This window comes from Methylobacterium sp. Leaf465 (assembly GCF_001424705.1).
Lineage (GTDB): Bacteria > Pseudomonadota > Alphaproteobacteria > Rhizobiales > Beijerinckiaceae > Methylobacterium.
The window spans coordinates 171,267-226,098 of sequence record NZ_LMRA01000045.1; the positions used below are offsets into that span (position 1 = coordinate 171,267).

General features: G+C 70.1%; 56 protein-coding genes, 4 tRNA genes, 1 other RNA gene and 2 pseudogenes (1 of these 63 running past the window's edge). 34 read left to right on the forward strand and 29 right to left on the reverse strand.

What is annotated here, in order from left to right:
* Positions 1-286 precede the first annotated feature (286 nt).
* The 7 genes from ASG51_RS19295 (at position 287) to ASG51_RS19320 (ending at position 4,821) form a co-directional block, all read left to right on the forward strand.
* Positions 287-568 carry a DUF4164 domain-containing protein gene (locus tag ASG51_RS19295; RefSeq protein WP_082501108.1) on the forward strand — a complete coding sequence of 94 codons (282 nt, stop codon included), beginning with the start codon at positions 287-289 and terminating at the stop codon, positions 566-568.
* 36 nt (positions 569-604) lie between these two features.
* Positions 605-964, forward strand: coding sequence for a cell division protein ZapA (gene zapA, locus ASG51_RS19300; protein WP_056382521.1), 360 nt, complete (start codon positions 605-607; stop codon positions 962-964).
* A 122-nt stretch (positions 965-1,086) separates the two neighbouring features.
* Positions 1,087-1,244, forward strand: a non-coding RNA gene (gene ssrS, locus ASG51_RS23665) — 6S RNA.
* Complete coding sequence (locus tag ASG51_RS19305; protein ID WP_056382523.1) at positions 1,234-1,842, forward strand: 5-formyltetrahydrofolate cyclo-ligase; 609 nt, start codon at positions 1,234-1,236, stop codon at positions 1,840-1,842. The genes ssrS and ASG51_RS19305 overlap by 11 nt, the downstream gene beginning before the upstream one ends.
* Before the next feature lie 9 nt (positions 1,843-1,851).
* Positions 1,852-2,673: a TIGR00282 family metallophosphoesterase gene (locus ASG51_RS19310; protein WP_056269881.1), complete on the forward strand. Its 822-nt coding sequence runs from the start codon at positions 1,852-1,854 to the stop codon at positions 2,671-2,673.
* Between the two features lie 137 nt (positions 2,674-2,810).
* Positions 2,811-3,806 (forward strand): MotA/TolQ/ExbB proton channel family protein, encoded by a 996-nt coding sequence (locus ASG51_RS19315; protein ID WP_056350511.1) that lies wholly within the window; start codon positions 2,811-2,813, stop codon positions 3,804-3,806.
* 1 nt (position 3,807) lies between these two features.
* The gene (locus ASG51_RS19320; protein ID WP_056382525.1) at positions 3,808-4,821 is read left to right on the forward strand and encodes a peptidoglycan -binding protein; all 1,014 of its coding nucleotides are present in this window, start codon (positions 3,808-3,810) and stop codon (positions 4,819-4,821) included.
* Positions 4,822-4,830: 9 nt separating this feature from the next.
* Here the strand turns inward: ASG51_RS19320 and ASG51_RS19325 are convergent, their stop codons facing one another.
* From ASG51_RS19325 to ASG51_RS19335, 3 genes are read right to left on the reverse strand one after another with little or no spacing between them, the layout of a single operon-like run.
* Entirely contained in the window at positions 4,831-5,223 is a 393-nt protein-coding gene (locus ASG51_RS19325; RefSeq protein WP_200941363.1) for a hypothetical protein, read from the reverse strand.
* Positions 5,224-5,233: 10 nt separating this feature from the next.
* Positions 5,234-6,787, reverse strand: coding sequence for a peptidase S10 (locus tag ASG51_RS19330; protein WP_056382527.1), 1,554 nt, complete (start codon positions 6,785-6,787; stop codon positions 5,234-5,236).
* Between the two features lie 40 nt (positions 6,788-6,827).
* Positions 6,828-7,280, reverse strand: a complete 453-nt coding sequence (locus tag ASG51_RS19335; protein ID WP_056269888.1) for a DNA polymerase III subunit chi — start codon at positions 7,278-7,280, stop codon at positions 6,828-6,830.
* 366 nt (positions 7,281-7,646) lie between these two features.
* Between ASG51_RS19335 and ASG51_RS19340 the strand changes: the two genes are divergently transcribed.
* A complete protein-coding gene (locus ASG51_RS19340; protein ID WP_244480199.1) occupies positions 7,647-8,495 on the forward strand; it encodes an alpha/beta hydrolase in 849 nt (282 codons plus the stop codon).
* 170 nt (positions 8,496-8,665) lie between these two features.
* Positions 8,666-8,896, forward strand: coding sequence for a hypothetical protein (locus ASG51_RS19345; protein WP_056382532.1), 231 nt, complete (start codon positions 8,666-8,668; stop codon positions 8,894-8,896).
* A gap of 10 nt (positions 8,897-8,906) precedes the next feature.
* On the opposite strand, the gene ASG51_RS19350 is transcribed toward ASG51_RS19345, so the two are convergent.
* The 5 genes from ASG51_RS19350 to tpiA all read right to left on the reverse strand — a co-directional run bounded on the left by ASG51_RS19350 (position 8,907) and on the right by tpiA (position 13,587).
* The gene (locus ASG51_RS19350; protein ID WP_056216841.1) at positions 8,907-9,209 is read right to left on the reverse strand and encodes a hypothetical protein; all 303 of its coding nucleotides are present in this window, start codon (positions 9,207-9,209) and stop codon (positions 8,907-8,909) included.
* 237 nt (positions 9,210-9,446) lie between these two features.
* Positions 9,447-11,075 carry a CTP synthase gene (locus ASG51_RS19355; RefSeq protein WP_056216838.1) on the reverse strand — a complete coding sequence of 543 codons (1,629 nt, stop codon included), beginning with the start codon at positions 11,073-11,075 and terminating at the stop codon, positions 9,447-9,449.
* Between the two features lie 259 nt (positions 11,076-11,334).
* Positions 11,335-11,775: a preprotein translocase subunit SecG gene (gene secG, locus ASG51_RS19360; protein ID WP_056269897.1), complete on the reverse strand. Its 441-nt coding sequence runs from the start codon at positions 11,773-11,775 to the stop codon at positions 11,335-11,337.
* A 208-nt stretch (positions 11,776-11,983) separates the two neighbouring features.
* Positions 11,984-12,742 (reverse strand): GNAT family N-acetyltransferase, encoded by a 759-nt coding sequence (locus ASG51_RS19365; RefSeq protein WP_056382534.1) that lies wholly within the window; start codon positions 12,740-12,742, stop codon positions 11,984-11,986.
* Positions 12,743-12,822: 80 nt separating this feature from the next.
* A complete protein-coding gene (gene tpiA / locus ASG51_RS19370; protein WP_056216829.1) occupies positions 12,823-13,587 on the reverse strand; it encodes a triose-phosphate isomerase in 765 nt (254 codons plus the stop codon).
* A gap of 176 nt (positions 13,588-13,763) precedes the next feature.
* Between tpiA and ASG51_RS19375 the strand changes: the two genes are divergently transcribed.
* The 7 genes from ASG51_RS19375 (at position 13,764) to glp (ending at position 21,577) form a co-directional block, all read left to right on the forward strand.
* Positions 13,764-15,668 (forward strand): peptidylprolyl isomerase, encoded by a 1,905-nt coding sequence (locus ASG51_RS19375; RefSeq protein WP_056382535.1) that lies wholly within the window; start codon positions 13,764-13,766, stop codon positions 15,666-15,668.
* Between the two features lie 7 nt (positions 15,669-15,675).
* On the forward strand, positions 15,676-17,199 hold the full coding sequence (gene trpE / locus ASG51_RS19380; RefSeq protein WP_056382537.1) for an anthranilate synthase component I: 1,524 nt from the start codon (positions 15,676-15,678) through the stop codon (positions 17,197-17,199).
* Between the two features lie 63 nt (positions 17,200-17,262).
* Positions 17,263-17,877, forward strand: coding sequence for an aminodeoxychorismate/anthranilate synthase component II (locus ASG51_RS19385; RefSeq protein WP_056216817.1), 615 nt, complete (start codon positions 17,263-17,265; stop codon positions 17,875-17,877).
* A gap of 64 nt (positions 17,878-17,941) precedes the next feature.
* Positions 17,942-18,967: an anthranilate phosphoribosyltransferase gene (trpD, locus tag ASG51_RS19390; protein ID WP_056350526.1), complete on the forward strand. Its 1,026-nt coding sequence runs from the start codon at positions 17,942-17,944 to the stop codon at positions 18,965-18,967.
* A gap of 9 nt (positions 18,968-18,976) precedes the next feature.
* Entirely contained in the window at positions 18,977-19,828 is an 852-nt protein-coding gene (gene trpC / locus ASG51_RS19395; RefSeq protein ID WP_056382539.1) for an indole-3-glycerol phosphate synthase TrpC, read from the forward strand.
* Positions 19,829-19,838: 10 nt separating this feature from the next.
* Positions 19,839-20,324, forward strand: a complete 486-nt coding sequence (moaC, locus tag ASG51_RS19400) for a cyclic pyranopterin monophosphate synthase MoaC (protein WP_056216808.1) — start codon at positions 19,839-19,841, stop codon at positions 20,322-20,324.
* 35 nt (positions 20,325-20,359) lie between these two features.
* The gene (gene glp, locus ASG51_RS19405; protein WP_056382541.1) at positions 20,360-21,577 is read left to right on the forward strand and encodes a gephyrin-like molybdotransferase Glp; all 1,218 of its coding nucleotides are present in this window, start codon (positions 20,360-20,362) and stop codon (positions 21,575-21,577) included.
* A 14-nt stretch (positions 21,578-21,591) separates the two neighbouring features.
* Here the strand turns inward: glp and ASG51_RS25415 are convergent, their stop codons facing one another.
* The 3 genes from ASG51_RS25415 to ASG51_RS19415 form a co-directional block, all read right to left on the reverse strand.
* Positions 21,592-21,726, reverse strand: a complete 135-nt coding sequence (locus tag ASG51_RS25415) for a hypothetical protein (protein WP_274534736.1) — start codon at positions 21,724-21,726, stop codon at positions 21,592-21,594.
* 80 nt (positions 21,727-21,806) lie between these two features.
* On the reverse strand, positions 21,807-22,967 hold the full coding sequence (locus ASG51_RS19410; protein WP_347379761.1) for a hypothetical protein: 1,161 nt from the start codon (positions 22,965-22,967) through the stop codon (positions 21,807-21,809).
* 3 nt (positions 22,968-22,970) lie between these two features.
* Positions 22,971-24,341: an RsmB/NOP family class I SAM-dependent RNA methyltransferase gene (locus tag ASG51_RS19415; RefSeq protein WP_056269923.1), complete on the reverse strand. Its 1,371-nt coding sequence runs from the start codon at positions 24,339-24,341 to the stop codon at positions 22,971-22,973.
* 83 nt (positions 24,342-24,424) lie between these two features.
* On the opposite strand from ASG51_RS19415, the gene ASG51_RS19420 reads away from it, so the two are divergent.
* Both ASG51_RS19420 and ASG51_RS19425 read left to right on the forward strand, forming a co-directional pair.
* Positions 24,425-24,652 carry a DUF1674 domain-containing protein gene (locus ASG51_RS19420; protein WP_056382543.1) on the forward strand — a complete coding sequence of 76 codons (228 nt, stop codon included), beginning with the start codon at positions 24,425-24,427 and terminating at the stop codon, positions 24,650-24,652.
* Positions 24,653-24,828: 176 nt separating this feature from the next.
* Positions 24,829-25,137, forward strand: a complete 309-nt coding sequence (locus tag ASG51_RS19425; protein ID WP_056382545.1) for a cupin domain-containing protein — start codon at positions 24,829-24,831, stop codon at positions 25,135-25,137.
* Between the two features lie 117 nt (positions 25,138-25,254).
* Here ASG51_RS19425 and ASG51_RS19430 read toward each other — a convergent pair whose 3' ends face one another.
* The 3 genes from ASG51_RS19430 to ASG51_RS19440 all read right to left on the reverse strand — a co-directional run bounded on the left by ASG51_RS19430 (position 25,255) and on the right by ASG51_RS19440 (position 27,081).
* The gene (locus tag ASG51_RS19430; protein WP_056382547.1) at positions 25,255-25,785 is read right to left on the reverse strand and encodes a L,D-transpeptidase; all 531 of its coding nucleotides are present in this window, start codon (positions 25,783-25,785) and stop codon (positions 25,255-25,257) included.
* A 195-nt stretch (positions 25,786-25,980) separates the two neighbouring features.
* Positions 25,981-26,613, reverse strand: coding sequence for a 5,6-dimethylbenzimidazole synthase (gene bluB, locus ASG51_RS19435; protein WP_244472608.1), 633 nt, complete (start codon positions 26,611-26,613; stop codon positions 25,981-25,983).
* 195 nt (positions 26,614-26,808) lie between these two features.
* Complete coding sequence (locus tag ASG51_RS19440; protein ID WP_056269930.1) at positions 26,809-27,081, reverse strand: hypothetical protein; 273 nt, start codon at positions 27,079-27,081, stop codon at positions 26,809-26,811.
* Between the two features lie 424 nt (positions 27,082-27,505).
* Here ASG51_RS19440 and ASG51_RS19445 point away from each other — a divergent pair, with 424 nt between their 5' ends.
* The gene (locus tag ASG51_RS19445) at positions 27,506-27,880 is read left to right on the forward strand and encodes a DUF2794 domain-containing protein (protein ID WP_056216782.1); all 375 of its coding nucleotides are present in this window, start codon (positions 27,506-27,508) and stop codon (positions 27,878-27,880) included.
* Positions 27,881-27,984: 104 nt separating this feature from the next.
* On the opposite strand, the gene ASG51_RS19450 is transcribed toward ASG51_RS19445, so the two are convergent.
* The 6 genes from ASG51_RS19450 to rpmI form a co-directional block, all read right to left on the reverse strand.
* Complete coding sequence (locus ASG51_RS19450; RefSeq protein WP_056216778.1) at positions 27,985-28,752, reverse strand: Bax inhibitor-1/YccA family protein; 768 nt, start codon at positions 28,750-28,752, stop codon at positions 27,985-27,987.
* Positions 28,753-29,098: 346 nt separating this feature from the next.
* Entirely contained in the window at positions 29,099-29,941 is an 843-nt protein-coding gene (locus ASG51_RS19455) for a DUF1186 domain-containing protein (protein ID WP_056269932.1), read from the reverse strand.
* 15 nt (positions 29,942-29,956) lie between these two features.
* Positions 29,957-32,380, reverse strand: a complete 2,424-nt coding sequence (gene pheT, locus ASG51_RS19460; RefSeq protein WP_056382550.1) for a phenylalanine--tRNA ligase subunit beta — start codon at positions 32,378-32,380, stop codon at positions 29,957-29,959.
* A gap of 106 nt (positions 32,381-32,486) precedes the next feature.
* Complete coding sequence (gene pheS / locus ASG51_RS19465) at positions 32,487-33,569, reverse strand: phenylalanine--tRNA ligase subunit alpha (protein ID WP_056216769.1); 1,083 nt, start codon at positions 33,567-33,569, stop codon at positions 32,487-32,489.
* Positions 33,570-33,798: 229 nt separating this feature from the next.
* On the reverse strand, positions 33,799-34,170 hold the full coding sequence (gene rplT, locus ASG51_RS19470) for a 50S ribosomal protein L20 (RefSeq protein ID WP_055955353.1): 372 nt from the start codon (positions 34,168-34,170) through the stop codon (positions 33,799-33,801).
* Positions 34,171-34,218: 48 nt separating this feature from the next.
* Positions 34,219-34,422: a 50S ribosomal protein L35 gene (rpmI, locus tag ASG51_RS19475; RefSeq protein ID WP_018044555.1), complete on the reverse strand. Its 204-nt coding sequence runs from the start codon at positions 34,420-34,422 to the stop codon at positions 34,219-34,221.
* Positions 34,423-34,715: 293 nt separating this feature from the next.
* Here rpmI and ASG51_RS19480 point away from each other — a divergent pair.
* From ASG51_RS19480 to ASG51_RS19495, 4 genes are all read left to right on the forward strand, one after another.
* Positions 34,716-34,792, forward strand: a tRNA-Asp gene (locus ASG51_RS19480).
* Positions 34,793-34,818: 26 nt separating this feature from the next.
* Positions 34,819-34,895, forward strand: a tRNA-Asp gene (locus ASG51_RS19485).
* Positions 34,896-34,971: 76 nt separating this feature from the next.
* Entirely contained in the window at positions 34,972-35,187 is a 216-nt protein-coding gene (locus tag ASG51_RS19490; RefSeq protein ID WP_056216766.1) for a hypothetical protein, read from the forward strand.
* 130 nt (positions 35,188-35,317) lie between these two features.
* A complete protein-coding gene (locus tag ASG51_RS19495) occupies positions 35,318-35,839 on the forward strand; it encodes a CAP domain-containing protein (RefSeq protein ID WP_056382553.1) in 522 nt (173 codons plus the stop codon).
* Positions 35,840-35,883: 44 nt separating this feature from the next.
* Here ASG51_RS19495 and ASG51_RS19500 read toward each other — a convergent pair.
* From ASG51_RS19500 to ASG51_RS19535, 8 genes and pseudogenes are all read right to left on the reverse strand, one after another.
* A pseudogene (locus tag ASG51_RS19500) lies at positions 35,884-36,524 on the reverse strand (cyclic nucleotide-binding domain-containing protein).
* A gap of 42 nt (positions 36,525-36,566) precedes the next feature.
* Entirely contained in the window at positions 36,567-36,854 is a 288-nt protein-coding gene (locus ASG51_RS19505) for a hypothetical protein (protein ID WP_082514128.1), read from the reverse strand.
* Between the two features lie 46 nt (positions 36,855-36,900).
* Positions 36,901-36,976, reverse strand: a tRNA-Val gene (locus ASG51_RS19510).
* 153 nt (positions 36,977-37,129) lie between these two features.
* Positions 37,130-39,556, reverse strand: coding sequence for an endopeptidase La (gene lon, locus ASG51_RS19515; RefSeq protein ID WP_056382556.1), 2,427 nt, complete (start codon positions 39,554-39,556; stop codon positions 37,130-37,132).
* 283 nt (positions 39,557-39,839) lie between these two features.
* Positions 39,840-41,111 carry an ATP-dependent Clp protease ATP-binding subunit ClpX gene (gene clpX / locus ASG51_RS19520; protein ID WP_055955375.1) on the reverse strand — a complete coding sequence of 424 codons (1,272 nt, stop codon included), beginning with the start codon at positions 41,109-41,111 and terminating at the stop codon, positions 39,840-39,842.
* A 222-nt stretch (positions 41,112-41,333) separates the two neighbouring features.
* The gene (locus ASG51_RS19525; RefSeq protein WP_055955505.1) at positions 41,334-41,960 is read right to left on the reverse strand and encodes an ATP-dependent Clp protease proteolytic subunit; all 627 of its coding nucleotides are present in this window, start codon (positions 41,958-41,960) and stop codon (positions 41,334-41,336) included.
* A 132-nt stretch (positions 41,961-42,092) separates the two neighbouring features.
* A complete protein-coding gene (gene tig, locus ASG51_RS19530; RefSeq protein WP_056382589.1) occupies positions 42,093-43,541 on the reverse strand; it encodes a trigger factor in 1,449 nt (482 codons plus the stop codon).
* 174 nt (positions 43,542-43,715) lie between these two features.
* A tRNA-Leu gene (locus ASG51_RS19535) sits at positions 43,716-43,800 on the reverse strand.
* A gap of 230 nt (positions 43,801-44,030) precedes the next feature.
* Between ASG51_RS19535 and ASG51_RS19540 the strand changes: the two genes are divergently transcribed.
* Positions 44,031-45,500, forward strand: coding sequence for a multicopper oxidase family protein (locus tag ASG51_RS19540; RefSeq protein ID WP_056382558.1), 1,470 nt, complete (start codon positions 44,031-44,033; stop codon positions 45,498-45,500).
* Here ASG51_RS19540 and ASG51_RS19545 read toward each other — a convergent pair.
* The gene (locus tag ASG51_RS19545; protein WP_056382560.1) at positions 45,497-47,002 is read right to left on the reverse strand and encodes a bifunctional ADP-dependent NAD(P)H-hydrate dehydratase/NAD(P)H-hydrate epimerase; all 1,506 of its coding nucleotides are present in this window, start codon (positions 47,000-47,002) and stop codon (positions 45,497-45,499) included. The two genes, ASG51_RS19540 and ASG51_RS19545, sit on opposite strands and share 4 nt — an antisense overlap.
* A gap of 217 nt (positions 47,003-47,219) precedes the next feature.
* Between ASG51_RS19545 and ASG51_RS19550 the strand changes: the two genes are divergently transcribed.
* The 10 genes and pseudogenes from ASG51_RS19550 to rnr all read left to right on the forward strand — a co-directional run.
* Positions 47,220-47,558: a P-II family nitrogen regulator gene (locus ASG51_RS19550; RefSeq protein ID WP_003600526.1), complete on the forward strand. Its 339-nt coding sequence runs from the start codon at positions 47,220-47,222 to the stop codon at positions 47,556-47,558.
* Positions 47,559-48,026: 468 nt separating this feature from the next.
* Complete coding sequence (gene glnA / locus ASG51_RS19555; RefSeq protein WP_056216753.1) at positions 48,027-49,439, forward strand: type I glutamate--ammonia ligase; 1,413 nt, start codon at positions 48,027-48,029, stop codon at positions 49,437-49,439.
* A gap of 190 nt (positions 49,440-49,629) precedes the next feature.
* A complete protein-coding gene (locus ASG51_RS19560; RefSeq protein ID WP_056269948.1) occupies positions 49,630-50,337 on the forward strand; it encodes a hypothetical protein in 708 nt (235 codons plus the stop codon).
* A gap of 219 nt (positions 50,338-50,556) precedes the next feature.
* On the forward strand, positions 50,557-51,378 hold the full coding sequence (locus ASG51_RS19565) for a quinoprotein dehydrogenase-associated SoxYZ-like carrier (protein ID WP_244480200.1): 822 nt from the start codon (positions 50,557-50,559) through the stop codon (positions 51,376-51,378).
* Complete coding sequence (locus ASG51_RS19570; protein ID WP_082514129.1) at positions 51,356-51,973, forward strand: rhodanese-like domain-containing protein; 618 nt, start codon at positions 51,356-51,358, stop codon at positions 51,971-51,973. Before ASG51_RS19565 ends, ASG51_RS19570 begins: the two co-directional genes overlap by 23 nt.
* Positions 51,974-52,009: 36 nt before the next feature.
* Positions 52,010-52,399 carry a thioredoxin family protein gene (locus ASG51_RS19575; protein ID WP_056382561.1) on the forward strand — a complete coding sequence of 130 codons (390 nt, stop codon included), beginning with the start codon at positions 52,010-52,012 and terminating at the stop codon, positions 52,397-52,399.
* Positions 52,400-52,408: 9 nt separating this feature from the next.
* Positions 52,409-53,128 (forward strand): cytochrome c biogenesis protein CcdA, encoded by a 720-nt coding sequence (locus ASG51_RS19580; protein ID WP_056382563.1) that lies wholly within the window; start codon positions 52,409-52,411, stop codon positions 53,126-53,128.
* Between the two features lie 81 nt (positions 53,129-53,209).
* Positions 53,210-53,787, forward strand: a pseudogene (locus tag ASG51_RS19585) (NAD(P)H-dependent oxidoreductase).
* Between the two features lie 73 nt (positions 53,788-53,860).
* Positions 53,861-54,199 carry a hypothetical protein gene (locus tag ASG51_RS19590; protein WP_056382565.1) on the forward strand — a complete coding sequence of 113 codons (339 nt, stop codon included), beginning with the start codon at positions 53,861-53,863 and terminating at the stop codon, positions 54,197-54,199.
* 145 nt (positions 54,200-54,344) lie between these two features.
* A protein-coding gene (rnr, locus tag ASG51_RS19595; protein WP_056382594.1) for a ribonuclease R crosses the window boundary here: on the forward strand, positions 54,345-54,832 show its 5' end (the start). Its footprint extends 1,822 nt past the window's final position; only the first 488 of its 2,310 coding nucleotides appear in the window; its start codon is at positions 54,345-54,347; its stop codon lies beyond the right edge, outside the window.

Here is a 54,832-nt window from a genome sequence, read left to right on the forward strand (position 1 = left end):
CGCAGGCTCGGGCGCGCGATCGCAGCCGAAGACCGAGGTAGCGCGCGGCAAGACGAACCCAGGGTGGCTGACAGGTCCCTGCCCTCTCGCCTGAGTGCGTCGCGTGCTGCCGTATAGCCGGTCTGCGAGCGGCCGGTCTCTAACATGGTGACAAATCGAGGCAAAGGTTACATGGCGCGGCGCAGGGGGTGGATAACCGTTTCCCGGTGGATACCGTACAGGTGTCCGGGCATGGCGCGAACGACTTCGTCCGATAGCAGCAGGTAGAAGAGAAGGGCATTCCTCCGTGAGCCAGACCATCGATCTGGCGCTGCAGCGTCTTGAAGCCGTGCTCTCACGGCTGGAGGGCGCGGTCGCGCAACGTTTCGAGGCCGAGCGTGACCCCAGCGACCTGGAAACCGAGCTCGCGATCATGGGCGAGGACCGGGCGAGGCTCGCCGCCGAACTCGATGCGGCCAGCGCGCGCCTCGCGGAGGTCGAGGCGACTTCGGCCGATGTCGACCATCGCCTCGGACGAGCGATCGACGCCGTCGAGGGCATGCTGACACCGGCCCGCGCCCTCCGCTAAGTTTGAAATCGCAACGCTCCAGTGACCCGACGCCCGATGCCCCAGATCAACGTCACCATCGACAGCAAGAATTACCGGATGGCGTGTGCCGACGGCGAGGAGGCGCACCTGACCGCCCTCGCGGAAGGGCTCGATGGACGGATCAGCGAAATGCGCCGGACCTTCGGCGAGATCGGCGACATGCGACTGCACGTGATGGCAGCCTTGATGCAGGCAGATGAATTGCACGAGGTACAGGGACGTCTCGCCGCGCTGGAGCAGGAAGCCGCCGCTCTCAGGGAGACAGTGGAATCGGCCGAAGCGGTCCGGGCGGCCGAGGAAGAGCGGCTTGCCGAGGAGCTCGTCCGCTGTGCCGAGCGGGTCGAGCGCCTAGCGCACGTCATTTCGGCCGGCTAACGATCTCGAGCGCCGGAATGTTGGGCGGCGGCTCGTCTCAGCGCCGATCTCGCCCATGAATTCTGCGAGTCGAACCAGCGCCCCCCCTGGCGCGGGCCGCAGGCCGACGCTACATGGGCAAGGCGGGGCTGCCGGGTCCGTCAGGAGAACTTTTCCCCGGGGCCTTATCGACTCCCCAGGGAGCTGTCCCTGGCCTTGTCCCTGGACTTGGCCAACACGGCGCCCACCTACATTGTAGGTTTCCCGGGATCGACACTCCAACGGCTCACGTGGCTCCGCACTCAGATCTTTCTCCCTCCGAAACATCCGTTCCCGCCCGCAAGGCGGCCCTGCGCAACGAGGCTCTGGCCCGCCGCGACGCTCTCCGAAAGGAGGATCGCCGCACCAGTTCGCTGCGGATTGCCGAGACGGTCATGACCATCGAAGCGCTCGCTGAGGTCGAGATCGTCGGGGCCTTCTGGCCCATCCGCAGTGAGGTCGATCCACGCCCCCTCGCCCGCCTTCTGTTCGCGCGTGGCCAGCGCATCGCCCTGCCGAAGGTCACGCCCAACGGATTGGTGTTCCGGGAATGGCGCGAGGGTGAGGCTCTGGTCGCCGGTCGCTTCGGGCTCAGCGAGCCGCACGACGATCTGCCGCCCCTCGATCCCACCGCGCTCCTCGTGCCGCTGGCGGCCTATGACCGGCATGGTCATCGCATCGGCTATGGACGCGGCTACTACGACCAAGCCATCGAGCGCCTTTCGCGGAACGGTCCCGTGCTCACCATCGGGATCGCCTTCTCGGTTCAGGCCGTGGACACGGTTCCTTCCGAGCCGCACGACCAGCCCCTCGATCATCTCGTCACCGAAGCGGGGCCGGTCCCGCTGATACGGACCTGACGTCCCGCGATGCGCATCCTCTTCCTCGGCGACGTGGTGGGTCGCCCCGGCCGGACCGTCATCTCGGACCGCCTGCCGGCCCTTCGTGAGCGCTGGCGCCTCGACTGCGTGGTCATCAACGGCGAGAACGCCGCCGGCGGATTCGGCCTGACGGAAGCGATCTGCGACGAGCTCCTCCAGGCGGGGGCCGACGCGGTGACGCTCGGCAACCATTCCTTCGACCAGCGCGAGGCCCTCGTCTTCATCCAGCGGCAGACCCGTCTGGTCCGTCCGGCCAACTATCCGCCGGGCACGCCGGGCCGCGGGGCCACCGTGGTCGAAACCCGCAAGGGCGCCCGCGTGCTCATCCTGAACGTCATGGGCCGGCTCTACATGGATGCCTTGGACGATCCCTTCGCCTCGGCCGAGCGGGAGCTCTCCGTCTGTCCCTTGGGCGCCGTGGCGGATGCCGTCATCGTCGACGTGCATGCCGAGGCCACGAGCGAGAAACAGGCCTTCGGTCATTTCCTCGACGGCCGGGCCAGCCTGGTCGTGGGCACCCACACCCACACCCCGACCTCGGATCACAGGATCCTGCCCGGCGGCACCGCCTATCTCTCGGATGCCGGCATGTGCGGCGACTACGATTCGATCCTCGGCATGCAGAAGGACGAGCCTCTGCGCCGGTTCCTGCAGAAGACGCCCGGTACCCGCCTGGAGGCGGCCCAGGGCGAAGGGACGCTTTGCGGCATCGCGGTGGAGACCGACGATGCGACGGGCCTCGCCAAGAGCGTGGCCGCGGTGCGCCTCGGACCCCATCTGGAGGAGACCTGGCCCCGGGCGTGGGATTAGCCGGCGCAACGGAGCGCTCATCCACGGAACCAGACCACGCGCGACTTGATCGGCGCCGAACCACCCTGCAATGTGCCGGCGCGTTCGCCCCGCTCACCGCGGGCCGACAGTTCCGCGTTGAGAGTGTGCCCGAGCCGATGGCGACCCCCCCCGCACCCGCGACGATCGCCAAGCCGGGCATCTACCTCGTCCGGATGCTGGTCTTCCTGATCCTGGTCGGCTTCCTCGCCTTCGTCCTGTTCCGCCAGATCACGCCGGCCTTCCTCGCCAATCCCGGCCTCAACGGGCTCATCCTCGGGGTCCTGCTCATCGCCGTCCTGCTGGCCTTCGGTCAGGTGGTGCGGCTCTATCGGGAGGTGAGCTACGTGAACGCCGTGGCGGCGGGGGAGAGCCCAAGCCGGCCGCCGCCCCTGATGGCGCCCCTGGCCCCCGCCATCGCCGCCCGGCCCGACGGGATCACCCTGTCGACCAGCCGCGCCTTCCTCGACACGGCGGCTGCGCGCCTCGACGAGGGCCGGGAAATCCTGCGCTACGTCTCGGGCCTCCTGATCTTGCTCGGCCTTCTCGGAACGTTCTGGGGCCTGATCGACACGCTGAGCGCGGTCGGGTCGGTGATCAAGACCATGCGGGGCGGCGGCGAGGCCGCGGCGATGTTCGACGAGTTGAAGAACGGCCTCGCGGTTCCGCTCTCCGGCATCGGCCTCGCCTTCTCGGCCTCCCTGTTCGGCCTCGCGAGCTCGCTGATCATCGGCTTCCTCGACCTGCAGGCCGGGCAGGCGCATGCGCGCTTCCACAACGAATTGGAGGACTGGCTCCTCTCCGGCGAAATACCGCAGGGTCGTGTCGAGGTCGCGGCCCCGACGAAGGCGCAACCCGCGCCACTCCCGGTACAGGATCCCGCCAGCGCCCGCGAACTGAAGGAGGCGGTGGACCGCCTGACCGCCGTGGTGGCGGAGGGCGCCAACGGGCGCGTCGCCACCCAGGCCATGACGAATCTCGCGGAAGGCATCCAGGGGCTCGTGCAGCACATGCGGGCCGAGCAGCAGATGATCCGCGACTGGGTCGAGGCCCAGGCGACCCGCGAGCGCGAGCTGAAGCAGGTGCTGGAGCGCCTGGGCCGCGAGCGGAGCTGACATGGCCTCCACGCGCGGTCGCCGCGACCGGAGCCTCAACGTCTGGCCGGGCTACGTCGACGCCCTGGCGACGCTGCTGCTGGCGGTCGTGTTCCTGCTCACGATCTTCGTGGTCGGCCAGTTCTTCCTCTCCCAGGAGATCAGCGGCCGGGACTCGGTGCTGACCCGGCTCAATCGCCAGATCGCCGACCTGACGGACCTGCTGGCCCTGGAGCGCTCGACCCGGAAGACGCAGGAGGAGCAGGCCTCGTCCCTGCGCAACACCCTCCTCGGGGCGCAGGCCGACCGCGATCGCCTCAGGGCGCAGGCCGAAGCGTCGCAGGGCTCGGCCGGGCGGCAGGGCGAGGTCGACAAGCAACTGGCGGCCGAGCGCGCCAACACCGCCCGCGCCGCCGCGCAGATCGACCTCCTGAACGAACAGATCGCGGCGATGCGGCGCCAGCTCGCCGCCCTCGAGGATGCGCTCGCGGCCTCCGAGAACCGCGACCGCGAGAGCCAGGCCCGCATCGCCGACCTCGGCAGCCGCCTCAACGTGGCCCTGGCCCAGAAGGTGCAGGAACTCGCGCGCTATCGCTCGGACTTCTTCGGCCGCCTGCGCCAGATCCTCGGCAACCGCCCGGACATCCGCATCGTCGGCGACCGCTTCGTCCTGCAATCGGAGGTGCTGTTCCCGGCGGGCTCCGCCAGCCTCAAGGCGGAGGCCGGACCCGAACTCGACCGCATCGCCGGCGCGATCCTCGACCTCGCAAAGCAGATCCCGGCCGACATTCCCTGGGTGCTGCGCATCGACGGCCACACCGATGCGCGGCCCATCGCCAACGCCCAGTTTCCCTCGAACTGGGCCCTGTCGGCGGCCCGCGCCATCGCGGTCGTGCAGGCCATGGTCGCAAAGGGCATCCCGCCCCAGCACCTCCTGGCCGCCGCCTTCGGCGAGTTTCAGCCCCTTGAGGCCGGGACCACCGAGGAGGCCTATGCCCGCAACCGGCGCATCGAGATGAAGCTCACGGAGCGCTGAGCCGGTCGCTCACTTGACGATGCGGTCGAGCCGGTTGTTGACGAAGAAGTACAGCTCCTTCGCGCCGGGCTCGTTGTAGAGCACCTGCACCTCGCGGCCGGCGCGCCCCTCCCCCACCAGCACGTCGGTGGGGGGCTTGCCCTTCAGGCGGACGAGGTCGCACTCGCCGATGCCGATCTCGATCGCGGCGGCGCCCGCCGGCGCGGGCGCCGTGCAGGTGCCGTCCCCCGTCAGGACGGGTCCCTGGAAGGTCGGGGCCGGTGCGGGCTTCGGCACGGCGACGGGGAGCGGCTCGGGTGCCGGAGTCTCCGTGCGCCGGGTCTCGGTGCTGGTGCAGGCGGACAGGCCGCAGGCCGCGAGCACGGCCAGGATCAGCAGGCGCGGGTCGGTGGAAGCGGGCACGACGGGGTCCTCAGCGCTGCGCGGGGCCCCGCGCGCTGAGCGCGGCCGCGTAGAGAGCCGCCGCGTCCCGATGGAACGCGGCGCGCGAATCCGGTCGGGAATAGAACATGTGCCCGCCCGGGTACACGGCGAGATCGAGACGCCCGCCGCCATAGGCCGGCATCTGGTCGATCAGGAGCTTCGACGCGAAATACGGCGTGACCAGGTCGGTATACCCGTGGGCGACCAGCACCCGCATGTTGCCGTCGAGGGACAGCACGCCGCGCAGGGCGCCGAGGGATTCGGGCGCCGAGCGACCGCCGCCCCAGGTCCAGCCCCGGTTCACCGCCCCGTTGAGGAGTTCGTAGCGCAGATCCGGCACCCGGTAGTTCAGGGTGTCGGTGTAGAGCGCGATCATCGCGCTGGTCAGCGGCGCCTGGAGCGCGGTGAGCAGGGGGTCCTCGAAGCCCGAATGGGCGGCATTCGGGTCCGGGTCCCATCCGGTCACGCCCGTATCGTAGGCGCTGGCGACCCGGCCGGTGTCGCGGCCGATCTCGCGCTGGACGCTCTGGCCGGAGAGACGCCCGGCCTGGCGCCGCACGAAGCTCGGGTCGAGCCCGGTCAGGGCGCCGACCCGGTCGCCCAGCCGTGCCACGGCGGCGCTGTCGGACGGCCCCTTCAGGAGATCGGCGAGGTAGGGTCCGGTGGCGTAGGCCTCTGCGTCGGCCATGGTCTCGGGCGTCGGGATGCCGCCCGCCCGCTCGATGGCGGCGGCGGCGAAGGACGGCAGCTTGATCACGTGGCCCCAGGGGGTCGTGCGCGGTGCCTGCAGCCAGGCGAAATCGAGCACCGGCGAGAGCAGAACCATGCCCGACAGGCCGATGCCGATCTCCTCCTGGAGCTTCGCGGCGATCAACGGCCCGCGGAAGCCGCCATAGCTCTCGCCGACGTAGAATTTCGGCGCCCCCATGCGGTCGTTGGTGCGGAGCCAGCGGGCGATGGCCGAGGCCAGCACGGACGCATCGGCGTCGATGCTCCAGTAGCGCTTGGCATCTCCGTCGGCCGCGCGGCTGTAGCCGGTGCCGACGGGGTCGAGGAACACGAGGTCGGTGAAGTCGAGCCAGGTTCCGTCGTTCGGCACGAGGCCGATCGGCGCCGACGGGCTGATGCTGGCGCCCTCCACCGGCAGGCGCCAGGGCCCGATCGCACCGATGTTGAGGTAGGCGGAGGCGGCGCCCGGCCCGCCATTCACCGCGAAGGTCACAGGGCGCGCCGGATCGCGCGTTTTCCCAGCGCCCTGGCCGGCCAGCGTGTAGGCGATGAACGCGATCTCCGCCTGGAGCTTGCCGGCCTCGTCCACCAGCGGCAGGCTGCCGGCGCGGGCGGTGAAGGCGAGCGTGCGCCCATCCGGCAGGGTGACGCTGTGCTCGGTGACGGCGTCCGCCGGGAGCTTGCCGCCCTGGGTGGCGCGCGGCTCGGACGCTTTTCGCGCCTCGGCCGGACGCTCCGCCTGCGGGGCGGGCTGCGCCTGCAGCGGCGGGGTCGCGATTAGCAGGGCCGCGAGGCCGAAGGCGAGACGTCTCATGGCGAATCCTCTCGGCGATGGTCGGAATGCGGCAGCGACGTCAGGCCTTCTTCTGCCAACGGCCGTCGTCGTCCTGCTGCCAATAGGCGATCGTGTGTCCGGCGGCCTTCGCCTCCTTCCACTGCGCACGGGCGCGCAGGAGGGACTCCTGGTCGGTACCGTCGAACAGCACGCAGATGCGTGCATAGTCGGCGGCATCGGGCGGCAGGTCGGCGCCCTCCACCAGGAAGCGGATCGACGCGGCGTTCGGGTTCGCATCCTTCAGGGTCAGCACGACGGGCTGGCTGGCCGCGTCGACGTCGCGATCGGTCCCATGCGGCAGGAAGCTGTCGTCGCTGTAGGTCCAGAGCTGGTCGTCCAGGGCCTGGAGCCGCTCCTCGCTGGCCGCCTGGATGGCCGCCCGCCACTGGCGCTCCAGAGAGCGCTCCAGCAGGTTCGGGAGCACCTTTTCGAGGGGCTGGTTCTGGAGGTGATAGAACAGGATCTCGGTCACAGGCTGCAAGGTAGTCCGACGCTGCGCCAAAGCCAGCCGCATGGCCGCGCGCCGCGCCTCTTCCGGCGCGCGAATCCACGCGTGAAAACCGCGCAGGTGCGGTCTCGGAACAGAACCGGCGGCCCCCCCGCGCGTCACCGTTCGAGGACGCGGCGGGCGATCTGCCGGAACCGTCGGGGGAAGGACCACCATGCCACACGGACATGCGCCGAACGATCGGCGCGGGGTGATGACGGGCGCTTCGAGCGGACGGGGGCTCGCTGCGTCCGCATCCCCCGCCGGGCGGAACCGGCGTTCGTCCTGATGGAGATCGCACCCATCGCCGGCCCGGTCGGGAGGATCTCGCCCGCGGTATCCGAGCGCCTCGTGCCACGATCGACCATCGACCTGCACGAGGGGCGTACGCTCGCCTACGCCGAAGCCGGGACCGGATCGCCCGTCGTGCTCATCCACGGGACGCTGATGTCCCTGGAAGACATGTGGCTCGGCCTGGTGCCTCACCTCGCCGAGCGGTTCCGGGTCATCGCCGTCGACCGTCCGGGCCATGGTTTCAGCCGGCGCCGGGGCGCGGCCGACGCCGAATTCTGGCGGCAGGCCGCCCTGATCCGGGAGGGCGTTCGGGCGCTCGGCCTGGAGCGGCCGATCATCGTCGGGCATTCCTTCGGTGGCGCGCTGGCGCTGGCGTACGGCCTTCGGTTTCCCGACGAGATCGCCGGTGTCGTCGCCCTGGCGCCGATCTGCTTTCCCGAGCCGCGCCTGGAACACCTGCTGTTCGGCCCTCGGGCGGTGCCGGGTGGGCGTTTCGCGTCGGACCTCCTCGGGCGCACGATGGACCCTGCGCTGCTGCCGCTCCTGTGGAACGCGATGTTTTTGCCGGCCACGATGCCGCCGGGCTACGCCGCCGCCAATCCGTTCGGGCTGGCCGGCACCGCAGACCAGTTGGTGGCCGAAGGCGAGGACGCGGCCGGCCTGATGGTCGGCTTGATTCGAAACGCGCTGGCGTATCCGGCCTGCCGGGTACCCGTCCGGATTCTCGGCGGCGATTCGGATCTCGTCGTCAGCACGCCGCGACACGGCTCTTGGGCCTCGCGGCTCATCCCGGGGGCCGCGTTCACCCTCCTGGCGGGGACCGGTCACATGCTGCACCACCAGCATCCCGAGGCCGTCCTGAACGCCGTCCGTGCGGTCGCCGGTCACGATCCCGCGCAGGGTTGATCGAATTTGCGCGCCGCACGTTTTCGCTCAGCGTTTGTCAACCGGAAGCCATTATTGCGGTGCACACGCAACCCGTCGGCGCAGCCACAGGCGCCGCACGGCTTCCATCTTCCGATCTCGCCCGGATGCCCGAAGCCGGGTGCCGAGCGACCAGCCAAGGATCTCATCCCGTGAGCTTCACCGTCAGCGCGCGCGTCCTGGAGCGGTGCTTCAGTTTCCGCCACAGCTCCGTCCTGGGCGCCGTGGAGCAGGGCTGGTCGCTGATGATCGCGGGGATGACCGAGGTGCGGATCACCGACGCCTCGGGACGCGTCCACTGCCCGAACGCCCTGCATCAGCACCTGTTCGGACCGCGCGAGACGGCGCGGCCCAACACCGATGTCATCGCGCTGGCGGCGTGAGCCGCGCGCGTCAGCGCTGAACGGTCCGCCCACCGAAGGTCGAGAACGACTCGTCGATGACGCCTTTCTGCGCGGCCTCGGCGTCGACCCGAACCTGGATCGCCCCCGTCAGCGCGGGCTCCCCCTCGGTCTCGCCCTTGCTCCGGCCGTCCTCCAGATCGCCCCCCGCCTGTTCCGTACCGGCGCTGTTGCGATCGCCCGCCGCCACAACCGTGATCGCGTTCCGGTCGATGCCGTGCTCCTGAACGAGGTGTTCCACGCTCATCTCGGCATCGCGGCGGGTTTCGAAATCGGCGGTGAAGATCGGCGGCATTCCATGACTCCCTGTGGGGCAGCGACCCCGTGTGAACAGTCAATGGAGCAACGGGGGCGACGTTCCCCAGGAGCCGGGCGCCGCCGTACCCGCCCGGGCGATGCCCGGGAGGCATGGGTCTGAGCCCGGCCGGAACAGCCGTCCGTCGGCCTGACGAGTCGCTCCCGCAAGCCGGGAACGACGCGTCAGGCCGCAGGCCTCTGAAGACGGTCGGTGCGCGGCCGTTCCGATACCTGGCTAGACCAGACGGCTCTGGACGATGGCAGCGCCGATGAAGCTCTTGAAGAGCGGATGCGGCTCGAACGGGCGGGACTTCAGTTCCGGATGGAACTGCACGCCGATGAACCAGGGATGCCCGACATGCTCGACGGTCTCCGGCAGGAGTCCGTCCGGCGAGAGGCCCGAGAAGCGCAGGCCCTTCGCCTCCAGGCACTCGCGATAGGCCATGTTGACCTCGTAGCGGTGGCGGTGGCGCTCGGAAATGTCGGTGGTGCCGTAGATCTCGGCGATCTTCGAATCCGGCCGCAGGCTCGCCTGATAGGCGCCGAGGCGCATGGTGCCCCCGAGGTCGCCGGCCGCGGCGCGGCGCTCGAGCTCATTGCCCTTCAGCCATTCGGTCAGGAGCCCGACCACAGGCTCGCGGGTCTCGCCGAACTCGGTCGAGTTGGCCTCCGCGACGCCGGCGAGCGCCCGGGCCGCTTCGATGACCGCCATCTGCATGCCGAAGCAGATGCCGAAATACGGGATCTTGCGCTCGCGGGCGTAACGCGCCGCACGGATCTTGCCCTCCGCGCCGCGCTGGCCGAAGCCGCCCGGGACGAGGATGCCGTGGATGCCTTCGAGGAACGGTGCGGGATCCTCGCGCTCGAACACCTCGGCCTCGATCCACTCGAGGTTGACCTTGACCCGATGCGCGATGCCGCCGTGGGTCAGCGCCTCGGTGAGCGACTTGTAGGCGTCCTTGAGGCCCGTGTACTTGCCCACGATGGCGATGGAGACCTCGCCCTCGGGGTTCTTCACCCGCTCCGAGATCGTGCGCCAGCGCGACAGGTCCGGCTCGTCCTGCGAGGGCAGGCCGAAATGCGCCAGCACCTCCCGGTCGAGACCGGCCTCGCGGTAGGAGAGCGGCACGTCGTAGATCGAGGCGACGTCGCGGGCCTCGATCACGGCGGTCTCGCGGACGTTGCAGAACAGGCCGAGCTTGCGCCGCTCGTCCGTCGGGATCGGCCGGTCGCAGCGGCAGAGCAGCATGTCGGGCTGGATGCCGATGGAGCGCAGCTCCTTCACCGAGTGCTGGGTCGGCTTGGTCTTCAGCTCGCCGGCGGAGGGGATGTAGGGCAGCAGGGTCAGGTGCACGAAGGCGGTGGCGCCGCGGGGCAGCTCCTGCCCGAGCTGCCGGATCGCCTCGAAGAACGGCAGGCCCTCAATGTCGCCGACCGTGCCGCCGATCTCGACCAGCACGAAGTCGAAGGCCTCGTTCCCCTCGAGGACGAAGTCCTTGATCGCGTTGGTCACGTGCGGGATCACCTGGATCGTCGCGCCGAGGTAATCGCCGCGCCGCTCCTTGGTGATGATGTCGAGGTAGATCCGCCCGGTGGTGATGTTGTCGGCCCGGGTCGCGGCGAGGCCGGTGAAGCGCTCGTAATGCCCGAGGTCGAGGTCGGTCTCGGCGCCGTCGTCGGTGACGAACACCTCGCCGTGCTGCGTCGGGCTCATCGTGCCCGGATCGACGTTCAAGTAAGGGTCGAGTTTGCGCAGGCGGACCTTGTAGCCCCGGGCCTGCAGCAGGGCCGCGAGCGCCGCCGATGCGAGACCCTTGCCCAGCGAGGAAACCACGCCGCCGGTGATGAATACGTACCGCGTCATGGGCCTCGGTCCATAAACAAGGGAGAACGATTCGCCAAACAACAAAAACGCCTATCCCCCGCGATACCTGCGCATGCGCGGCGAGGACGTCGTTCGATCGGCGTTGCAACGAGGAGCGGCGTCCGAGCACTTGTCCGAGCACTTGGACGCCGCATGTCTGGATAACCCCGCGGTTCACCTCGACCCGACCGGGCCCGGCGACCTCGCCGCGGTCACGTCTCGGTCGAAGGCCCCCTCCGTCGGGCCATCGACCGGCCGTTCAGCGCGACTGCGGGGCCTGCGGCACGGCCGGCTGGGCCGGCGCGGTCTCGGGCACCTGCGCCGGGGTGCCGGGCGCCGAAGTCCCACTCGCCGGAGTCCCGGGCTGGGTGCCGCTCTGACCCCGCAGGGTGTCGAGCAGGTTGCCGGCATTCGGCTGAGTCGCGGGCTGGCTGGTCCCGGTTCCTTCCAGGATCGAGCGCGGGGCCGCACTCCGGTGCGACAGGATCGCGAGCGCCATGCTGGTGGTGAAGAACAGGGCGGCGAGGATGGCCGTCGCGCGGGTCAAGGCGTTGGCCTGTCCGCGCCCCGTCATGAAACCCGCCACGCCGCCGCTCCCGCCGCCGCCGAGGCCGAGACCGCCCTCGGAGCGCTGGAGAAGGACCACGGCGATGAGGCCGAGGACGACGATGAGATGGATCGAGATCAGAACGGTCTGCATCGGGTTTCCGGAAGCTTCATCATCCGCGCGCCGGTTCCGAGGAGAGACCCGGGCACGAATGCGTTACGGGCCGGTGAGTCCTGGCGCCGCCGACATATCCGCGGGGCCATACACCAGATGGCCCCGCGCGCCAACCGGACCGATGCTTCGGCACCGCGTCGGCCGGCGCGGCAATCCTTCGAACCCCGGAGTTATCGCGGAGGCAGCCCTAGTCCCGGCGGCGGTAGCGATAGCCGTAGAGGCTGCGCGAGAAGCCGAGCCCGGCATAGAGGGCGCGCGCCGGCGCATTCTCGGCGACCACCTGCAGGCAGGCCCCGGTCGCCCCCTCCCGCCGGGCCCAGGCCATCAGGGCCACGATCAGGCTGCGCGCATGGCCCGCCCGGCGATGGGACGGGTGCGTCGCGACGGATTCGAACACGAGGATCCCGCGATGCAGGACGCCGTAGGCGACGGCCACCGTCCGGTCCGCCTCGATCCGCCGCGCGAACATCCGGGGCAGGATCAGACACGCGATCGAGTCGTGGTAGGTCCGCAGGGCGACCTCGGACACCACGCCCTCGCAGGCGGCCCGCGCCGCCAGCCACGCCGCGTCCGGGGCATTGTCGAGGGCGACGCCCTCCGCCCCGTCGCGGTCGTCCGGCGGAAGCTCGGCGAAGAGCGTGCAGGCCTCGCCCTCGGACCGATAGCCGAGACCGTCGAGCAGGACATCCATCTCGGGGACGAGATCCGGGACCCGGACGATCAGCGGGCGACCGAGGTTCCGGTAGAGGCTCTCGGCCTCCGCGACGATGCGGGCGGGATCGTCGCGCCAGCCGCGCAGGGGATTGAGGGAGTTCGTCCGACGGGTCGGACCGCCCGAGGCCCGCAGGATCCAGCCGCCGAGGCCGATCTCCAGCGGCGAGGGTCGCGCGTTGCGGCAGGCCTCCTCGACGGCCCAGGCCCGATCCGCGTCCGATTGCCGGTTCATGTCCGCCGACGAACCATGGGTCACTCCCGCCGAAACCCCGGGACCGAATCCGAACGAACTGGGATTTTTCGGCTCGATCCCTATCGCAGGTAGGCGCGGGCGATGCCGAGGAAGTCGTCGGCGACCAGGCTGGCGCCGCCGACCAGCGCGCCGTCGACGTTGTCCACCGCCATCAGCTCGCGGGCATTGCTCGGCTTGACCGAGCCGCCATAGAGGATGCGCACCGCCTGGGCCTCGGCGCCGATGAGTTGGCCGAGCATCTCGCGCAGCGAGGCATGGACCTCGGCGATGTCGGCCGGGGTCGGCGTCAGGCCGGTGCCGATCGCCCAGACCGGCTCGTAGGCGATGACCGTGTCCTTGGCGGTGGCTCCCTTCGGCACGCCGATCGCGAGCTGCGCGCGCACGATGTCGAGGGTCCGGCCCTCCTCGCGCTCCTCCTTCGTCTCGCCGACGCAGATGATGCCGCAGAGGCCCGCGCGGCGGGCGGCCAGCGCCTTGGCGTGCACGCCATCGTCGGTCTCGTGGTGGTAGGCCCGGCGCTCGGAATGGCCGACGATGACGTAGGAGGCTCCGAGATCGGCCAGCATCTCCGCCGAGATGCTGCCGGTGAAGGCGCCGTTCGGCTTGGCGTGGAGATTCTGGCCGCCGATGGCGATCGGCGAGCCGTAGGCGGCCGCCACGCAGGAGGCGATCAGCGTGGAGGGCGGGCAGATGAGCACGTCGACCGTGTCGAGCAGGGCGGCGGTCAGGCCGTTGCGGACGGCTTCCACGACGGCGACCGAGCTGCGCAGGCCGTTCATCTTCCAGTTGCCGGCAACCAGCGGCCGTCGCCCCGACTTCGTCATCCCGTCCCTCGCTGCTAAGGCTTCGCTTCGCGGTCGCGCCGGCCCTAACAGAGCCTCAGGATGGGCGCAAACCGCGAACGCCCTTTGCGGTGACAGCACGGATGGTCTATCGCGGGCGACCTTCCCAGGAATGACGGGCGCTTCCGGCGCCCACGCGACGGGTGCCCGGACGTTCGATGCTGCAGAACATGCGCAAGGCCAGCCAGCACTGGCTCGGCAAGATCATCCTCACGGTGGTCTTCACCTTCCTGATCGCCGGCGTGGCGATCTTCGGCGTCGAGGAATTCTTCCGCGCGGGCTCGTCCACCAGCGTGGCCACCGTGGGCCGGGCGCAGATCTCCGCCGAAACGGTGCGCAGCGCCTATCAGAACCAGCTCCAGCGCTACCAGAGCCAGACCCGCCGCACCCTGACGCCCGATCAGGCCCGGGCCCTCGGCATCGACCGCCAGGTGCTCGCGCAGCTCGTCAGCGAAGCCTCCCTCGACCAGCAGACCGCCGCCCTCGGCCTGAGCATCCCCGATGCGGCCGTGCTGCGCGCGATCCAGGAGGAGAAGAGCTTCCAGGGCGCCGACGGCAAGTTCGATCCCGCCCTCTTCTACCAGACGCTTCAGCGCGCCGGCATCAACGAGGCCACCTTCGTGCGCGAGCAGCGCTCGGTCGCCGCCCGCCTGCAGCTCGCCGAGGCGGTCGCGGCCGACCTGCATGTCCCCGAGGCCCTGCGCGAGGCGGTGCACCGCTACACCACCGAGCGCCGTTCGGTCGCTCTGATGATGCTGCCGCCCTCCGTGGCCGGTGAGATCCCGGCGCCCTCCGAGGATGCGGTCAAGGCGTATTACGAGGACAACAAGTTCGCCTTCCGCGCGCCGGAAGCCCGCGCCGTCACCCTGCTGGTCCTCGACCCGCAGGCGATGGCCAAGCCCGAGGCCGTGACCGCCGAGGACATCGCCAAGCGCTACGATTCCGAGAAGGCGCGGTACGGGACGCCGGAGCGTCGCACGATCCAGCAGATCGTGTATCCCGATCAGGCTGCCGCCGAGGCGGCCCGGACGGCGATCGAAGCCGGCGACAAGCCGTTCGAGGCGGCCGCCGCCGAGACCGGCGCCGATGCCAAGAACCTCTCCCTCGGGACGCTCTCCAAGGCGGAGCTGTTCGATCCCGCCGTGGCGGACGCCGCCTTCGCCCTGCCCCCGAACACGGTCAGCGCACCGGTGAAGGGCCGCTTCGGCACCGTCCTCCTGCGCGTCACCGCCATCGAGCCGGGAACGGTGAAACCGCTGGCCGAGGTCTCCGCTGACATCGCCAAGACCATCGCCCTGGAGCGCGCCAACAGCGGCATCGACGCGGCCCACGACGCGATCGAGGACCAGCGCGCCAATTCGAAGCCCCTGGCCGACATCGCCAAGGAGCGCGACCTGCCGCTCCAGACCATTCCGGCCGTCACCGCGCAGGGCCTCGATCCCGCCGGCAGGACCGTCGAGGGCATCCCGGATCGCGACACCACCCTGACCGCCCTGTTCCGGGCCGAGATGGGTGGCGACAACGAGCCCCTGCGCACCAAGACCGGGGGATACATCTGGTACGACGTGACCGGGGTCGACCGCGCCCACGACAAGCCGCTGGATGAGGTGCGCGACGAGGTCGTCGCCCGCTGGCGCGCCGCCGAAGTCCAGAGCCGGCTGCTGGCGAAGGCCAAGGCGCTGTCGGCGCGCCTCGACCAGGGCGAGACCGTCGAGGCCGTCGCCGCGGAAGCGGGCCTGACCGTCCAGAGCCTGACCGACCTGGCCCGCAACCAGGCCCAGGGCGATCTGACGGCCGAGGTTGTCAACCGCGTCTTCGCGACGGCCGTCGACAAGTCGGCTTCCGCAGAGGCCGGCGAGAGCCGCGCCCTGTTCAAGGTCACGGCCGCGACGATGCCGGCCTTCGTTCCCGGCTCGCCGGAGGACGAGGCGATCGGCAAGCGTTTCCAGCCCACCATCGCCGACGATGTCCTGGGTCAGTACATCGGCGACGTGCAGACCTCGGTGGGCGTGACCATCAACCAGGCGGCCTTCCGCCGGGCGATCGGCGGCGGCGAGTACTGAGCCGACGATGTCCGAGGACCCCGCCTTCACGGCCTTCGTCGACGCCTACGAGGCGGGCCGTCCCGCCCTCCTCAACCTCACCCTGGTGGCGGATCTCGAGACGCCGGTCGCCGCCTTCCTGAAGCTGCGGGCCGAGCACCCCGGCACCGCCTTCCTGCTCGAATCCGTCGAGGGAGGCGTCGTGCGCGGACGCTACTCGATGATCGGGCTCGACCCCGACCTGGCCTGGCGCTGCCGCGACGGCCGGGCGGAGATCGCGCGCGGTCCCGACCTGTCGGTGTTCACGCCCGAGGCGGCTGCGCCCCTGGCGAGCCTGCGGGCCCTGATCGCCGAGAGCGCGATCGGCGCGGAGGGCGACACGGATGTGCTGCCGCCGATGGCGGCGGGCCTGTTCGGCTACCTCGGCTACGACATGGTCCGGGCCATGGAAACCCTCGGACGCCCGAACCCCGATCCGCTCGGGGTGCCGGACGCGATCCTCGTGCGACCGCGCGTGATGGTGGTCTTCGACTCGGTGCGCGACCTGATCACCGTGGTCGGCCCGGTGCGCCCGACCGCCGGAATCGGCGCACGCGCCGCCTACGAGGCGACGTTGGGTCGGCTGGAGCGGGTGGCCGAGATCCTCGAAGGCCCCCTCCCCGTCGAGGCCCGTATCGACCCGCACGCAATCGCGCATCCCGAGCCGGTCTCGAACACGACACCCGAAGCGTACCTGGGAATGGTCGCCCGGGCCAAGGAGTTCATCGTCGCCGGCGACGTCTTCCAGGTCGTGCTCTCGCAGCGCTTCGAGGCGCCCTTCACCCTGCCGGCCCTGGCCCTCTACCGCTCGCTGCGCCGGACCAACCCGGCCCCGTTCCTGTGCTACCTCGACTTCGAGGATTTCCAGCTCGTCTGCTCGTCGCCCGAGATCCTGGTGCGGGTCCGTGACGGGCGCGTCACCATCCGGCCGATCGCCGGGACGCGCCGGCGCGGCGCGACGCCGGCCGAGGACAAGGCGCTGGCCGAGGAACTGTTGGCCGATCCCAAGGAGCGCTCCGAGCACCTCATGCTGCTCGACCTCGGCCGCAACGATGTCGGCCGCGTCGCGCGCATCGGCAGCGTCACGGTCACGGGTTCGTTCTTCCTCGAGTTCTACAGCCAGGTCATGCACATCGTCTCGAACGTCGAGGGCGACCTCGACCCGAAGCACGATGCCCTCGCGGCCCTCGCCGCCGGCTTTCCGGCCGGAACCGTCTCCGGTGCCCCGAAGGTGCGGGCCATGGAGATCATCGACGAACTCGAGCGCGAGAAGCGCGGCCCCTACGGCGGCTGCATCGGCTATTTCGGCGCGCGCGGCGAGATGGACACCTGCATCGTGCTGCGCACCGCCCTGGTGAAGGACGGCCGCATGCACGTCCAGGCCGGTGCCGGCATCGTCTACGATTCCGACCCGGCCTCCGAGCAGCAGGAATGCGTCAACAAGGCCAAGGCCCTGTTCCGCGCGGCCGAGGATGCGGTGGTGTTCGCGAGCCGGGCCCGGCGGGGACAGTAGCGCCCGGTTGACGGGTCGCCGGACTCGCGCCACACCGCCGTCATGCCTGCGCGCGAAGCTCCGATGTCCGACGTCCTCGTCATCGACAATTACGATTCCTTCACCTGGAATCTCGTCCACCTGATCGGCCCCCTCTGCGGTTCGATCGACGTGGTGCGCAACGACGCCATCACCACGCAGGAGATCCGCGCGCGCCGGCCCGACGCCGTGGTGCTGTCGCCGGGACCCTGTTCGCCGAACGAGGCCGGCATCTGCCTCGACGTGGTCAAGGACCTCTCGACCGAGATCCCGATCTTCGGCGTCTGCCTCGGGCTCCAGGCCATCGGGCAGGCCTTCGGCGGCGACGTGGTCCGGGCCCCGACGCCGATGCACGGCAAGGTCTCCAGCATCCAGCATCGGGCCTCGGGCATCTTCCGGGGGCTGAACGGGCCGTTCGACGCCACCCGCTACCATTCCCTGGTGGTGGAGCGCGGCGGCTGCCCGACCGATCTCACCGTCACGGCCGAGGCCGACGGCCTGATCATGGGCCTTCAGCATGCCCATCGGCCCGTCCACGGCGTGCAGTTCCACCCCGAAAGCATCCTGTCGCATCACGGATCGCAGATCCTGCGGAATTTCCTGGACATCGCGGCCACGTGGAATGCGGCGCGTGACAAGGGCCGCGACGGCGTGCATTGACGGGTTACGTCGCCTGTCTGGAATCAATCCGGTTCTCCGTGCCGGACCGTCACGCCCGAGCCACATGGAATCCTTCAAGCCCCTCCTCGCCAAGGTCGCCACCGGCGCGGGCCTGGACCGTGCCGAGGCGCGGCAGGCCTTCGACGATCTGCTCTCGGGCGAGGTCACGCCGGTTCAGGCCAGCGCCTTCCTGACGGCGCTGAAGGTCCGCGGCGAGGCCCCGGACGAGATCGTCGGTGCCGTCGAGGCCATGCGGGCGCGGATGCTGCCGGTGCCCGGCGTCGCGGGCGCCGTCGACGTGGTCGGCACCGGCGGCGACCATTCGGGCAGCTACAACGTCTCGACCCTGGCGGCGATCATCACCGCCGCCTGCGGCGTGCCGGTGGCCAAGCACGGCAACCGGGCCGCCACCTCGCGCTCCGGCGCCGCCGACGTGCTCACGGCCCTCGGCGTGCGCATCGGCCTCGCGCCGGACGAACTGAGCCTGTGCCTCGCCGAGGCGGGCCTGTGCTTCATGTTCGCCCAGACCCACCACGCCGCCATGCGCCACGTCGCCCCGGTGCGGGCCGAACTGCCGATGCGGACGATCTTCAACATGCTGGGCCCGCTGGCGAACCCGGCCGGCGTGCGGCGCCAGCTCTTCGGCGTCTCGTCGCCGGCCTGGGCCGAGCCGCTGACCGGCGTCCTGGCGGAACTCGGCAGCGACCGGGTCTGGACCGTGCACGGCAGCGACGGCCTCGACGAGATCACCGTGACCGGCCCAACCGCCGTGGTGGCGCTGACGGACGGCCGGATCTCGCGCTTCACCATCGATCCGCGCGAGGTCGGCCTGCCGCTCCATGGGCTGGAAGCCCTGCGGGGTGGCGACCCGGAGCACAACGCCGCCGCCCTGGCCGGGGTGCTGGATGGGGCGCGCAACGCCTATCGCGACATCGCCGTCCTCAACGCGGGGGCCGCCCTGGTGGTGGCGGAGGCCGCCGGCACCCTGGCGGAGGGTGTCGTCCGGGCCGGCCAGGCCCTCGACAGCGGCGCCGCGCGTGCCACACTCCGGACGCTGGTCCGTCTCTCGAACCGTCGCTCGAACGCCTGAAAGCCCGTCATGTCCGAGCCCAAATCCGGGTCCGTCCCCGAGACCGCGTCCGCCGAGCGCAAGGACGTGCTGGCCCGCATCGAGACCTACAAGCGGCGTGAGATCGCCGAGGCGAAGCTGCGGGTGCCGCAGACCAAGCTCGAGAAGCGCATCGCCGACGTCACACCGCCGCGGGGCTTCGCCGAGGCCATCGCGGCGCATATCGCGCAGAAGCGCCCGGCCCTGATCGCCGAGGTGAAGAAGGCCTCGCCCTCCAAGGGCCTGATCCGCGCGGACTTCGACCCGGCCGTCCTCGCCGCCGCCTACGAGGCCGGCGGCGCCACCTGCCTCTCGGTGCTCACCGACACGCCCTCGTTCCAGGGCAAGCCCGAATACCTCACCGAGGCGCGCGCCACCTGCGCCCTTCCGGTCCTGCGCAAGGACTTCCTGTTCGAGCCCTACCAGGTGTTCGAGGCGCGGGCCTGGGGCGCCGACTGCATCCTGGTCATCATGGCCTGCCTCGAGGACGACGAGGCCGCCGCCCTGGTGGAGACCGCGCACGACCTCGGCATGGACGTGCTGGTCGAGGTCCACGACACCGAGGAGTTGGCGCGGGCCCTGCCCCTCGGCACCCGGCTGGTGGGCATCAACAACCGCAACCTGAAGACCTTCGAGGTCTCGTTCGAGACCGCGATCCGCCTCGCCGCGGGCGTACCGTCCGACCGGATCGCCGTGGCCGAGAGCGGCATCGCGGGCCATGCCGACGTGGTCCGGCTCGCGGCGGCCGGCCTCGACACCATCCTGGTCGGCGAGAGCCTGATGCGCGAGGCCGACGTGACGGCGGCCACCCGGCGCCTGCTGTTCGGCGACGCCCAGGCCTGAGGACGCGACGATGGCCGAACTCACCCACCTCGACGCGTCCGGCGCGGCCAACATGGTCGACGTGTCCGAGAAGGACGCGACCACCCGCACCGCCCGCGCGACCGGGCTCGTGGTCATGCTGCCCGAAACCCTGCGGCTGATCCGCGAGGGCGACGCCAAGAAGGGCGACGTCATCGGCACGGCGCGGCTCGCCGGCATCATGGCCGCGAAGCGCACCCACGAGCTCATCCCCCTCTGCCATCCCCTCCTGCTCTCGAAGGTGCGCGTCGATTGCGAGCCCGACGACGGCCTTCCGGGCCTTCGGGTGACGGCGGAGGTGAAGGTGCTGGGGCCGACCGGCGTCGAGATGGAGGCGCTGACCGCGGTCTCGGTGGCCTGTCTGACCATCTACGACATGGTGAAGGCGGCCGATCGCGGCATGCGGATCGAGGGCATCCGGCTGCTCGCCAAGGATGGCGGTCGCTCCGGGGCCTACCGCGCCGAGGATCGCGCTTGAGCGGCAGGCCTCCGAAACGGACGGGGTCCGCGGGCATGATCCCGGTCGCCGAGGCGCTGTCGCGGGTTCTCGAAGGCATTCCGGGTCCGGTCGAGACGGAGACCGTCGCGATCGGGCAGGCCGCCGGGCGTACGCTGGCGGCGGAGGTGCGGGCCACCCGGACGCAACCGCCCTTCCCCGCCTCGGCCATGGACGGTTACGCGGTCCGCAGCGCCGACCTCGCGGACGCGCCCGCCACCCTGCGGCTCATCGGGACCAGTGCCGCCGGGCACGGTTTCGCCGGTGTGGTGGGACCCGGTGAGGCCGTGCGGATCTTCACCGGTGCGCCGGTGCCGGAGGGGGCCGACGCGATCCTGATCCAGGAGAACGCCGAGGCGACATCCGACGGCGTGACCGGGCGGGACTCCGTGCCCGCGGGCCGCTTCATCCGCCCGAGCGGCCTCGATTTCCGCGTGGACGATCGCCTGCTCGCCGCCGGCGACGCGCTGGATCCGCGCCGCATCGCCCTCGCGGCCGCCGGAGGCCACGGCCAACTCTGCGTCCGGCGGCGCCCACGGGTGGCCATCCTCGCCACGGGGGACGAGTTGGTGGCCCCCGGGCAACCGGCGCGATGGGACCAGATCGTCGCCTCGAACGGGCTGGCCGTCGCGGCCCTGGTTCGGGAGGCGGGCGCGGAGGCCATCGATCTCGGAATCGCCGGCGACACCCTCGCGGACCTGGACGATGCGATCCTTCGGGCGGTTTCGGCCGACGCGGATCTCCTGATCACGCTGGGCGGGGCCTCGGTGGGCGACCACGACCTCGTGCAATCGGCCCTGCGGACCCGCGGCCTGGAACTCGGGTTCTGGCGGGTTGCGCTCCGGCCCGGAAAACCCCTGATGCACGGGCGCCTCGGCCGGATGGCCGTGCTCGGCCTGCCCGGCAATCCCGTGGCCTCGGTGGTCTGCGGATTGCTGTTCGTGGTTCCGGCGATCCGCGCATTGCTGGGCGATCCGCGGGCGTCGGCGGACCTGTCCGAGCCGGCGATCCTGGGCTGCGACCTGTCCGAGAATGACCTGCGCCAGGATTATCTCCGGTCGCGGATTGAGACGGCGCCCGACCGCCTCCCGGTGGTCTACCCCGAGAACCGCCAGGATTCCTCGATGCTCTTCGTCCTGGGAGCGGCCGAAGCGCTGCTGATCCGCGCGCCACATGCCCCGGCTGCCAGGGCCGGGGAACCCTGCCGCATCCTGAGGCTCGACCGGCGCCTCTGACGTCTCGGCTGGACCTAGACGAGGTAGAGCGTGGCGTCGGCGCGGAAGACCCGCGGGCAATGCACGGCATCCACCCAGACCCGCGCCTGGTCGAGACTGATGCTGCGCGAATCGGCGATGTCCTGCAGGGTCATCCAGCGTGACGACATGATCGGCTCCCTCGTGGTTAACGAAGTAACGGCCCAGCCTGTCGTTGGTTTCCTTGCCGGTGACGGACTCGCGTCGCGGCTCAGCGCAGGTAGGTGACGCTGTAGAGGGTCCGGCGCAGGGCCTCCTCGTCGACCCAGACGCGGCCGTTCTCGCAGGCCTCGCGCATGCCGGGTCGCATACGGGCACAGTATTCGCCGGTGTTGTCCTGCACCCGATATTGGCAGCGACCGCCGACGGTTCGCCGCCCGATGACCGGACTGGCGTGATCCGCGTGGAGATCCGGGTCCTTGGGATCGCGATCCTCCAGCAGGTACCAGCTGTAGCCGATGGTGGGCACGCGACCGTGGTCCAGGGCGTAATCGATCATCGCCAGGATCCGGCTGATCGCCCGCGGGCTCGGGGGCGTCCCCGAATCCCGCATCTCCACGAACTCGGCCTGATTGGCTGCCAGCCGATAGGACACCGGAAGCAGAGGCACGGGCAGGCCGACCCGTCGGCAGCGTGCGTCCACATGCGCGATCCAGCCCGCATTGAAGGTATCGGTCTGAGGGTGGCGAAGATGGGGGACCGTGCCGGCGAGGCTGCGGAAGCTCATCCGCCGGGGCGCCAGGCGGCTGCGATAGCGCAGGCGATGCAGGGTCGACGCGGCGTAGCGATAGCCGTCGTTGGAGGGCAGATCGCGATCCTCGCAGAGGCCGCCGATGTTGTAGAGGAGCGCGGCCGTATCTTCCTCACCGCCCTCGATCTTGTCGAAGTAGGGCAGCAGCTTCGGGTTGCCGGCAGGCGACATTTCGGCGGCGTTGCGGCTCCAGGCGATGTCGGCGCGCCAGTTCGGGTGTGCCTTCAGGTGTCGGCGCAGGGCCGGGATGGCCGTCAAGCGCTCGGGATCGGCGAAGTAGTATTTCGTGGCGACATCGAGGGGGGCGATCTGGCGCCCCAGCCGATGCGAAATCATGTCGGCGGTGGCGTAGGCGAAGCAGATCGCGCTCTCGCCCTGATTCAGCGGCATCTCACGCGGCGATGGCGACAATCCGACATCGCGTGTCCCCTCGTGCTCCGCGAAGGGGATGCTGGTCGCCACCGGCGCACAGGTGGGATTGCGCACGTAGGCCGGCTTCGGCGGCAGGATGCGGAGATCCACCTGCGCCCGAGCGGGCATGGCCCCGACGGCGAGCGATCCCAGCAGGAACAGGACCGGTGCCGCTCCGTGACGGGCGCCGCCGAGCCGGAGCGAGCCCATCGCTCAGGTCTTTCGGCGCAGGCGGCTTGCAAAGAAGCCGTCGAGACCGCCGCTTCGATCCGGTGTGGTGCCGTGGAGGTGGGCGGGCAGGGTCCGCAGGTCGCCGGCGGCATCGATCGGCTCCGACAGGCCACCGAGTTCGGAGGCCTCGACGGGGACCCGCTCGAAATCCGGGTTGCGGGTCAGGAAGGTCGCGACCTGATACTCCCCCTCCTCCCGCTCCAGGGAGCAGGTGCAGTAGACGAGGCGTCCGCCGGGGCGCACCAGGGCGGCGGCCTTGTCGAACAGGCGTTTCTGCAGGCCGATCAGGCGACTGATGTCGCTCTCGGTCTTGGTCCAGGCGACATCGGGGTGCCGCCGCAGGGTACCGGTGGCCGAGCAGGGCGCATCCAGGAGGACGGCATCGAAGGCCCCGTCGTCGGTCAGCGCCAGGGCATCGCCGACCCGGATCTCCGCCTCCAATCCGAGCCGGGCGAAATTCTGCGACAGGCGCTCCAAACGAGGGCTCGACCGGTCCACGGCGAGCACGGACGCCCCCGCAGCGGCGAGCTGTGCGGTCTTGCCGCCGGGGGCGGCACAGAGATCGGCGACCCGCTCGCCGGGGCGGACGGCGAGGAGCCGGGCCGGCAGGGCCGCGGCGGCGTCCTGCACCCACCACTGGCCCTCGGCATAGCCCGGCAGGTCCGCGACGGCGGCGTGGACGTCGTGCAGGCGCACGCTGCCGGTCGGCAGGGCCACGCCGCCGAGGCGTTCCGCCCATTCGGCCGCCGAGCCCCGCACCGTGATGTCGAGGGCCGCGCCCTGGAGATGCGCCGCCGCGATGGCGCGGGCCGTCTCCTCGCCGTAGGCGGCGCGCCAGCGGCGAGCGAGCCAGTCAGGTGTGTTGTCGGCCAGGGGATCGCCGGGATCGGCCACGATCTCGGACCGCTCGCGCACGATCCGGCGCAGGACCGCATTCACGAGGCCGGACAGGTGCTGGAGCTGCGGATCGGCCTTGGCGAGGCGCACGCCGAGGTCGACGGCGGCGTGGTCGGGGACGTTCAGATCGAGGATCTGGACGGCGCCGGTGGCCAGGAGCGCCACGAGGCGTGGCTGGTCCTCGGGTAGCCCCTGCGACATGCGGGCGGCGAGCACCCGGCGGAGGAAGCCGAGGCGCCGGAAGGTCGCGGTGGCGATGGCGCGGGCGAGGCCCGCATCGGCCGCGTCGAGGCCGGCGTTCCGGCTGGCCTGCGCCAGGGCATCCTCGAGGGCGAAGCCGCGGGTCTTGCCGATGAGGTCGGCCACCGCGCTGTGCGCGACCTGACGGGCGGCCAGCCCGGCGACGCCGCGATCGATCGGCGCCGTCGGCGCATCCGTGTTGCGGCGTGTCGCCATGAGTGCCACTTCCTGAAGCATGAGCCCGCGCACGGCGGGCCTCCCTGCGATGCCCTTCCACCCGTGACACCGAGATGCAAGCCATGACCAGCCCGGAACCGACGGAAAACGCTGCGGATGAGGCTCCGGTCGAGGGCCGGGCCCTGACGCCGGAGGCGGCGCGGGCGCTGGCGGAGGCGGCGGAGCGGCGGGCGGCGATCGATGCCCATGCCGCCGCGATCGCGGCGAAGCGGGAGCGACAGGGCCGGGGCGGCCTGGAGCCGGTGCGCTACGACGACTGGGAGATCAAGGGTATCGCCGTCGACTTCTAGACTCTGTCGGGTTCATCCCGAACCTGACGGACCCGCGAGGCCCTTCTCGTCGTTCGTCGTTCCGGGATCACCGGTTTCCACTGATCCTTGACAAACTCCAAGGGCGTTTCGTCGCCGGAACGGCGGCGATCCCCTCCCGTTGTTCCGGCCACGGACACACGCCAAGGAGCACGACGATGGCGATCAAGGTTTCGAGCAAGACTGCGGGCGCGGGTCCGCACGGCGAGGTCGCCCTGGCCCGCGGGCAGGTGGTCGCGATGCGGATGTGGCGCGACGAAGCGCCCAGCGCCGACAAGCCCATGGCCAAGCGCCCCTACGAGACGGTCGGCTACGTGATCGCCGGCCGGGCGGAGCTGATCGTCGAGGGCGAGACGGTGCTGCTCGAGCCCGGCGATTCCTGGCTGGTGCCGGAGGGCGCCGAGCATACCTACCGTATCCTCGAGGTCTTCACGGCCATCGAAGCGACGGCGCCGCCGGCGCGCTAACAACCCCATGGAAGACCCGCGCGGTCGTTTCGAGGTCGCGCGGGTGTCCAGTCCGAGAGCCCTGTCTTGCCGTTTGTCTTTTCGGGAGAACCGGTTTCCCCCGATCCCCAACGAACGCTAGCGGGTGACGTAGACCTGCGTGCCCACCGAGACGCGTTCGTAGAGGTCGGCGATGTCCTGGTTGTACATCCGGATGCAGCCGTAGGACGCGTAGGTGCCGATCGAGCTCGGCCGGTTGGTGCCGTGAATGGCGTACTCGCCGCCGGCCAGGGTCATCGCCGCGACGCCCATCGGGTTGGAGGGCGAGCCGCCGGCGATGACGGCGGGCAGACGGGGGTTGTCGCGCTTGACCTCCCGCGGCGGCGACCAGGCCGGCTCCACGTACTTGCCGTCGATCTGGGTGGCGCCGCTCCACTGCTTGCCGGGCTTGCCGACCGCGACGGGGTAGCGGATCGCCGTACCGTCGCCGTTGACGAGGTAGAGCCGGCGCTCGGTGGTGCGCACGATGATCGAGCCCGGCATCACGCCGTCGTGGAAGGCCACGACCTCCCGGGCCTGGGCGGGTGCCCCCAGGAGCGTTGCACCGAGGGCAGCGCCAAGGACCGCCGCAGCCCCTGCGCGAGGGTGAACCGTGCCGTGCCGAACCATGACCTGTCTCTCCGAAAGCGTGACCGTTTGCCCGAGCATCAAGCGCGCAGGCAGGTTCTCGTTCCGGTAAAACGAAGCAGAGGAGCGCGGACAATACGCAGGATTCCCGCAGCGCGGTAAAGCACGGCCCGTGAAATCCCAACAAAGCTCGCGCTTCGCCTTCGGACTTCCTTGACTCTGTCAGGTCCCGGAGGGTCAGCGCTCGATCAGGGGCATTCCGGTGCCCAGGCGCTGCTGCCAGCCATGGCGTACGAGTTCCGGGTCCTCGTGTTCCTCCACGGGAAAGCCGACGCAGAGATAGGCGACGAGGCTCCAGGTGCAGGGCACCTCCAGGATCTCGCAGACCGTGCCGGGCTCGAGGATGGAGACCCAGCCCACGCCGAGGCCATGGGCCCGGGCGGCGAGCCAGAAGGTCTGGACGGCGGTAACCACGGAGTAGCGCAGCATCTCCGGCATGGTCGCGCGCCCAAGGCCGTGCCCGGTGGCGGTGGCCTCGTCGCAGAACACCGCGAGATGGACCGGGGCCTCGCGCAGGCCGGCGAGCTTCAGGCGGACATAGGCCTCCCGCTGCTCGGCCGCGTAGGCCTCGGCGGCGGCGGCGTTGCAGCGCTCGAAGCTGGCGAGCACCCGGGCCCGGCGCGCCGGCTCCGCGACCCGCACGAAGCGCCAGGGCTGGCTGTTGCCGACGGACGGACTGAAGCACGCGAGATCGAGGCAGCCGCGCAGCAGCGCCTCGTCCACCGGATCGGTCCGGAACCGGCGCACGTCGCGGCGCCAGGCGAACAGGGTCGCGAGCGTCTGGCGAAACTCGGCATCGAAGCTGACCACGACCCGTCCCCGGCGGTAAATTCACCCCTTCATAGACGGAGTTTCTCCGCGCGGCAGAGTTTTCGCGCAAGTTCTGTCACGCAAGATCTGTCGGGCGAGACCTTCCACACGAGACCTGCCGGGATCCGACGCTCCGACCGCCTCCTCGGCACCGGCGCCAGGGCGACGAAGCCGCCGCCGGCCGGCATCCGGCTCTCACGGCGTAGGCTCGTCCGGCCGCTCCCCCGGGCTCACCCACGAGCCCGAAAAGGTCAGGGTCGCGGTGTAGACCGCCGCGCTGTCCGTGTTGCGAACGACGACCTTGAAGGCCTGGGCATCGGCCCCGCGCTGGGGGATCGCGTCCCGCGCGATCTCCGGCAAGGCGCGCATCGCTTCGCGGCGGACATGGTCGGCGTCGACGCAATCCTGGCCGATCGGATCCGGGACGAACGCGCGGCCGTCGTGAATGTCGAAATAATAGCGCGCCACTCGGGTGCCTCGCTGTCCTCGCCTCGGCTACGTTGTGGAGAAGTGCCTCGCAGGATCGCGGGTTCTGTCGGGTAGATCACCGAGGGACGGGCCCGCGCCGGCATCCGTTCCGCGGGCGCGGGCCAAAAAAAGGGCCGCGCTCCGAAGAGGCGGCCTGAAGTCCTTGGGTCTCGAAACCTCTGGAGTGCCGGTCCCGCCGAATCGGGCGCCGTCCGAAGAGCTGGGGAGCCGTGGAGATCGGACGCCGCGCCGGAACGGGATCGACGAAGTTTCGGCCACAGGTGTCACTCTCCATCAAGGCCGACGCTGGGCCTCATGGCGGCGAAATCGTGGTGATGTGTGTCGTGCCGAGCGGGAGCTACCGCCCTTGCCGCGAGGAGAGCCCAGCACCATCATGAGGGATCAATCCGGGACAGGAGTGACGATGAGCGAGAGAACCGGTGCCGATTCGCGATCGCCCGAGGCCGCCGCCCGGGTCATCCCCTTCCCGACCGCGCCGGTGCAGCCCCAGATCGCCTTCGACCGCGCGGAGCTGCGCGTTCTCTTCAACCTCTACGGACGGATGGTGTCGCAGGGCGAGTGGCGCGACTACGCCCTCGATTTCCGGCGCGACAAGGCGGTGTTCTCGATCTACCGGCGCAGCTCCGAGATGCCCCTCTACCGGGTCGAGAAAGACCCCAAGCTCGCCCGGCGCCAGGGCGCCTACGCCGTGGTGGCGGCCTCTGGCCTCGTGATGAAGCGCGGCACCGACCTCGCCCGCGTCCTGGCCGTCCTGGAGCCACCGCTGCGGGCGGTGTGATCGCGCCCGCGTGGCGACCGGGCCCCGGCACTTAGCCCATGAAAAAGGCCCCGGCGGTGTCCCGCCGGGGCCTTTTCGTCATGCCTCCGAGAGACCGGGTTCGCTCAGCGACGGTCGCCGAGGAGCGAGAGCAGCATCTGGAACATGTTGATGAAGTCCAGGTACAGGGTCAGGGCACCGTTCACCGACAACTTGGCCGCACCCTCGGCATCGGCGCCGCTGTAGAGGAACATCTCCTTGAGCTTCTGCGTGTCGTAGGCGGTGAGGCCCGCGAAGATCAGCACGCCGATCACCGAGATCGCGAACTGAAGCGCCGAAGAGGCGAGGAAGATGTTCACCAGCGAGGCGATGATGAGGCCGATCAGGCCCATGATCAGGAACGAGCCCATGCCCGACAGGCTGCGCTTGGTGCTGTAGCCATAGAGGCTGAGACCGCCGAAGGTCGCCGCCGTGATGAAGAACACCCGCACCACGCTCGCGCCCGTGAAGACGAGCAGGAGGGAGGACATCGAGGCGCCCATCACCGCCGCGAAGGCGAAGAAGGTCAGGCGCGCCGAGGCCGCGGACATCCGTTCCATCCGCATCGAGAAGATGAAGATGAAGGCGAGCGGCGCCAGCATGACGACCCACTTCAGCGGGCTGGTGTAGAGCAGCTGGCCGAACGGCGTCAGGGCGACGCGGCCGGTCGCCGTCTGCGCGACGGCGGCCATGTTGAGGCCGAGCGCCACGAGACCGGAGATCCCGAGGCCGATGACCATGTTGTTGTAGACGCCGAGCATGAAGGTCCGCAGGCCCTGGTCGATCTCGACCTGGCTGCCGGCGTACCCGGTCGGCTGGGCGCCATACCGGAAGGGGCTGTTATCGAATGCCATGGGAGTTTCCCTTGGAAGCTCTCTCAGCGTGTGATTTCGGAATGAGGCTCACGCACAGGACCTCTTGGCGCCAAGCGACGCCTCAGGGCGAAATATGTTCGGTCACGCTGCCCCGCACAAGGGCCGGCCCAGGCTGAAACGCCGGAATCGCACCGGGCTATGCTGGTATTTTGTTCGATCCGGCAGGGATTAAAAAGGGGCCTGACCATGCGAGCATTGCGCGGGCCCGGGATTAACCAAGGTGGATTTCCGGGTTCCGTTCTTGCACCGGACCGGACCGCGGCGGCGCGCCCGCGTGGTCGCGGGGCACCCGGCGGAGCGGCGCCATCCGCTCCGCGAGCCCCCGTCAGGCGACGGCCTTATCGAGGCAGCATTTCTTGAACTTCTTGCCGCTGCCGCAGGGGCACGGGTCGTTGCGGCCGACGTGCTTCAGGGGATTGCGCACCGGCTGGCCAAAGCCCTCCGCCGTCCAGGCGAGGTCCGCCAGGGGGTCTTCGAGGGGGCCGAAGCGCAGGGGATCGAAGCGGCCGAGGTCGTCGCCCTCCGCCTCCGCCTCGCGCAGGGCCCTGGGGAACCAGGTCGGGTCGCTGTTCGACTCGGTGAGCCGCCCGTCCCGGCGGGCGGCGAGGACGCGTCCCCCCAGGTCGCGCAGGCCCAGGAGGGCGATCGCCTCCTCCCAGCCGGCCCAGGCGAGGTCGCCCTCGACGGCGGCCCGCTTGTCGTCGAAGCGGACCAGGAGGTCGTGGGTCTCCTGCGGCGGGATGCGGCCGGTCTGGGTCAGGTAGGCCAGGGCGGCGAAGGCCTCGTTCCGCACGGCGTCGTCGACGGTGCTGTCGACCAGCAGGGCGCCGAGGGGAGCCGCGTCCCCGTCGAAGACGCTGACGAGGATCCGGGTCAGGGTCGTCGTCACCGCGTCGCCGAGGAGGATGTCGAGGGTCTCGCCGTCCAGGGCGAGCAGCCGGATCAGCGGCCGGTAGACCCGGCTGTCCCGGGCCGCGGCGAGGACGTGCAGGCCCCAGAACAGGAGGTCGGCCTCGGCCTCCTCCAGGTCCGGCTCCCGGGCGGCCCGATCGAGGACCGCAAGCACCGCGTCGGCGATGCGATCCGGCTCCGCCAGGGCCGCGCGCATCTCGGGCGCCGGGAGGTACTTGGCGGCCGAGAGGGCGGCGACGAGGTCCGCATCGAGCATGGGTGGTCTCTCCTGTCAGGAGCGAAGGGTCGCCCCGGTCTTGCGCGCGACCTCGGCGACGATCCGGGCGCTGACGACCTCGATCTCCGCATCGGTGAGGGTTCGGTCCACCGGCTGAAGGCGGACCGCGATCGCCACCGACTTCGCGCCCTCCGGAATGCCGACGCCCTCGTAGAGGTCGAACACGTCGATGCCGGCGATGAGCTTGCGCTCGGCGGCCTGCGCGGCCTTGACCACGTCCCCGGCCGCCACGTCGCGGCCGACCACGAAGGCGAAGTCGCGGGAGATCGGCTGGAAGTCCGACAGGGCCAGCGCCGGCTTGACCTTGGTGGGACGGTATTTCGGCAGGGGCACCGCGTCGAGGGTGATCTCGAAGGCGACGAGCTGGCCCTTGAGGTCGAGGGCCTTCATCACGCGGGGATGGACCTCGCCGAAGAACCCGACCGGGTTCTTGGGGCCGAACTGCAGGGTGCCGGAACGGCCGGGATGCAGCCAGCCCGGGCCGCCAGCCACGACCTGCAGGCCGCCGGTGGGAATGCCGAAGGCGGCGAGCAGGGCCAGGGCGTCGGCCTTGGCGTCGAAGGCATCGACGCCGTCGGTGCGTCCGTCCCAGTGCCGGCCCGCGCCCGCCTGGGTGGCGGTGCCGCGGCGGATGGCGGCGGCCCGGATGGTCTGCCCCTCCGGCTGATCGGTGGCGAAGCACTGGCCGACCTCGAACAGGGCGACGTCCGGGCTGCCGCGGTCGGCGTTGCGCTGGGCGGCGCGCAGCAGGCCGGGCACGAGGCTCGGGCGCATGTCGGAGAGATCGGCCGCGATCGGGTTGGCCAGGGCGAGGTCGGCGCCCCCGCCGCCGAACAGGACCGCGTCGTCGTGCGGAATGAACGACCAGGTCACGGCCTCGACGAGGCCGCGGCTGGCCAGCGCCCGCTTGGCGAGGCGCGTGCGCTTCTGCAACACGGTCAGCACCGGCTTGCCCACCGCCGCCTCGATGCGCGGCAGGGGCTTGGGCTCGATGCGGTCGAGGCCGGCGATGCGGATGATCTCCTCGACGAGATCGGCCTTGCCCTCGACGTCCGGCCGCCAGGAGGGGGTGAGCACCTTCACCCGGTCGCCCGAGCCGGCGACGTGGAAGCCGAGGGCCTCCAGCGTGACCTTCATCTCGGCTCGGGAGAGCTCGATCCCGGCGAGACGCCGGGTCTCGGTCCAGGGGAAGTCGATGACGCGCTCGGTCTGGGGCGGCTCGCCCATGATCACGGGCTGGCTCGGGCTGCCGCCACAGATCTCCAGGACGAGGCGGGTGGCGAGGTCGAGGCCCGGCAGGGTGAAGGCCGGATCGACGCCGCGCTCGAAGCGGTAGCGGGCGTCGGTGATGATTCCGAGGCGGCGGCCGGACTGGGCGATGTTCACCGGGTCCCACAGGGCCGATTCGATGAGCACGTCGGTGGTCCCGTCGTCGCAGCCGGAGGCCTCGCCGCCGATGATGCCGCCGATGGACTCGACGCCCTTGTCGTCGGCGATGACGACGGTGTCGCCGGTCAGCGCGTAGGTCTTGCCGTCGAGGGCCTTCAGGGTCTCGCCGTCGCGGGCGCGGCGGACCACGAGGCCGCCCGCCACCTTGGCGGCGTCGAAGACGTGGAGGGGCCGGCCGCGGTCGAAGGTCAGGTAGTTGGTGATGTCCACGAGCGCGTTGATCGGGCGCAGGCCGAGCGCTCGCAGGCGCGCCTGCATCCAGTCCGGCGAGGGGCCGTTCTTGACGCCGCGCACGAGGCGCAGGGTGAAGTAGGGGCAGAGGCCCGCGTCGGGCGCCGCGAAATCGAGGGTGACGGGCACCGGGCAGGCGCCCTCCCCGCGCACCGGCGGCTGGGGCGGGCGCTTGAGATCGCCGAGGCCGGTCGCCGCGAGGTCGCGGGCGATGCCGTGGATGGCGGTGCAGTCGGGCCGGTTCGGGGTGAGGTTGATCTCCACCACCGGGTCGTCGAGCTTGGCGTAAAGGGCGTAGGGCTGGCCCGTGGGCGCATCCGCGGGCAGGTCGAGGATGCCGCTGGCCTCGTCGCCGAGGCCGAGCTCGGCGCCCGAGCACAGCATGCCGAGGCTCTCGACGCCCCGGATGGTGCCCACCGCCAGGGTCTTGTCGAGGCCGGGCACGTAGGTGCCCGGGGGGGCGAACACCGTCTTCATCCCGGCGCGGGCGTTGGGCGCGCCGCACACCACCTGCACGGGCTGTCCGGTGCCGGCGTCCACCGTGCAGACGCGCAGGCGGTCCGCGTTCGGGTGCGGCTCGGCGGTGAGCACGCGGGCGATCACGAAAGGCTTCAGGCTGGCGGCCTTGTCCTCGATGCCTTCGACCTCGAGCCCGATCCGCGTCAGGGTCTCGGCCACGGTGTCGAGGGACGCCTCGGTGTCGAGGTGATCCTTGAGCCAGGAGAGGGTGAGTTTCATCGCTTGAATCCCCTGGCGTCCGAGGCTCCCAGGTGGGCGGGATGCCGGCGCCGAACAGGAAAGAAAAGGTCTCGTCCGGCCGGGGCCGGCGCGCGAAAGCTGGGGATCAGCCCGTCAGCCCGGCCACCAGGCTCGGGATGTCGAGGGGCCGGAAGCCGTAATGGTCGAGCCAGCGCACGTCCGCCTCGAAGAAGGGGCGCAGGTCCGGCATCCCGTACTTCAGCATCGCGATCCGGTCGATGCCGACGCCGAAGGCGAAGCCCTGGACGCTGTCGGGATCGAGGCCGCAATTGCGCAGCACGTTGGGGTGGACCATGCCGCAGCCGAGGATCTCGAGCCAGTCCGTGCCCTCGCCGAAACGGATCTCGCCGCCCTTGCGCGAGCACTGGATGTCCACCTCCGCGGAGGGCTCGGTGAAGGGGAAGAACGACGGGCGGAAGCGCATCTTCACCGCCTCGACCTCGAAGAAGGTGCGGCAGAACTCCTCCAGCACCCATTTCAGGTTGGCGATGTTGGCCGCCTTATCGATCACCAGCCCCTCGACCTGATGGAACATCGGCGTGTGGGTCTGGTCGGAATCGTGCCGATAGGTCCGGCCCGGGCAGATCACCCGGATCGGCGGCTGCTGCGACCGCATGGTCCGGATCTGCACCGGCGAGGTGTGGGTGCGCAGGACCTTGCGCTGGCCGTTGCGGTCGGGGGCCAGGAAGAAGGTGTCGTGCATCTCTCGCGCCGGGTGGCCGGGCGGGAAGTTGAGGGCGGTGAAGTTGTAGTCGTCGGTCTCGATGTCGGGCCCTTCCGCCACCGAGAAGCCCATGTCGGCGAAGATCGCCGTGATCTCGTCCATGACCTGGCTGATCGGGTGGACGCGGCCGCGCACCTCCGGCGCCTCGCGCACCGGCAGGGTCACGTCGATGCGCTCGGCCGCGAGGCGGGCGGCGAGGGCCGCTTCCGCCAGGGCGTCCCGCCGGGCCGTGAGCGCGCCCTGCACCCGGTCGCGCAGGCCGTTGATGAGGGGGCCGCGCGCCTTGCGCTCGTCGGGGGTCATCGCCCCGAGGGTCTTCAGGAGTTCGGAGACCGACCCCTTCTTGCCGAGCGCCGCGACGCGCACGGCGTCGAGGGCGGCCTCGTCGGCGGCGTCCGCGACCTGACGGAGCAGGTCGCCTTCGAGGGTGTCGAGATCGGTCATCGGTTCCACTCACCGGCTGCGGCGCCGCCCCTCGCGGGACCGGGCGGGCTCGATCGGCATCGGGGCGAGGGTTTTCCCGGTCCCCGGCCGCAACGCAAGCGGCAGGGGGCCGAAAACCCCGGATCGTCGGGCAGAAAGACGAAAGGCGCGGCTCCCCGGGGGCGCCGCGCCTTTCGTGAAGAAGAGCGCCCGGCTTGGGCGAGCCGGGCTCGCCTCAGGCGGCCTTAACTCAAGCGGCCTTGGCTGCCGGGAGGGCGGCCTTGGCCAGCTCGACCACGGCGGCGAAGGAGGCGGGCTCGTGGATGGCGAGCTCCGAGAGGGCCTTGCGGTCCACCTCGATGCCGGACTTCGACAGGCCGTTGATGAAGCGCGAATAGGTCAGGCCATGCTCACGGACCGCGGCGTTGAGGCGCTGGATCCAGAGGGCGCGGAACGTGCGCTTCTTGTTCTTCCGATCGCGGTAGGCATACTGCATGCCCTTCTCGACCGCCTGCTTGGCGATCCGGATCGTGTTCTTGCGGCGGCCGTAATAACCACGGGCGGCCTTGAGGACTTTCTTGTGCTTCGCGTGACTGGTCACGCCGCGCTTGACGCGGGCCATGGGAGTTCTCCTGGATTACGAAAAAAGCAGTGTCGGCGTCGTGAAGGCTTACCGGCTGTTGGGCAGGAAGTACTTCTTCACGTTGGCAGCATCGCCCTCGAACAGGGTGGTGGTGCCGCGCAGGTTGCGGATCTGCTTCGTCGTCCGCTTGATCATCCCGTGGCGCTTGCCGGCCTGGGCATACATGACCTTGCCAGTGCCGGTGATCTTGAAGCGCTTCTTCGCGCCCGACTTGGTTTTCAGCTTGGGCATTTGGCTCTCCTGAACGCGCAGCGGCTCCGATCCGGCTGGATCGAAGAGATGCGCTCGGTTGATGCTTCTGATGGAGCAGCACGAACCGCCACGGCAGCCCGATCGGCCGGGCGGTTCAACGCGAGGGGGCTATGACAGAAAAGCGACGCGGATTCAATGCCGACTCTCGGGGCTCCATCGCGCGACCGAGGCGGGACCGGAAATTCCCGGCCGAATGCGCTCGGGGATTGCTTGACAGCCCCGGGCGCTGAACCTACACCCCCGACACCGCCGGAAACGGGGCGGGACGTCAAGCGGGCGTAGCTCAGTCGGTTAGAGTGCCGGCCTGTCACGCCGGAGGTCGCGGGTTCGAGTCCCGTCGCCCGCGCCACGTCACTTCTTCACCGAATATTGGATGCGGGCGTAGCTCAGTCGGTTAGAGTGCCGGCCTGTCACGCCGGAGGTCGCGGGTTCGAGTCCCGTCGCCCGCGCCATCGCGTTCCGCACGCACCATCTCGTCTTCTCCCCGCCGCGCCCTACCCTTCCCGAGGATTCTTCGGGGGGCGACGGATGTCGGGTGTCTTCTTCCTCTACTTCACCGTCTGCCTCGCCCGCGCGCCCGATACCTGCGAGTCGCGCAGGCTCGCCCTCGACGTGGACGACGCCCCGGCCTGCCTGCACGTGGCGCAGCCGCAGCTGGCGCAGTGGATCGGCAGCCATCCCGAATTCCGCATCACCGCCTGGCGCTGCGGCGCGCCGCCCCGCGATCGCGGCACGCGGATCTGACTTTGCCCCGTGACCGGGGAGACACAGGCGCCCCTCCGGCGCGCGAACCCGTGCGGACCGCCGCGTTTTCGCCGCATGGAATGCGGAGGCGAAGGGCCGACAGGCCCATTCCCGAGATCCGTCCGCACCGATGCGCTTTCCCCGTTCCGCCTCTCCGCGCCCGCCGCTCCGCCTCGGCGCGGGCGCCCTCGGCCTCGCCGTCCTGCTGGCGCTGGCCGGCTGCGGCACCCCCACCCTCCTCGCCCCCGACCAGCCCACCAGCCTCGTCATCCTGGACGAGCAGGCGGCCGCCGCCGCGATCTCGCGCTACCGGGCGCAGCACGGCCTCGGCCCGGTGGTGATCGATTCGAGCCTGATCCGGGCCGCTTCGTATCAGGCGGCCTCCAACGCGAAGGCCGGCCGCCTCAGCCACGAGATCGGCGGCACCTTCGATTCCCGCATGGCCCAGGCCGGCTTCGGCCGGAGTTACGCCGCGGAGAACCTCAGCGCCGGCTCGGCCACCTTCGACGAGGTGCTGGCCCGCTGGAAGGCCTCGAGCGAGCACAACAAGAACATGCTGATCCCGCAGCTCCGGCGCATCGGCATCGCCCGCGTCGACGCGCCGGGCACCCGTTACAAGCGCTACTGGGCCCTGGTGATGGCCGGCGGCTGAGACGTTGCGCACGTGCCTTCGCGGCCGGTGGCGCGGTGCCCCCTTCAGAGCGCCCCGGTCCGCGTCGCGGGTTCCGCCGCCTCGTGGGGCTGGGCGCGCGCCTGCGCGCCCTGGATCAGGCGCTCGCTGGTGAGCTTCAGGAAGGAGAAGCGAAATTCCGGGTTCTGGTCGTAGAGCTGCTTGACCTCCGAATCGGAGATCCGCAGGGCCTGCCCCGCCTCGACGCAGACCAGCGAGGCGGTCCGGGTGTTGCTCGGCGAGAGCAGCCCGAGCTCGCCGACGACCCCGCCGGCCCGCACCGCGATCCCGTATTCCGGAATGCGGAAGCGACCGCTCTCCACGTCGAACATCTCGCCCGCGTCATCACCCTGGCGGAAGACGGTCCGCCCCGCCCGGAAGCGGACCGCGCGGCCGAAGGGCCGGAGCCAGTCGAGGGAGAGGTCGCCCTCGGCCGCCGCCTCCCCCTGGCGCACGAGGCGCACCATCTGCCAGAGCCGATAGGCGTTGAAGGGGTCTGGATCGCCTCGGTGAGGACCACCGGTCAGCTCCCGATCAGCAGGCCCTAGGTGATGACGGCCACGCTGGCGACGAGGGCGATGATCCGCAGGGGGATCATGGTCGTCATCGCCGAGGCCGTGATGGTGAGGGCCGTGCCGGAATACCCGATGGCCTCGACCCCATCGATGCCGACCCCGGTCATCGCAGGGTTCCGGCCGATCGCGCCTTCTCAGCCCCGCCCATCGTCGGCATCCGCCTCGGCGAGACCATCCTGCAGGGAGCGGATGATGGTTCGCATCTCCGGCACCATGGCGATCGCCTTGGCGATGCGCTGCGCCTCCTCCCGGGTCATCGCGCCCGGGGTCGCATGGGCACCGGCCTCCTCCGAAAAGTAGGTCCAGGCCACGGCCAAGCCCTCTCCGTCCTCGACGCAGAAGCTTCCGTCCCGCTCGACCACGATCCAGGGCGGCGGGAATCCCCGGGCCGGCCTCGCGTGGATCTCGGCATCGTCCGCCACGGGACACCTCAGCGTTGGGGCAAGGTCGCGATCGCCGCGTTGCGACTGGTGGGCGGTGACGGGCTCGAACCGCCGACCCTCTCCGTGTAAAGGAGACGCTCTACCAACTGAGCTAACCGCCCGGAGCGCCGGCCTTCGTCGCGCGGCGCGACGGCTTCGTAGCGGACGCGCGGGCGGGCGCGCAACCCCCTCCCCCGGCGGCCCTTGGGTCCGGGCATGAAAAAGGCCCCGGCATGCCTGCCGGGGCCTCGCTTCGGGTCAGAGTTGCATCGACCTCAGTGGGCGATGACCGTCGCGGAATCGTCTTCGGCGATGACCGGGCGGACCTTCGGGGCCGGCTCCTCCCATTCGATCGCCTCGGGGACCCGCACCAGGGCGTGCTGGAGCACCTGGTCCATCCGCGAGACCGGAATGATCTCCATCCCGTTCTTCACGCTGTCGGGCACCTCGGCGATGTCCTTGGCGTTCTCCTCGGGGATGAGGACCGTCTTGATGCCGCCGCGGAGCGCCGCGAGCAGCTTTTCCTTCAGGCCGCCGATCGGGAGCACGCGGCCCCGCAGGGTGACCTCGCCCGTCATCGCCACGTCGCGGCGCACCGGGATGCCCGTCAGCGTCGAGATGATCGCGGTCGCCATGCCGATGCCGGCGGAGGGACCGTCCTTCGGGGTCGCCCCCTCGGGAACGTGGACGTGGATGTCCCGACGGTCGAACAGCGGCGGCTCGATGCCGAAGTCGACGGCCCGCGAGCGGACGTAGCTCGCCGCGGCGGAGATCGACTCCTTCATCACGTCGCGCAGGTTGCCCGTCACCGTCATCTTGCCCTTGCCGGGCATCATGACGCCCTCGATCGTCAGCAACTCGCCGCCGACCTCGGTCCAGGCCAGACCCGTGACCACGCCAACCTGATCCTCCTCGTCGATTTCGCCGTAGCGGAACTTCGGCGGGCCGAGGAAGACCGGCAGGTTCTCCTCGGTGACGGCGACAGCCTTCACCTTGGTGATGAGGATCTCCTTCACCGCCTTGCGGATCAGGTTGGAGATCTCCCGCTCCAGGTTGCGGACGCCCGCCTCCCGCGTATAGCGACGGATGAGCATCAACAGGCCGGAATCGTCGACCTGCCACTCCTTGGCGTCGAGACCGTGCTTCTTCACGGCGCCCGGGATCAGATGCTTGCGCGCGATCTCGAGCTTCTCTTCCTCGGTGTAGCCAGCGATGCGGATCACCTCCATGCGGTCCATCAGGGGCGCCGGGATGTTCAGCGTGTTGGCGGTGGTGACGAACATCACGTTCGAGAGGTCGTAATCCACCTCCAGATAGTGGTCGTTGAACGTGGCGTTCTGCTCCGGGTCGAGGACCTCCAGCAGGGCGGCCGACGGGTCGCCCCGGAAGTCCATGCCCATCTTGTCGATCTCGTCGAGCAGGATGAGCGGGTTGGAGGTCTTCGCCTTGCGCATCGACTGGACGATCTTGCCGGGCATCGACCCGATATAGGTCCGGCGGTGACCGCGGATCTCGGCCTCGTCGCGCACGCCGCCCAGCGACATGCGCACGAACTCACGGCCCGTCGCCTTGGCGATGGACTTGCCCAGCGAGGTCTTGCCGACGCCGGGAGGACCGACGAGGCACAGGATCGGACCCGTGAGCTTGTTCGCCCGCTGCTGCACGGCGAGGTACTCGACGATCCGCTCCTTCACCTTGTCGAGGCCGAAATGGTCCTCGTCGAGCATGACCTGGGCGCCGAGGAGATCCTTCTTGATCTTCGAGCGCTTGCCCCACGGGATGCCGAGCATCCAGTCGAGGTAGTTGCGCACCACTGTCGCCTCCGCCGACATCGGCGACATCTGGCGCAGCTTCTTGAGCTCCGCCACCGCCTTGTCGCGGGCTTCCTTGGTGAACTTGGTCTTCTCGATCTTCTCCTCGAGTTCAGCCAGCTCGTCCTTGCCGTCCTCGGAGTCGCCCAGCTCTTTCTGGATCGCCTTCATCTGCTCGTTGAGGTAGTACTCGCGCTGGGTCTTCTCCATCTGCCGCTTGACGCGGGTCCGGATGCGCTTCTCCACCTGGAGCACGGAGATCTCGCTCTCCATCAGCGACAGCACGCGCTCAAGGCGCTGCGCCACTGTGGGAATCTCCAGGATCGCCTGCTTGTCGGCGATCTTGACGGCGAGGTGCGAGCCCACGGTGTCGGCGAGCTTCGAAGGCTCGTCGATCTGGGTCACTGCGGAGACGACCTCGGGCGAGATCTTCTTGTTGAGCTTCACATAATTCTCGAACTCGGCGATGACCGAGCGCGCCAGGGCCTCCGCCTCGACGCTGTCGCCGAGCTCGTCGGTGAGGGTCTCGGCCTCGGCCTCGTAGTAGGTGTCGGACTTGGTGAAGCGGGCGATCTTGGCGCGGCCGGCGCCTTCGACCAGCACCTTCACGGTGCCGTCGGGAAGCTTCAAGAGCTGCAGCACGCTGGCGAGCGTGCCGATCTTGTAGATGGCGTCCGTCGAGGGATCGTCCTCGCTGGCATTGATCTGCGTCGCCAGCAGGATGTGCCGGTCGGTGCGGACCGCCTCCTCGAGGGCGCGGATCGACTTCTCGCGGCCGACGAAGAGCGGCACGATGATGTGGGGGAACACGACGATGTCGCGCAAGGGGAGGACGGCATAGGAGCCCGTCGAGCCCGGAACGACCGGCTGGCGCGATTTCGATTGAGTCATATCGGACTTCCTCATGATGGACGCCGGGCAGTCACTCCTCCCAGGGAGCAAGCATCCTGCCAGGGGCCGACCGGGCCGCGAGGGGGTCGGAAGTGTCTTAAGGGACGGTCTTGGAAGACAGTCTGGAAAACGGTCTTGGACGGTGCGGCTGGTGGCGGGACACCGCACCTCAGGGGGTGAGCGTACGGCCGTCGCGCTGAGGCTTCAGATGGAAATCGGGGCGGATGGTTTCAAGCATCCGCCCCGAGGCTCGACCCAGACCTGACGAGACCCGCGCGGGGCCTCAGGCGCTGACGCTGGCCGGGGCTTCCTTGTTGCGGTCGCCATGGATGTAGAGCGGCCTGGCCTTGCCCTCGACCACCTCGGGGCCGATCACGACCTGCTCGACGGACTCGAGGCCCGGCAGGTCGTACATCGTCTCCAGGAGGATGGTCTCCAGGATAGAGCGCAGGCCGCGGGCGCCGGTCTTCCGCTCGATCGCCTTGCGGGCGACCATGGAGAGGGCCTCCTCCTGGAAGGTCAGGTCGACATTCTCCATCTCGAACAGGCGCTGGTACTGCTTGACCAGGGCGTTCTTCGGCTCCTGCAGGATGCGCTTCAGGGCGGTCTCGTCGAGGTCCTCCAGGGTCGCCAGCACGGGCAGGCGGCCGACGAACTCGGGGATGAGGCCGAACTTCAGCAGGTCCTCGGGCTCCACGTTGCGGAAGATCTCGCCGGTGCGGCGGTCGTCCGGGGCCTGCACGGTCGCGCCGAAACCGATCGAGGTCCCCTTGCCGCGGGCCGAGATGATCCGCTCGAGGCCCGCGAAGGCGCCGCCGCAGATGAACAGGATGTTGGTGGTGTCGACCTGCAGGAATTCCTGCTGCGGGTGCTTGCGGCCGCCCTGCGGAGGCACGGAGGCGACGGTGCCTTCCATGATCTTCAGCAGCGCCTGCTGCACGCCCTCGCCCGAGACGTCGCGGGTGATCGACGGGTTGTCCGACTTGCGCGAGATCTTGTCGATCTCGTCGATGTAGACGATGCCGCGCTGCGCCCGCTCGACGTTGTAGTCGGAGGCCTGGAGCAGCTTCAGGATGATGTTCTCGACGTCCTCGCCGACGTAGCCGGCCTCCGTCAGGGTCGTGGCGTCCGCCATGGTGAACGGCACGTCGAGGATGCGGGCCAGGGTCTGGGCCAGCAGCGTCTTGCCCGAGCCGGTCGGCCCGATCAGCATGATGTTCGACTTCGCCAGCTCGACGTCGTTGTGCTTCGAGGCGTGGGCGAGGCGCTTGTAGTGGTTGTGGACCGCGACCGAGAGGACCTTCTTCGCGAAATCCTGACCGATGACGTAGTCATCGAGGACGCGGCGGATTTCCTTCGGGGTCGGCACCCCATCGCGCGACTTCACCAGGGAGGATTTCGACTCCTCGCGGATGATGTCCATGCACAGTTCGACACACTCGTCGCAGATGAACACCGTCGGGCCCGCGATCAGCTTGCGGACCTCGTGCTGGCTCTTGCCGCAAAACGAGCAGTACAGCGTGCTCTTCGAGTCGTTGCCGCCAGTCTTGCTCATATCGGTCTCCGTTCGCGGGCATGGCGCCGGTCCGGGGCGCACACGCATCCTTCGAATTTAATGGCGTCCGCCTAAAGAAACAGTCACCTGCGCGCATCTGCCGACTTCGATCAGACTGGCGATGCAAGCACGCGACCGCGACGGGATCAAGGCAGGCGCCCAAAAAGCGCCCCGCCTCGAAACGACGCGCCGGGTCGGACGGCCCGGCGGTCCCGGTCGGGCTTACGCGGCGACGGGCTCCGGCCGCTTCTGGATCACCTCGTCGATGAGCCCGAACTCCTTGGCGGCGTCGGCCGTCATGAAGTTGTCGCGCTCCAGTGCCTGGACGATGGTGTCGTAGTCGCGGCCGGTGTGCTTCACGTAGATCTCGTTGAGGCGCTTCTTGAGGGCCTCGATCTCGCGGGCATGGATCAGGATGTCGGTGGCCTGGCCCTGGAAGCCGCCGGAAGGCTGGTGGACCATGATCCGGGCGTTCGGCAGGGCGAAGCGGTGGCCGGGCTCGCCGGCGGTGAGCAGCAGCGAGCCCATCGACGCGGCCTGGCCGACGCAGAGCGTGGTCACGGGGCAGCGGATGAACTGCATGGTGTCGTAGATCGACAGGCCGGAGGTCACGACGCCGCCCGGCGAGTTGATGTAGAAGGAGATTTCCTTCTTGGGGTTCTCGGCCTCGAGGAACAGCAGCTGCGCGACGATCAGCGATGCGCCGTAATCCTCGACCGGGCCGGTCAGGAAGATGATGCGCTCGCGAAGCAGGCGCGAGTAGATGTCGAAGGCACGCTCACCGCGGCTCGACTGCTCGACCACCATGGGCACGAGCGCGCTGTTATAATAGTCGACCGGATCTCTCATCATCACGTGCCCCAGCTACAAGGGGTCCGGCCGCGCCGCGAATCGGGCGCGCACCGGACGTTTCAGCGAACTACGGCGATGGTGAACATCGCCTTACTCTCGAGCCCGCCGCCCTCGTGGGAGCAGCCGGGCTCAATCGGCCTTGGCGACGGCGGGCAGGCCCTCGTCGGTTCCGGTCGAGGCGGACGCGTCGGTCGCGCTCTTCGTCTCGGACTGGCCCTCGGCACCCGCCTCGGCGTCGTCCTCGTCGGCGAACAGCACCTCCTTCGAGACCGGCTCCTCGGTGAGCGTCACCTGCGCGAGCACGTGGTCGACGACCTTCTCCTCGAAGATCGGCGCACGGAGCTCGGCGAGCGCCTGGGCGTTCTTGCGGTAGAAGTCCCAGACCTGCTGCTCCTGTCCGGGATACTGCCGCACCCGGGCGATCAGCGCCTGGTTCACCTCGTCGTCCGAGACCTTGATATCGGCCGTCTCACCGACCTGTGCAAGCACCAAGCCGAGGCGGACGCGACGCTCGGCGATTTTGCGGTACTCGGCGGTCGCCTTCTCCTCGGTGGTGCCCTCGTCCTCGAAGGACTTCTCGCGGGACTTCAGGTCCTGCTCGACCTGGGCCCAGACGGCGGCGAATTCCTGGTGGACGAGGCTCGGGGGCAGTTCGAAGGCGTACTTCGTGTCGAGGGCGTCGAGCAGGTCCTTCTTGAGCTTGCGGCGGGACTGCGCCTCGAAGTCGCTGCCGATGGCGGTGGAGACCGCCTCCTTGAGCTTCTCGAGGGACTCCATGCCGAAGGTCTTGGCGAGCTCGTCGTCGATCTTGGTCTCGCCCGGGGCCTGGATCGCCGTGACGGTCACGTCGAACTCGGCATCCTTGCCCGCGAGGTGGGCGGCGCCGTAGGCCTCCGGGAAGGTCGACTTCACGACGCGCTTGTCACCGACCTTGGCGCCGACGAGCTGCTCCTCGAAGCCGGGGATGAACGAGCCGGAGCCGAGCTCCAGGTCGATGCCCTCGCCCGTGCCGCCCTCGAACTCGGTGCCGTCGATGCGGCCGACGAAGTCGATGGTGACGCGGTCGCCGGTCTCGGCGGCGGCACCCTCCTCGCGGGGGGCGAAGGCGCGGTTGGAGGAGGCCATGCGGGTGATGGCCTCGTCGACCTCCGCGTCGGAGGGCTTGGCTACCTGCTTCGTCAGGCTGACGTCGGACAGGTCGACGAGCTCGAAGGTGGGCAGCACCTCGAGGGCGACGTTGAACGAGACGTCGTCCTTGGCGTCGAGGGCGCGCTCGACGATCGACTGCTCGCCGGGGAACTCGATCTTGGGCTCGAGGGCGAGCTTGAGGTTGTTCTCCGTGACGATCTTCTGGTTCGCCTCGTTGACGGCGTTCTGCAGCACGTCGGCCATGACCGAGCGGCCGTAGAGCTTGCGCAGATGCGCGACCGGCACCTTGCCGGGACGGAAGCCCTTGATCTGGGCCTTGTCCTTGAGGGTCGACAGCTCGCTGGTCAGGCGCTCCTCGAGCTCGTTCGCGGCGAGCAGGACCTGAAACTCGCGCTTCAGTCCCTGGGAGAGTGTCTCGGTCACCTGCATGGTCGTCTTTCCGCTGTCGTCCGTGTGATCGCGCAAATTCGGTTGGTCCCTCGCGGCCCGCTCCTGCGGGCCCCACGAGGTCGGCGCCGGAACGATGCGCCGCCGGGGGCCGGCTTCGTGCAGCGGGCCGGCCGGCCATCGCACTGAGCCAATCCGTTCCCGATGGCGATGGACTGGTGCGGGCGGAGGGGCTCGAACCCCCACGTCTTGCGACACTGGAACCTAAATCCAGCGCGTCTACCAGTTCCGCCACGCCCGCAAGCGCCAACGCCCGGCGCGCTTTCCGCCGCCAGAGCGGGGTCCTATAGCACGCGCGCCACGGGCCGCAGCAAAAAAATCGGGGCCTGCCGCCGATCGCTCCCGGCATCGGCGACCGCCGCCGGGGGGCGATTTGGCGTCCGCCGAATCCGCATTCTACAAGCGCTGCCCGGACCGCGATCACCGCCTGGACGCGCGCCGCGCCCTGCCCTCCCCCGATGCCGAGGTTTCATGCCGAACACCCGATCGCTCGTCCCGAACGATCCCGTCTCGGCCTCGCGCCGCGCCCTGCTGGGTGGCGTCGCGGCCCTGGCCCTGCTGCCCCGCGGCGCCCGTGCGCAGGGGACGAAGGCGCCGTCCGCCCCGGCTGCTTCCGGGCCCGCCCCGGCCGCTGCGGGCCCCGCCCGCACCCTGACGGCGGCCCCCGGCACCCTGCGCCTGAAACCTGAGCCGGCCGCCGCGACGCCGGTCTGGTCGTTCGACGGCCAGGCCGCGCCGCCCGTGGTGCGGATCCGGCTCGGCGAGACGGCGCGGCTGAAGGTCGAGAACAGGACGGACAAGCCGCTCAGCCTACACTGGCACGGGGTGCGCAACCAGAATCCCATGGACGGCGTCGGTGGCGTCACCCAGGCGCCGATCGCACCGGGCGCCGACTTCACCTACGCGTTCGTGCCGCCGGATGCCGGCACCTTCCTGATCCGTCCCCTGGTGGTCGGCGGCTCGAGCGAGCCCTCGGGCCGGGGCCTCGCCGGCGCCCTAGTGGTCGAGGAGGCCACGCCCCCGGCCGTGGACCAGGACCTGACCCTGCTGATGCAGGACTGGCGGCTCGACGACGCGACAACCCTGCTGCCCTTCGGCCAGCCGCTCTTCGCGGCGAGCTCGGGGCGCCTCGGCAGCCTCGTCACGCTGAACGGCGTGCCGGTGCCGGCCCCGATCACGGCCCGTCCGGGCAGCCGCCTGCGGCTGCGCCTCGGCAACGTCTGCAACGCCCGCGGCACCCGCATCCGCTTCGACGGCGTGAAAGTCTACGTGCTGGCGGTCGACGGCCAGCCCACCGACACCTTCGAGCCTCTGCGCGCCACCCTGCCCTTCCCGCCCGGCACCCGCTACGACCTCATGCTCGACATGCCCACCGAGGCCGGCGCCAAGGGCGCGATCACGGCGCTGATCGGCAACGGCATCGCGCTCGCGACCCTCTCGACCACGGCGGAAGCCGCCGCACCGCCGCGACCGCCGATCGCCAAGATCGGCGACAATCCCCTGCTGCCGGCCGAGGTGAAGCTGCAGAACGCGGTCCGACGCGACATCACCCTCACGGGGGGCGCCCGCCTCGACAAGGACAAGCCCGCCGCCGAGCCGGTCTATACCGGCGACCCGTCCCGGGTCTGGTCGGTGAACGGCGCCCCCGGCACGGCCGGGATGGCGCCGCTCTTCTCGGTCAAGCGCGGCCAGGTGGTGGTGCTGGCGATCCGGAACGAGACCGCCTTCCCGCAGTCGCTGCACCTGCACGGCCACGTCTTCCGGCTGCTCCACCCCCTCGACGACGGCTGGGAGCCCTACTGGCTCGACACCTTCCAGCTTCTCGAAGGCCGCACGGCGCGGATCGCCTTCAAGGCGGACAATCCGGGACGCTGGCTCATCAGCGCCACGGTGCTGGAGCGCTTCGACACCGGGCTCTGGACCCTGTTCGAGGTCACCTAGGCCCCGAGCAGCGCGCGGAGAACCTCGGGCATCCTCTCCGGCAGGTCCTCGGCGATCAGGCCCGGCCCGTGGCGCAGACCCGCATCGCCGTGGAGCCAGACCGCCGCGGCCGCCGCCTCGAACGGGTCCATCCCCTGGGCCAGGAGCCCGGCGACGAGGCCGGCCAGGACGTCGCCGGCGCCAGCGGTGCCGAGATAGGGCGTGCCGTGATCGTTGATGGCGGCCCGGCCATCGGGGGCGGCGACGACCGTATCGGCGCCCTTGAGGACCACGACGGCGCCGGCCAGAGCAGCGGCGCGGCGGGCGCGCGTCAGCTTGTCCGCCTCCGGATCGACCGCGTCCGTACCTTCGAACAAGCGGGCGAACTCGCCCTCGTGCGGCGTCAGCACCGCGGCGGACCCGCCATCGCAGAGGTGGGCCCCCAGGAGGGCGGCCTGCCCCGTGAAGCTCGTCAGGGCGTCGGCGTCGAGGACGAGGGTGCGCCCCGCCGCGGCCGCCACCGCCACGAGATCGCGGGTGGCCGCGCCGATTCCGAGGCCCGGGCCGGCCAGGACCACGTTGAGGCGCTCGTCCACGAGGAGGTCGTCGAGGTCGTCGGCGCTGTCGCAGGCGCGCAGCATGATGGCGGTGCAATGGGCGGCGTTCTCCGCCAGGGCCGCGCTCGGCGAGACCAGGGTGACGAGGCCGGCGCCCACGCGCAGCGCGGCGCGGGCCGCCATCCGGGCCGCCCCCGTGCGATAGGCGGGGCCGGAGAGGACGAGGGCGTGCCCGCGCGTGTACTTGTGGCTCGCGGCACTCAGCCGCGGGAAGGCCGCGTCCCAGAGGCCCGGGCCGTTGCGCCAGGACGGCGCGTCTCCGGCCAGGCCCGCCTCCAGCGCGTCCGCGCCGGTCCCGATCTCGGCCACCCGCAGGGTGCCGCAATGGCTCCGTCCGGGCTGGAGCAGGTGTCCGGGCTTCAGGGCCACGAAGGTGACGGTCTCGGTCGCCAGCACCGCGACGCCGCGCACGGCGCCGGTGTCGCCGTCGATCCCGCTGGGCACGTCGACGGCGAGGACGGGGCAAACGGCCTGCCCGAGCCGGTTCACCAGGGCGGCGACGTCCCCCTCGAGATCGCGTGCGAGACCTGCGCCGAACAGGGCGTCGACGACGAGGCCGTAGGCCGAGAGATCGCCGACCGCCGAAAGCGCGAGCACCGGTCCAATCCAGGCCTTCGCCGCCTCGGCCGCATCGCCGGACAACGCCGCGGGCGGCACCAGCCCGGCAAGGTCGACCGGATGGCCGGCCTCGACGAGGCGGCGGGCCGCCACGTAGCCGTCGCCGCCGTTGTTGCCGGGTCCGCACAGGACGAGGATGCGCGCACCCGCCCCGGCCAGCACGCGGGCCCGCTCCGCCACGGCGGCCCCGGCCCGCTCCATCAGGGCGAGGCCGGGGGTTCCGGCCGTTATCGCGGCTGCATCGACCCGGCGCATCGCCTCGACGTTGAGCAGATGCAGGGTGGTCATGGGGGATTCCTTCTGGAATGCGCGCCGGGATGTCTGCCGGCTGCTCGTCTGGGGCTCATGAAACGGCCTCAGGCCCGCCATCCGCTCAAACGATTTGCGGCACCTGCATGTTTGTTGTGCAGTTTTCCGCCCTCACCGAACAAATCGGCGTGGCGAAGGCGGGACGGCGATGATACCAACGATGGATCAAGAAGCATCGAGGTCAGGCCCGCCCGGCATGAAGAAGATCGAAGCGATCATCAAGCCTTTCAAACTGGACGAGGTGAAGGAAGCTCTGCAGGAGGTCGGCCTCCAGGGCATCACCGTGATCGAGGCGAAGGGTTTCGGACGCCAGAAGGGCCACACCGAACTCTATCGCGGGGCCGAGTACGTGGTCGACTTCCTGCCCAAGGTGAAGCTCGAGATCGTCCTGTCGGATGCCCTCGTGGAGGGCGCCGTCGAGGCGATCCGCAAGTCGGCCCAGACCGGGCGCATCGGCGACGGCAAGATCTTCGTTTCGACCATCGAGGAAGCCATCCGCATCCGCACCGGCGAGACCGGGACCGACGCGATCTGAGGCCTCGGGTCCCCGACCCGGACGCCCGGCGAAAGACTCCGCCCCGTGGACGATCGACGGGAAGGCCTCGCGGGGACACCCCCTCGGCCTGGATCCGGCCTCGTTCCCGGAGAGGCGCCCCGGAGGTCCCGCCGCACCGCTCGGCGCGCTCCGATTCTCCCCCGCCATGCGGACAGACGCGCGCGGCGTCACGGACATCCGATCCCATCAGGGCTCTCCGACCTGCCAAGACGGCCGAAAGGCGGATCTAAGTTTCTGTTTTTGCGTCTGTTCTCGCGGCGGCCCGGTGCCGGGCGCCGAGAAATTGCGCTGGCCCGGACGCTCCACCTGCGCTAAACGCTCGACGCCCTAGACGCTCCACGCCCGCGACGCTCGACGGCTAAGACCCTTCCGCTCTGCGGCGCGCCGGCGCACGCTGCGGCAAAACCACGGCCGCAACGGGCCGAGACATGAAGGAGACCCCCAAGGATGGCCAAGACAGCAGCCGACGTCCTGAAGGAAATCAAGGACAACGACGTCAAGTACGTCGACCTTCGGTTCACCGATCCGCGCGGTAAGTGGCAGCACGTCACGTTCGACGTCTCGCTGATCGACGACGAGATGTTCTCCGAAGGCACGATGTTCGACGGCTCGTCGATCGCCGGCTGGAAGGCCATCAACGAATCCGACATGCTGCTGATGCCGGACCCGGCCACCGCCTGCATGGATCCGTTCTTCTCGGCCTCGACCATGTCGATCGTCTGCGACGTGCTCGAGCCCTCCACCGGCGCGCCCTACAGCCGCGATCCGCGCGGCACCGCCAAGCTGGCCGAGGCCTTCCTGAAGTCCACCGGCATCGGCGACACCATCTATGTCGGTCCCGAGGCCGAGTTCTTCGTGTTCGACGACGTGAAGTTCGGCTCCGACCCGTACCACACCGGCTTCCAGCTCGATTCGACCGAGCTGCCGACCAACGGCTTCACCGACTACGAGGGCGGCAACCTCGGCCACCGCGTTGCCACCAAGGGCGGCTACTTCCCGGTGCCGCCGCAGGATTCGGCGCAGGACATGCGCGGCGAGATGCTGGCCGCCATGCAGTCCATGGGCGTGAAGGTCGAGAAGCATCACCACGAGGTGGCGTCCGCCCAGCACGAACTGGGCATGAAGTTCGACACCCTGACGCTGCTCGCCGACCACATGCAGATCTACAAGTACTGCATCCACCAGGTCGCCCAGAGCTACGGCAAGACCGCGACGTTCATGCCGAAGCCGGTCTACGGCGACAACGGCTCGGGCATGCACGTGCACCAGTCGATCTGGAAGGACGGCAAGCCGCTCTTCGCCGGCGACAAGTACGCCGACCTCTCGCAGGAGTGCCTCTGGTACATCGGCGGCATCATCAAGCACGCCAAGGCGCTGAACGCCTTCACCAACCCGTCGACCAACTCCTACAAGCGCCTGGTACCCGGCTACGAAGCCCCCGTGCTGCTCGCCTACTCGGCGCGCAACCGCTCGGCCTCCTGCCGCATCCCGTGGACGACGAACCCGAAGGCCAAGCGCGTCGAGGTCCGCTTCCCCGACCCGATGGCGAATCCCTACCTCGCCTTCTCGGCCCTGCTGATGGCCGGCCTCGACGGCATCATCAACAAGATCGATCCGGGCGCGGCCATGGACAAGGATCTCTACGACCTGCCGCCGCGCGAGCTGAAGAAGATCCCCACCGTCTGCGGCTCGCTCCGTGAGGCCCTGCAGAACCTCGACCGCGACCGCGCCTTCCTCAAGGCCGGCAACGTCTTCACCGACGACCAGATCGACTCCTTCATCGAGCTGAAGATGACGGAGGTCATGCGCTACGAGATGACCCCGCACCCGGTCGAGTTCACGATGTACTACTCGCTCTGAGAGCGACCGAGCCGGGCCGCGCGCCCGGCTCACCGGATGACGGCGCAACGCCGGGGCCTCGCGCGGGGCTCCGGCGTTGTGCGTTTCCGACGACCTGCGGAATCCCGACTGTGGGTCGCGGCAGGCCCCGAAGGCGGAACCATGACCCTGCCAGCGGGCTTGCCGCCCCGACGTGAGGGCCGGGACCGGGATGCAGACGGACGACCAGATTCAGCGATCCCGGCGGGGCGACCGCCTGGAGCGTACCAACGCCCTGGTGCAGACCCTCGCGATCCTCGCGGCCGGCGCATGGGCGGTCTACACCTTCATCTACGAGGCCCGGATCAAGCCGGCCCTGGAGCCGCCCGCCGTCTCGGTGACCACGAGCCTCGTGCGGGCCGGCGAGCGCGACCGGCACGTCGCCATCCGCTCCACGGTGACGCGCAAGAACGTCGGCCAGACCGGCGTGCGCGTACTCGGCCTCGTCTACAACGTCACGGGGGTACGGGTGCGCTTCGATGCGCCCTCCAGCGGCAAGCCCGAGGACGGGCAGGCGTCGGCGGATCGCACACGGACGGCGCGCGCCTACGACTTCGCGGGTTCCGGCGAGGCGATCCTGCGCGAGGGCCGGCTGTTCGCCGGCGCCACCGCGGCGGGGGGCGAGCCCTCCGATCTGAATCCCGGCGAGTCGGTCTCGCGCGACCTCATCGTCTATGCCGACCGCGACCGCTTCGACTTCGTCCGCTTCGAGGTCAGCCTCGCCTACACCAAGGGCGACGAGCCCCCGGTGCTCCTGACCTTCGAGACCGCCCCGAACGGGACCCTTGCGTTGAAGCCCGACGCGGATTGCCGGGCGGACCCGCAGACCTGCGATCGGCTCAAGACCACGGATTTCGGCACGGAATTCTCGCTCTGGTAAGGGCAAGCGACACGGCGACAGCGATTCAGCGACGAAGACGGATGCCTCGACGAATCGAACGCCCTGACGTGCCCGACGCCTCGTCACGCAATCTTGCGCACGATATTTCCGCGCACCACCACCCGAAATCGGACTTTCCCCGCGCCTTGGCGTAAGCAGGCTGCAAAGGCCTCCGCAGTCGCGAGATGGCCTGCACGATCGTGCGAGGAGTGAAACGCCATGCGGATGTCCCACCGCGCCGCCGCCCTGAGCGCTGGCCTGTTCCTCGCGGCCCTGGCCGCGCCCGTGACCGCCTGGGCCGCCGCGGGCGACGATGCGGCCGAGCGCGACGCGCGCTGGAAGGATCTGCAGCAATCGATCTTCGGAAACCGCCCGGTGGAGACCGCCAAGCCGCTGGTGCGGATGGACCTGCCGGACCGGGCCAACGACGCCTCCCTGGTGCCCCTGACCCTGACGATCGCCGACAAGGACCGGATCAAGGGCCTCTACCTCGTCATCGACGACAATCCGGCGCCGCTGGCCGCGCACTTCACCTTCGGCCCCGCCGCCGATCCGGAGGAGCTGAAACTGCGCGTCCGGGTCAACACCTACACCAACGTCCACGCGGTCGCGGAGACCAAGGACGGCGCGCTCGTGCAGACCACCCAGTTCGTGAAGGCCTCCGGCGGCTGCTCGGCGCCCATGGGGATGACCGACGAGGAGGCGATGAAGGGCATGGGCGACATGCGCCTGAAATTCGCTGATGCGGCCCCGGGCAAGCCCATCGCCGCGACCCTGATGATCCGCCATCCGAACTTCACCGGCCTGCAGATGAATCAGGTCAGCCGCGAGTACACGCCCGCGCGCTACATCAACCGGATCAGCGTCACCTACGGCGGCAAGAACGTCTTCGTCATGGAGGGCGACATCTCGATCTCGGCCAACCCGGTGATCAACTTCGCCATGCTGCCGGAGGGCAAGGGCCCGGTCACGGTGGTGACGCAGGACAACCAGGGCGGACGCTGGGAGCGCAGCTTCGATGCACCGGTCGCCAGCAACTGAGCGCCTCCGCGGGGCCGCGGCCGCCTTCCTGGTGGCTTGCCTGGCCGCCACGTTTCTGACCGCCGCGTCCCCGGCGGACTCGCCGGTCGACGTGCCCGAGCCCGCCGGCCTGTGGGAGGGCGCGCTCCAGGGCTACACCCCCAAGACCCTGGCGGGCGCCACGGTCTTGGACGGGCCTCAACTCGACGCCCTGATCGCGGGCGGGTCGGTCGTGCTGGTCGACGTGTCCGAGGCCGGCCCGACGCCGCCGAACCAGCCGGCCGGACGCCTGTGGCGGCCGATCCACCGGGCCATCCCGGGCAGCATCTGGCTGCCGGGGGCCGGCTCCGGGACCCTCACCCCTCCGGAACAGGCCGCGCTCGCCGACCGGATCGCGGCCCTGACGCAGGGGGACCGCGGCCGGGCGATCGTCACCTACTGCCACCCGGATTGCTGGGGCAGCTGGAACCTCGGCAAGCGCCTGGTCGGGCTCGGCTACCGGAAAGTCCACTGGTATCCCGAGGGAATCGAGGGCTGGCAGGAGCGCCACGACACGGCGGCGATCCACCCCGATGAAACCTGGACGCGACGCGCCCAGGACGGCGCCGGGCCCTGAGGCCCGATTCACATCCAAGCCGAGGCAAGCCCTTCCATGCTGTACCGCCGCTCGCTCCTCGCCGTCCTGGCGCTCGCGCCCCTCGCCCTGTCTGGGCCGGCCGCCGCCGAAACGGTGCCCTTCACGCCCGAGGCCTTCGCGGCCGCGCAGAAGGCGGGCAAGCCGATCCTCATCGAGGTGAGCGCGCCCTGGTGCCCGATCTGCAAGACCCAGAAGCCGATCCTGGCCAAGCTCGCCGAGCAGCCCCGGTTCAAGGACCTCGTCATCTTCGACGTCGACTTCGACACCCGCAAGGACGTGCTGCGACAGTTCAACGCCCGCATGCAGAGCACCCTGATCGCCTTCAAGGGCGAGACCGAGACCGGCCGCTCGGTGGGCGAGACTCAGCCCGAGTGGATCGAGGGCCTCGTCGAGAAGACGCTTTAGGACGCTCCGATGGGCGCGAGCCTGGGACTGGCCTTCCTCGCCGGCCTGCTGTCGGTGCTCTCACCCTGCGTGCTGCCGCTGCTGCCGCTGGTCCTCGGCGCCGCCGCCTCCGAGCACCGGTTCGGGCCCCTGGCACTCGCTGGGGGTCTTGCCCTCTCCTTCGTGGCGATCGGCCTGTTCGTGGCCACGATCGGCTTCGGCCTGGGGCTCGACACCGGAATCTTCCGGACGGGCGCCGCCATCCTGATGATCCTGCTCGGCCTCGTGCTGATGCTGCCGGCGGCGCAGACTCGCCTCGCCGTCGCCGCCGGTCCGCTGAGCAACTGGACCGAGGCACGCTTCGGCGGGCTCGCCACCGCCGGCCTCTCGGGGCAGTTCGGCGTCGGCCTCCTCCTCGGCGCGGTCTGGAGCCCCTGCGTCGGACCGACCCTCGGGGCGGCCTCGCTCCTCGCCTCCCAGGGGCGCGACCTCGGCGCCGTCGCCCTCACCATGGTTCTGTTCGGCCTTGGCGCCGCCCTGCCCCTCTGCATCCTCGGCACCCTGTCCCGCGCCACCCTGGTGGGCTGGCGCGAGCGGATGATGGGCCTCGGCAAGGGCCTCAAGATCGCCCTCGGCCTCATCCTCGTGGTGACGGGACTCGCGATCGTGCTCGGCGTCGACAAGGCGCTGGAAACGCGCCTCGTCGACGCCTCGCCCGACTGGCTCACGCGGCTGACGACGCGGTTCTGACGGCGGAGCCCGCCGGGCGGTGGGCTTGGAGCGCGCCGGCACCCCGGCGTATCCAGGAGCGGCATCCCCGGAGGTCCTCCCATGTCCCTCGTCGTCCCCGTCATTCTTGGCTCCGTCCGCTCCGACCGGCAGGGCCTGCGCGCTGCCCGTTTCGCCATCGGTGAACTGGAGCGCCGCGGCATCGAGGCGCCCCTGGTGGACCCGGCCGAGCTGAAGCTCCCCCTCCTCGACCGGATGTACAAGGAATACCCGAAGGGGGAGGCCCCAACCGTCCTCGAAGACTTGGCGACGCTCTACCGGCGCGCGGACGCCTTCCTGGTCGTCTCGGCCGAGTACAACCATGCGATCCCGCCCGCCCTCTCGAACACCCTTGACCACTTCCTGGAGGAGTATTCCTGGCGGCCCTCCGGAATCGTCTGCTATTCGGGCGGCCAGTACGGCGGCGTGCGCGCGGCGATGCAGCTCCGAGCGATGCTGGCCGAGCTCGGCGCCTCGAGCATCCCCTCGCTCCTACCGATTCCCCGCATCGGCAAGGCCCTGGACGAGGCCGGGGCGCCCAGGACGAGTGGCTGCCGAAGGCCGCCAAGCGCTTCCTCGACGAGTTGGTCTGGTACGCCGAGGCCCTGCGGGCGCAGCGGGCGAAGGGAACGCCCTACTGAGAGGCATCGTGATCCGGGCTGGCGCGAGGCTTGCCCTCGGGTTGGGACCGATCCCTCGCGCCGAGCGCCCTTCATGTCCGAGACCACCACGGAACTTCGCACGCTCCTCGCCAACCTCGTGCGGGCCGCCCTCATGTCGGACGACCGGGCCAGCGCCCTCTGGCGCGAGGCCACCCGGCAGGGTCAGGCGAAGCTGGCCGCGGCCCCCGCCCGAACCGAGGGCCTGACCATCGAGGGCTTCTGGACCCAGGGCGTGCGCGAGGCCGAGGCCCCGGAATATCGCGAGGCCGAGGGACAGGTGGAATTCGGCTTCCCGGCTCTGTGCCCGTTCAGCCTGGCCGAACTCGTCGCGCCCGGCTTCGACGTCGATGCGGCGGTCGAGCGCCTGCGCAAGTCGGCTGCCACCGGCTGAACCATGTTGAGGGCCGGGCCCGCGCCGTTGCCGGGGCGGGGTCCAGCGCCCATGTTACGGAGCAGTCGTCGGGGTGCGCTCCCGCCCCCGGCGAGACACGTCCTCTTCGCGTATGGCTTCGCGCCCGCGCAGCGAGCCGGATCCCTTGGCAAAACGTATCCATCCCAATCCCGGCGCTGCCGGTCTTCCCTCCCGGGAGCAGATCCTCGCCTTCATCGCCGCCTCCACCGAGACGGTCGGCAAGCGCGAGATCGCGGCGGCCTTCAACATCAAGGGCGCCGACCGGATCGGCCTCAAACGCATCCTGAAGGAGATCGAGGAGGACGGCGCCATCGCCCGCGGGCGCGGCGGGCTCGCGCCCTCCGGCCGCCTGCCGCCGGTGGTGCTCGCCGACATCACCGCCCGGGACCGCGACGGCGAGTTCCTGGCGAGCCCCGCCGAGTGGGACGTCGGCAACGGCGCCACCCCGAAGATCACCGTCGCCACGCCCCGCGGCGGCAAGCGCCCGGGCCAGCCGGCGCCGGGCATCGGCGACCGGGTGCTGCTGCGCGTCGAGGCCAGCACCGGCGAGCCGGGCCGTTACACCGGCCGCGTCATCAAGGTGCTGGGCAAGAGCAAGTCGGACATCATCGG

Bases quoted from the DNA above. Each gene is read 5' to 3' on its own strand.
- zapA (WP_056382521.1), top strand. From the start codon at position 605: ATGCCCCAGATCAACGTCACCATCGACAGCAAGAATTACCGGATGGCG.
- ASG51_RS19310 (WP_056269881.1), top strand. From the start codon at position 1,852: ATGCGCATCCTCTTCCTCGGCGACGTGGTGGGTCGCCCCGGCCGGACC.
- ASG51_RS19315 (WP_056350511.1), top strand. From the start codon at position 2,811: ATGGCGACCCCCCCCGCACCCGCGACGATCGCCAAGCCGGGCATCTAC.
- ASG51_RS19320 (WP_056382525.1), top strand. From the start codon at position 3,808: ATGGCCTCCACGCGCGGTCGCCGCGACCGGAGCCTCAACGTCTGGCCG.
- ASG51_RS19330 (WP_056382527.1), bottom strand. From the start codon at position 6,787: ATGAGACGTCTCGCCTTCGGCCTCGCGGCCCTGCTAATCGCGACCCCG.
- ASG51_RS19350 (WP_056216841.1), bottom strand. From the start codon at position 9,209: ATGCCGCCGATCTTCACCGCCGATTTCGAAACCCGCCGCGATGCCGAG.
- ASG51_RS19355 (WP_056216838.1), bottom strand. From the start codon at position 11,075: ATGACGCGGTACGTATTCATCACCGGCGGCGTGGTTTCCTCGCTGGGC.
- secG (WP_056269897.1), bottom strand. From the start codon at position 11,775: ATGCAGACCGTTCTGATCTCGATCCATCTCATCGTCGTCCTCGGCCTC.
- ASG51_RS19365 (WP_056382534.1), bottom strand. From the start codon at position 12,742: ATGAACCGGCAATCGGACGCGGATCGGGCCTGGGCCGTCGAGGAGGCC.
- tpiA (WP_056216829.1), bottom strand. From the start codon at position 13,587: ATGACGAAGTCGGGGCGACGGCCGCTGGTTGCCGGCAACTGGAAGATG.
- ASG51_RS19375 (WP_056382535.1), top strand. From the start codon at position 13,764: ATGCTGCAGAACATGCGCAAGGCCAGCCAGCACTGGCTCGGCAAGATC.
- trpE (WP_056382537.1), top strand. From the start codon at position 15,676: ATGTCCGAGGACCCCGCCTTCACGGCCTTCGTCGACGCCTACGAGGCG.
- ASG51_RS19385 (WP_056216817.1), top strand. From the start codon at position 17,263: ATGTCCGACGTCCTCGTCATCGACAATTACGATTCCTTCACCTGGAAT.
- trpD (WP_056350526.1), top strand. From the start codon at position 17,942: ATGGAATCCTTCAAGCCCCTCCTCGCCAAGGTCGCCACCGGCGCGGGC.
- trpC (WP_056382539.1), top strand. From the start codon at position 18,977: ATGTCCGAGCCCAAATCCGGGTCCGTCCCCGAGACCGCGTCCGCCGAG.
- moaC (WP_056216808.1), top strand. From the start codon at position 19,839: ATGGCCGAACTCACCCACCTCGACGCGTCCGGCGCGGCCAACATGGTC.
- glp (WP_056382541.1), top strand. From the start codon at position 20,360: ATGATCCCGGTCGCCGAGGCGCTGTCGCGGGTTCTCGAAGGCATTCCG.
- ASG51_RS25415 (WP_274534736.1), bottom strand. From the start codon at position 21,726: ATGTCGTCACGCTGGATGACCCTGCAGGACATCGCCGATTCGCGCAGC.
- ASG51_RS19410 (WP_347379761.1), bottom strand. From the start codon at position 22,967: ATGGGCTCGCTCCGGCTCGGCGGCGCCCGTCACGGAGCGGCACCGGTC.
- ASG51_RS19415 (WP_056269923.1), bottom strand. From the start codon at position 24,341: ATGGCGACACGCCGCAACACGGATGCGCCGACGGCGCCGATCGATCGC.
- ASG51_RS19420 (WP_056382543.1), top strand. From the start codon at position 24,425: ATGACCAGCCCGGAACCGACGGAAAACGCTGCGGATGAGGCTCCGGTC.
- ASG51_RS19425 (WP_056382545.1), top strand. From the start codon at position 24,829: ATGGCGATCAAGGTTTCGAGCAAGACTGCGGGCGCGGGTCCGCACGGC.
- ASG51_RS19430 (WP_056382547.1), bottom strand. From the start codon at position 25,785: ATGGTTCGGCACGGCACGGTTCACCCTCGCGCAGGGGCTGCGGCGGTC.
- ASG51_RS19445 (WP_056216782.1), top strand. From the start codon at position 27,506: ATGAGCGAGAGAACCGGTGCCGATTCGCGATCGCCCGAGGCCGCCGCC.
- ASG51_RS19450 (WP_056216778.1), bottom strand. From the start codon at position 28,752: ATGGCATTCGATAACAGCCCCTTCCGGTATGGCGCCCAGCCGACCGGG.
- ASG51_RS19455 (WP_056269932.1), bottom strand. From the start codon at position 29,941: ATGCTCGATGCGGACCTCGTCGCCGCCCTCTCGGCCGCCAAGTACCTC.
- pheT (WP_056382550.1), bottom strand. From the start codon at position 32,380: ATGAAACTCACCCTCTCCTGGCTCAAGGATCACCTCGACACCGAGGCG.
- pheS (WP_056216769.1), bottom strand. From the start codon at position 33,569: ATGACCGATCTCGACACCCTCGAAGGCGACCTGCTCCGTCAGGTCGCG.
- rplT (WP_055955353.1), bottom strand. From the start codon at position 34,170: ATGGCCCGCGTCAAGCGCGGCGTGACCAGTCACGCGAAGCACAAGAAA.
- rpmI (WP_018044555.1), bottom strand. From the start codon at position 34,422: ATGCCCAAGCTGAAAACCAAGTCGGGCGCGAAGAAGCGCTTCAAGATC.
- ASG51_RS19490 (WP_056216766.1), top strand. From the start codon at position 34,972: ATGTCGGGTGTCTTCTTCCTCTACTTCACCGTCTGCCTCGCCCGCGCG.
- ASG51_RS19495 (WP_056382553.1), top strand. From the start codon at position 35,318: ATGCGCTTTCCCCGTTCCGCCTCTCCGCGCCCGCCGCTCCGCCTCGGC.
- lon (WP_056382556.1), bottom strand. From the start codon at position 39,556: ATGACTCAATCGAAATCGCGCCAGCCGGTCGTTCCGGGCTCGACGGGC.
- clpX (WP_055955375.1), bottom strand. From the start codon at position 41,111: ATGAGCAAGACTGGCGGCAACGACTCGAAGAGCACGCTGTACTGCTCG.
- ASG51_RS19525 (WP_055955505.1), bottom strand. From the start codon at position 41,960: ATGAGAGATCCGGTCGACTATTATAACAGCGCGCTCGTGCCCATGGTG.
- tig (WP_056382589.1), bottom strand. From the start codon at position 43,541: ATGCAGGTGACCGAGACACTCTCCCAGGGACTGAAGCGCGAGTTTCAG.
- ASG51_RS19540 (WP_056382558.1), top strand. From the start codon at position 44,031: ATGCCGAACACCCGATCGCTCGTCCCGAACGATCCCGTCTCGGCCTCG.
- ASG51_RS19545 (WP_056382560.1), bottom strand. From the start codon at position 47,002: ATGACCACCCTGCATCTGCTCAACGTCGAGGCGATGCGCCGGGTCGAT.
- ASG51_RS19550 (WP_003600526.1), top strand. From the start codon at position 47,220: ATGAAGAAGATCGAAGCGATCATCAAGCCTTTCAAACTGGACGAGGTG.
- glnA (WP_056216753.1), top strand. From the start codon at position 48,027: ATGGCCAAGACAGCAGCCGACGTCCTGAAGGAAATCAAGGACAACGAC.
- ASG51_RS19560 (WP_056269948.1), top strand. From the start codon at position 49,630: ATGCAGACGGACGACCAGATTCAGCGATCCCGGCGGGGCGACCGCCTG.
- ASG51_RS19565 (WP_244480200.1), top strand. From the start codon at position 50,557: ATGCGGATGTCCCACCGCGCCGCCGCCCTGAGCGCTGGCCTGTTCCTC.
- ASG51_RS19570 (WP_082514129.1), top strand. From the start codon at position 51,356: ATGCACCGGTCGCCAGCAACTGAGCGCCTCCGCGGGGCCGCGGCCGCC.
- ASG51_RS19575 (WP_056382561.1), top strand. From the start codon at position 52,010: ATGCTGTACCGCCGCTCGCTCCTCGCCGTCCTGGCGCTCGCGCCCCTC.
- ASG51_RS19580 (WP_056382563.1), top strand. From the start codon at position 52,409: ATGGGCGCGAGCCTGGGACTGGCCTTCCTCGCCGGCCTGCTGTCGGTG.
- ASG51_RS19590 (WP_056382565.1), top strand. From the start codon at position 53,861: ATGTCCGAGACCACCACGGAACTTCGCACGCTCCTCGCCAACCTCGTG.